Raw genomic sequence first — 57,671 nt, 5'->3', positions numbered from 1 at the left:
GCTCTGTGTGGAGCTCTCCTTCCACACATAGCAGGATGTGTCCTTTCGTGCACCAGTGATCCGCAAGGTAGCCTGGCGTGTACTCGATCATCCGGACTCTCATGCCGCCAAACTGCCGGGTGCGCCAATAGGCGAAGCCAGATTCGCCCTTGTGCTGGGTTGCATCCACGGAAGACCAGTCCGTTGTTCCAAACGCGATGCCTGACATTTCCAAAGGAGCAACCCCTTTTGGGCTGACGAAGTCGTGAGAGGTGATGATGCCATGTCCGCTCCGGGTCGTTAGCGGACGCCTGCCCTACCCCCGATAACCTCCCCTAATCGCCTCCCAAAGCTGCTTGCAGCGCGTTATTGAACGGGTTCGGGGTGCCAGACTGCAGTCCCGTCTACTTACATTCCGTCGGACTGAGTGTTCCTTCGACAGACATGGGATGTCCTTCAATCAGATGCATCGAACGCAGCACTCATTGATGCCATGCATATGCATGACAACCAAGCACTTCCGGTTGCGCAACCATTGGCATAAGAGGGGATTGGGTGCGCTGCGACCATGTCTTCACGGCTGCGCTTGCGCCAGGCCCAACTTCCGACTCATGCTTGCGACATCCGCAAACACGGCCATCGCCGGACCGCGACCGCCTGTTTGGCTGGACAACTCCTTCGCTGCGACAGGATGATCCGCCGATGACCGTCACCCGCGTCGCCGAGCACGAAGAGCTGAACCGCCTGCTGCAGCAGGCCGGGCGCAGCGACCAGCAGGCATTCGGCGAGCTCTACCGGCGCACCTCGTCGAAGCTGTTCGGCGTGTGTCTGCGCATGCTGCGCGACCACGGCGCCGCGGAAGAGGTGTTGCAGGAGATCTACATCACGGTCTGGCACCGCGCAGCCAGCTTCGACGCGGCGAAGGCCAGCGCGATCACCTGGCTGACCACGCTGTCGCGCAATAAGGCGATCGACCGCCTGCGCCAGCACCGCGAGGAGCTGCCGGACGACCCGCGCTCGCTGGAGGATGCTGTCGACGAGCTCCCCTCGCCCGCCGCCCAGGCCCAGGCTAGCCAGGAACATCGCCGGCTCGCGGATTGCCTCGACGCGCTGGAACCGCAACAGCGCAACTCGGTGCGTGAAGCCTTTTTCACTGGGGCTACGTATAACGAATTGGCGACACGCTGCCAGGTGCCGTTGGGAACCATGAAAAGCTGGATTCGCCGTAGCCTCATGCAACTTCGCACGTGCCTCGACTCATGAACACGCCCGCCGACGAAGGCAACCACAACCTGCGCTACGCCGAGTACGTGCTGGGCGTGCTCGATGCCGACGCGCGCGCCGAGGTGGCACACGAAGTGCGCACCAGTGGCGAGGCTGCGACGGCGGTGGCCTTGTGGCAGCGTCGATTGCAGCCGCTGGCCGAGGAAATCGCGGAAGCCGCGCCCGCCCCGTACGTGTGGGCCCGCATCCACGATGCGCTGCAACTGGATGCGCCGCCGCGGTCGACGCCGCGCCAGCGGTTGTGGGACAACCTGGCGCTGTGGCACTGGCTGGGTCTCGGCGCGAGCGCGGTGGCTGTCGCGCTGCTGCTTGCGGTGGCGCTACCGCGACGGGTGCCCGTCCCGCCCCCGACGACGGCCGCCGTCACCTACATGGCCTCGACGATCAAGCAGGGCAACGGCACCACCGGCTGGACCGCCACGATGGATCTGCAGCACGCCCGCATGGTGGTGGTGCCGGCCACGCCCGCGACGCTGGCGAAAGGCCGCGCGCCGGAGCTGTGGCTAATCCCGGCTGGCCAGAAGCCGATCGCGGTAGGCATGATCTCGCGCGACCAACCCACCACACTCGCGCTTGCCCCGGTCTTGCTGGCACGACTCGGCCCGACCGCCGCGCTCGCCGTCTCGGTCGAGCCGCCGGGTGGCTCGCCGACCGGTCAGCCGACCGGCCCGGTCATCGCCAAGGGTGCCATCGGCGCGGCGCCGGAAGCCTGAAGCCGGAGCTGCTTCGTCCCCTCAGCTTGCGAAGACACGCAGGATGCCCGCGTGGACGGACACGCTGACTCGAATCCGGCTGCAGGACGGTTTTCGGCGCCCTGGAAGAAATTCTGCTCTTTCGTGCATCCGCCGGCCGACGGCCTACGTACCTGATTCGTACGCCCGGGATCCCGGTATCGACGATGCCGGGGCATGAGACGTACGCGATCGTAGGAACCCCTGCGGGAGGGCACCATGAAAGCCACGAAACGTTTCATCCTGAGGCTCTTGCCGGCCGCCGTGCTGACGGCTTTTTTTGCCGTCGGCGGCGCCCATGCGCAATCGCTGCAACCCAACCAGACCGAGGGTTTTTCCGCCGGCAAGCTGGTCAAGTTCACCTACCAACAGAATTTCGCCTGCGTCCATCAGCCCAAGGACGATCTGGACTACAACGGCGTGCTGGCGCAATCGGATTCGGGCGAATTCCAGACGCCCATCTGCCAGGCCGGCATCCAACCCACGATCGATCCGACCGGCGATGACGCCAGGAGAACGGCGATCCTCTACGTGCTGGTGCCGATGTTCTCGCTGGACAAGGACCAGAACCCCAACGACGCCATTCCGTGCCCGACCGGAGTAAGGACCGGCACGCTGTGCGGGCCTGCGCTCGGCAAGGTACTGATCGAGCTCTTCGGCGCAGTCCCCGAGGCCTACAAGATCAAGCCGCTGGTGTTCACGGATTGCCCCGGGCCGGGCTCGATGCCGGGGACGTGCACGATGCATGCCTCCACAGTCGATCTCGGGAAGGTGTTGGTCGCGCTCGGCAAACTGCCGGCGCCGGTGACGAATGTCTTCCTGCCCACGCCGAATCACAGCCACGTGATCGCCAATGCGCGCGCGAACACTGAGCGAGCGATCTGGTGGGAAGTGGAACCGGTGCTGGTCACCGATCCGGCCGACTGGCCGAATCAGGGAGGCAACTTTGGCATCACCTCGGTACGGAAACTGCGCCAAGCCGAGCAACGCGGCCAAGCCGTCCAGGTGCCTTCCAACTTCTTCCTGTTCTTCAGCTCGAAGTCCATGCAGGGCATGCCGGGCATGGATGACCGGGATTAGGCTGAAAATGCTGTGTTTCGCCTGCGTGGAGCGAAACTGGCTCTTCCCGCTTTGCCACGCAGCCAGTGAACAGGGGACAGCCTGATGCCGGTCTACAAAGAAGCAGAGCAAGTATCGCGGCGGTAGATGACGAAGCAACGCTATCGCCGCGATTTTTCCACGGGCAGCAGCATGGAAAAGTCCGCAGCGTATTCCCGCCACAAGCCGCATCGCGCCGCCGACGCCATCGCCCGCCATGCTGCCCCGACAAGCTAGCGAAGCAATGCTTCCACCATCTGCAGGATGCCCCAAAGGCTGGCAATCCAGATGACTGTGCGCAGATAGGGAATGCCGATGACGTAGACCGGCAGGTACGCCAGGCGCGCCCAGAAATAGATCTGTGCGCCAATCAGGGTTTGTGCACCGGTCTTGTGCATCGCCACCACGGCCAAGGTGGCGGCAGCGAAGAATGCGAAGGTTTCGAGAAAATTGCGGTTGGCGCGATCCGCGCGCGCGGCGTACTTGTTGAGCGGCTGCGGCTCGCCGTCGCGGTTGCCGGCGTTCCACCGCAAACCGCGTTGCCAGGTGCCGAAGCCCGCCGCCACCAGTACATAACCCAGACCAAGCACGACCGACCAGCCCAGCATTTGCAGTTCAACGCTCATAGCGACACCTCCAATGGATTGGGCGCCCGCAAGTGTCCTTGCGTGGCCAGACGGAAACGGACGCAATGCCCATGAACCATGGTTTCCGCGCGTTTTCACGAATTCACTGGGAAAGCGTCGCTGATCCTACCCGGTCACCGACACCTGCTCCCTTCGCCACACTCCCAGAAACATCCGAACCCGCTCGATGACCCGCTTCGCGTTCATGAATGAAGCGCAGCGTGTCATCCAGGGCCGTCGAACTGTGGCGTAGCGGATAGGAAAACGACAACAGCAAGCGGATATGGCCGATGCCCGGATACAGATGCACCTCGATCGGTTCGCCGCGCGCACGCATCCGGCTCGCCAGCGCACACACATTCTTCGGCGCCACATAGCGGTCCGTCATCCCCTGCAAAAGCAGCATCGGCGGCTCGTCACCATCGACGAAGTTGACGGGTTGCGAGCGTGCTTGCGCTTGCGGCGAGGCACCGAACATGCCGATATAGGCGGGCTCGGTCAAAGGCAGGAAATCATACGGGCCAGCCAGCCCGATGAAACCGGCCAGTCGATCGGGACGCAGGCCGACACGTTCCAGCCAGTGCCCGTCGGTGGCGAGCAGCGCGGCCATATGCGCCCCCGCCGAATGCCCCATCAGGAACAGCCGCCGAGGATCGCCGCCATAGTCGGCGGCATGGGCATGTACCCACGCCACGGCATGGCTCGCATCGGACATGAAACCCGCCATGCGCACCTGCGGATACTTGCGGTAATCGGGAATCGCCACCACCAGCCCGCGCCGCGCCAACGCCTCACCCATCCAGCGATACCACTGGCGCTCGCCGTCCTGCCAGCTGCCCCCATAGAAAAACACCACGACCGGCAGGCCGTGCGCGCCGCGCGGCGCATAGATGTCCAATGCCAAATGGAGCTCGGGATCAAACACGATGTCCGGATGCACGCTGAGCCCGCTGCCGCCGGACGTGGCGTTGAGGGCGTGAAACAGGCTCGCCTGGCAGCCGCTCAACAGCAACGTCTGCAGCAACGCGAACAGCGCCACCGCGCAACGTCGTAGCGAACGTGCCCCTGCCGAAATACCCATGGGTCCCGCCTGGCCGAAGAAGACAGGATAGGTACGCGGCAGACTGCCCACTGGATGCACCGCAATCCGGGTGAACCCGCCAACCGCGGGCTTGATTCGGCCGCCGCGACCGGCCGGCCAGCCGTGCCATCGCATGCATCCCGTTCCGTTTCAACAACGGCGCCTTCGACGGCCCACTCAAGCACATCCAGTCCACTGGTTACGTGCACGCCGGCAGCGGCAACGCGGTGTGGGGCTTCAAGGCGCAATACATCGTGGCCTGGCTGAAAGCGGATTACAGCGAAATGATCGTGGCGCGCGACAAGCGCGATTACACGTGGGTGTTCGCGCGCGCGCCGAGTGTGCCGCCGGCCGATTACGCGGCGCTGATCACGCGGGTCAAGGAGCTCGGCTACGACATATCGAAGTTGCGCAAGGTGCCGCAGCAGTGGCCCGCAACCGGACCCCATCCATGAGCAGCCTCACGGAAACTGCATCCACGCGGGCGCAGGTTACGCAACTGCGCTGAGGTTGCTTCATTCCCATTGGGGCACAACGCACGATGACGAGACGCGCTCACATGACGGTGATGAACACCTCCCTACCCGCGATAACCACCCTAATCGTTCCTCTCTGGCACCAAGGCCTCACCATAAACTTTTCAATAGCCTGATAGAGCATTCGATGGCTGTTCGGAACAGTGACGAAAGGCGGCGCTTCTCAACAGTCTGCTAAAAGGGATAGTCCCGATGCCCGCGCTGCACAGATACCCAATGTTCGGTGGTGAACTCTTCGATCAGTCCCATTGCGCCGAAACGCCCTAGGCCCGAGTTCTTTTCCCCACCGAACGGCATATTGGCCAGATCGACGGCGGGGGCGTCGTTGATATGGGTCATGCCTGCCTCGATGCGCTGCGCTAGGCGTTCGGCGCGCGCTAGCTCTTGCGTAACGATGGCGCTGGACAATCCGTATTCCGTATCGTTGGCGACAGCGACGGCCTCGTCTTCGTCGCGCACTTTGATGATCGGCGCGATGGGGCCGAAGATTTCATCGCGGCCCAGACTGTCCGATAGCGAGACATTGAGAAAGACATGCGGCGGCAGCACCAAGCCTTCCGCGGGGCCACCAACGCGCATGATGGAACCATCGCTGCGCGCTTGAACGATCATCTGCAACAAGCGGCTTAGTTGGCGTTGATTGATGATCGGACCCACCGCCGTATCGGGCAGGTTCGGATTACCGAATTTCAGCGCCCTGACGCGTTCGACGAAGGCATCGACGAAACGGTCGTAGATCGCTTGATGCACGATCAGGCGATTGGCACTGACGCACAACTCGCCTTGATGAAGAAAACGCCCGAAGACAGCAATGTCGACGGCGCGCTCGAGCTCGGCGTCATCGAGCACAATCAGCGGATTGTTGCCGCCCAGTTCCAGTTGCACTTTCTTGAGCGTAGGGCCAGTAACAGCGAGACTGGCGATGCGCCGTCCAACGGGGCTCGAGCCGGTAAAGGAAATCACTTTCGAGAGCGGATGAAGTACCAGCGGATCGCCGATCAGCTGATTGCTGCCGGTAATCACGCTGAGGACGCCCGGCGGCAGCCCGGCTTCTTCAAAAATCTTTGCCAGCAGCAATCCGCCCGACACCACGGTTTCCGCGGCAGGTTTCAGCACCACCGCGTTACCCAGCGCGAGCGCCGGTGCAAGCACACGCGAACTCAAATGCATGGGCCAGTTCCATGGGCTGATGACGGTGACGACACCCACGGGCTTGCGATAGATGCGATGTTCCTTGCCAGATATGTCGCCGGGAATGATGCGGCCCCAGACATGCGTGGGCAGCGTGGCGGCTTCCATGATGATGGCGCGTACGGCTGTCCATTCGGCTTCGGCTTTGAGGCGTACGCTGCCCGATTCGCGAATAAGCCACGAAACGATTTCTTCGTGCCGTGCGTCCAGAATGGCGGCTGCACGATGCAACAGCGCGCTGCGTTCGCTCGGCGAGGTGTGCGCCCACGCCTGTTGTGCACGCGCGGCCGATTTGAACGCCTCATCTACATCCTCGACGCTGGCTTGCGGCACTTCGACAAGCGTTTCACCGGTGTAAGGATCGAGGTCCTTGTAGACGGAACCGGCCGTACCTGCACGCCACACCCCGCCGATGAACAGATTCCCGAATTCGTAGGCGACCGTGCCCGTACTTTCTCGCTGATTCATGGTGAATACCCAGTCGAAGGAAGACCCCGGCGACGCACGTTGCGTCGATTCATATGGGTCGTCTATCGAATCTAGGCCGCTGTGGCAGCAGACGACTAGCAAAATCCAGCGATTTTTTGCTTTGATCGAGAATGCACCGGCGCCTACCTCTTTGGGGTAGGTACTCGATGGATGGGTGGAACTACCATCAATGCGTCGCTCCCGTTTTCATAACCCTCTGCACGCATGGCGCTCTGCCATTCAAGCTGAAGGAATCCGACGATGAAGAAGAAGACCTGGTTCGTCACTGGCGTTGGCCGAGGTTTTGGCCGTGCGCTTTGCGAAGAACTGCTCAAGCGTGGACACACGGTGGTCGGCACCGTTCGGCACGGCGCATCCGACATCGTGCACCCACAGTTTGTCGAGTTGCATGCGGATGTGTCGGATGAGCGGCAAACGCATGAGGTAGTCGCTCAAGCCGTCGCGAAGGTCAGCTCCATCGACGTGGTGGTGAACAATGCCGGTTTCGGCATGGTCGGCGCAGTGGAAGAGGTGTCCACCGCCGAAGCACGCAAAGTATTCGAGACGAATTTCTTCGGCACATGGAACGTGATTCGTGCCGCGCTGCCGCACCTCCGCGCGAACGGAAGCGGACACATCGTCAACTTTTCCTCCATCGGTGGCATTACTGGATCGATGGGGAACGGCTTGTACAACTCATCGAAGTTCGCGGTGGAAGGTTTATCGGAAGCGCTCGAGGTTGAAGTGAAACCGCTGGGCATCGGCGTGACGATTGTCGAGCCCGGTTACTTTCGCACGGATTTCCTTTCCTCATCGTCGATCCAGCAGGCAGGTACGGTGATCGACGCATATGCCAAGACCGCCGGCCTCACTCGCAGCGCCGTCGCGACGCGCAGCGGCACGCAGCCAGGAAGCCCCGAAAAGGCCGTGGCGGTGATCATCGACGCCGTGGAATCCGAAACGCCGCCGCTGCGCCTGCCGTTGGGTCCAGATGCGTTTGCGCGTATCGACGGCAAGATCCAGCGCCTGGAGAGGGAGATGGCGCAGTGGCGCACGGTGGCATCCGATACACAGTTCGATACATGAACCGAATAGTCATGCCCGCGCAAGCGATCATTCACCCAACGATGAGGATCACCGACCATGTCGGCAACATCTGATCATAAAATTGCCCGACCCCGCGGGTTGTCCGGCCTCTCCTCCGAGGCCGTCCGTGACATAAGCGCAGCCCTCGAAGGAGTGCTCGCCGACGTATTTGCCATCTACCTCAAGACCAAGAACTTTCACTGGCACTTGGCAGGTCCGCATTTTCACGACTATCACCTGATGCTGGACGACCAGAGCGATCAGCTGTTCGCCATGACCGACCCGATCGCCGAACGCGCGCGCAAACTCGGCGGAACGACACTTCGTTCAATTGGCCATATCGCTCGCATGCAACGCGTACCCGATAACGATGCGCCTTTCGTAACGGCAGACGACATGCTCGCCGAGCTGGCCCAGGACAATTCGCACCTTGCTGCCGTCTTGCGTGAAGTGCACGGGGTCTGCGACGTACATGGCGACGTCGCCACGGCCAGTCTGCTGGAGAATTGGATCGACGAGACGGAGCGTCGCGTGTGGTTTCTATATGAAACCTCGCATCCACATTCTCGCGAACGCTGATCGATCCCGCTAATCCACTGTCCTACGTCATGTTTCATAACCGGGATCTATGGATGGTTGGTCTTGTGGCAGCCACGGGACACGATCTTCCACCCTGCATATGTACACCTTCCGTCGTAGCTCACGTCGGTGACGGCGCTCATCCCCCACTGCTGCAACCGAGGCTGATCAGGTTGTAGGCAGCAAATGCCCAGGTTATCCAGTCACGCACCGCAGAGGTGCCCACCATCGACAGCTTGCGCGGCCCGCCGATGGTCTTGATGTAGCCAAAGCCCTGCTCGATCCGCTTGCGGATCTTCTGGCTGATGCTGCAGTCACCAGCACGCGCCACGGCACGCGGCACGGTGCTGTGGCCACCGGTGCTGGTATTGCGCGCGATAGACGGTGCGATCCCGCGTATCCCCAACGTCGCAGCTAATGTCTTGCGTGTCATGGTCCTGGTCAGCACCCAGGGCCGATCCTTGCCTGACGCCAGCCCGGCGAGTGGCTCCAAGATATCGTCCCGTTCACCGGTGCCACTGGCATGACGGGCGTCCAGACCGATGAACTTGCAACAGCAAAGCGCAGGATGCGCTCTGGCGAGATCGACGGACGACCGCCTCCGGCGCAGCACACCGCCAGCAAACTCACCCAGTTCGCCAAGGGTTTCGTGTTGACCGATTTCCCAGAAACAGACGACACTCCCGTGATCACCGGTTGAAGATGGCCCGGACGGCTGAAGCCAGCCGTCGGCAAAGATCTTTGCATGCACGGTCCTGGCCCGACCTGGGGAAACCTTGCACAAGAGCGGCAACGGCATTGCATGGCGCGATGCTTCTGTTCTGTGAGTTCCAGCAACGACGCATCGAGGACTGCCTGGCCGCATGAAAAGTCTTGTTCCAGCGCGTGCCTGCATTGCCGTCCGCCACCTTGCATGCTGGTGCCTGCTGATCTGCGTGGCCATCGCCGCCACCCCGCACGCCAGCGCTCGACCGGCCAGCTCCGGCGAGGTAACTGCCAAGCCGGCATTTCTGCAGTTGTCGCAGCTGCGACGCACCCTGTTCACGGTCAAGGACGGTCTACCGTCAACGATCTATGCCATCACCGAGGACAAGGACGGCTATTTGTGGCTTGGCGCACCCACCGGATTGTTTCGTTTTGACGGTCTGAACGTTGAGCCGATGCTGAAAGGCCGGCTCCCCCCCGAAGCGATTACTGCGCTGTATGGCGACAGGGATGGAAATCTTTGGATCGGCGGCGTGCACGGGGCGGTAACGCGTGTCCATAACGGCATCGCCGAACCCATGAACCGCGGCCTGAGCGAAGCCACCATCATGTCGTTCAAGCAGATGGCCGACGGCACGCTCTGGGTAGTGACATCGGGCAGGGTCTACCGGCTCGACGACGGCGCCTGGCGTCCTGCCGGCCCGTCCGAGGGCATCGATGCGAAATTCATGTGGGTCACAGGTACGGGTGTGGATGGGTCCTATTGGATCTTTACCCCAGGCGCCGCGTATCGCCTCCGTCCAGGCACCCGGCGTTTCGAGCGCGACACCGTGGACAAAGGCATTGCAGCCATGGCCAACCTGCCTGCTGGCACCGTCTATCCGAGTGCTGGCGTGACGGCCGATCTCATCGTCGATCAGGCCGGTGCATTGTGGGTACCCACCAACGGCAAGCTAACGCGGCTGCACGCGGACAATCCGTCCGGCCAGCAACAACTTGTCACGGAGAACGTCGAGGCCTCCGACAATCACTCCGACATCCAGGTCACGGCCGACTTCAGCGACAGCCAGGGCAACGTGTGGATTGCCACGACCAATGGGCTGGAACAATTTCGTACCACCCGTTTTGTGCCGCTGGTACTGCCCCTGGCTGTCCTGTGGCCAGCGATGACTGAAGACAGCGATCATGGGCTATGGATTGTCAGCAATTCGGACACGCCACCGCTCCACATCGGCGAGACAGTCACGACGCATCCGGAGCTTGGCGGCTCCGCACCTTGCGTCGCAAGCAGCCCGGATGGCAGCGTCTGGTTCAGTGGTGACAAGGGTATCCAGCACTACATCCATGGCCAGGTCAGCGAGATCCCTGCCCCCCCGGTACCGGGACCACAGGCGCTGCCAGCAAACCTGAAGCAATACTGCGTGGCCATGCAGTTGGCGGCCGACGGTTCGCTGTGGGTCTCGATGCGATTCAGCGGCGTCGTCCGCTGGGACGGCCACGCCTGGAACGCCATCGAGCCCCGCATGGCCACGAGCATCCAGCTCGAAGGCACGCGGGCATGGCTTGCCTTCTCCTCAGGCAAGTTGAAATCGGTCGAGCAGGGAAAGACAACCGCCTACTCGGCGCAAAACGGGCTCGATCTGGGCGGGCTCAACAAACTGCGTCAAGGTATCTCCGGCCTCTGGATCGCGGGTGATGGCGGTATCTCGGTCAAAACCGGTGCGCATTTTCACCGGCTTGTTGGCACGCATGGCGAGCGCTTTGAAAACGCGTACGACGTCATCCAGCTGCCCGATGGCGACGTCTGGATAGCGTCTCCCCGTGGCCTGTACCGCGTAACCGGCACGGAGATCCGGTTGGCCCTGGCTGCAGCGGATCATGCGGTCGCATACACCTTGTTCGATCCAGCCGATGGCGTGGAAAACCCCAGGCGCCTGCTGGCTTCCGACAATGGTCGCCTGTGGGTTTCAACGCTGCAGGGCTTGGTCTCGATCGATGCACTGCATATGCCACCCATCCCTGCAGCGGCACGCGTATCGATCAAATCAATCAACGATCATGACATGCGTTTTTCCGGAGCGTCTGTTCCCGCGCTGGAGAAAGGCACCCGAAGCATCACCATCGCTTACACGGCGCCCACGCTCTCGACGCCCTCCGAGTCGCATTTTCGCTACCTCCTCAAAGGTATCGACGACGACTGGCAGGTGGCCAGCGATCGACGCGAAGCCCACTACGCCAATCTGGGAACTGGCCACTACCTGTTTCAGGTCGAAGCATCCGACGCCGATGGGGCGTGGACCGGTCAGCCCACCGACCTCGCTTTTCAGATCCTGCCCGAGTTCTACCAGACCTGGTGGTTCAAGGTGCTGTGCCTCGCAATCGCGCTCGCAGGGCTGGGATTGTTGTACCTGATGCATGTAAGGCACATCTATGCGCAGCTCAACGCGCGGACACGTGAACGCGAACGCATGGCCCGGGACTTCCACGACACCATCCTGCAGAACTTTCAAAGCCTGCTGCTGCACGTGGAGGTCGCCGCGCGGAGCGTGACCGAGGACGCCGTCAAGCGAAAACTGGCCAAGGCGCTTTCCGTCACCGAGAACGCGCTGAACGAAGGCCGCGACAAGATCGGAGAACTGCGTTCGTTGACCGAGCCGCTGGAAGACTTGCCCACCGACATTGCTCGCCAGGCAAATCGTCTGAGCGAAATGTATCCCACCGCATTTTCAATGCATGTGGAGGGCAAGCCGCGGCCACTGAACGCAGCGGCGGCCGGCGATGTCCATGCGATCGTCGGCGAGCTGGTCACCAACGCCTTCCGTCACTCGGAGGCAAGCGCCCTGCATGTCGAACTGCATTACGGTCGACGCGAGTTGAACATCACGGTCATTGACGACGGTCGGGGTGCGGACCTTCCAGCCCTGATGCATGGGAAATCGGGGCACTGGGGTTTGCAAGGCATACGTGAAAGGGCGCGCCGTATCGGTGGCCGATTCACCATCGGTACGGCGCCATCCGGAAAAGGAACCCGCGCAACCCTGAGGATTTCTGCACGTTTCGTCTATGCAGGCAGGCAGTGGCTTCGCTAGCTGCGCCCATTGATAAGGGAAGCCGTCGATCGTGAGCCGTCCGCCGGCATCCTGACCAAAATGGGCCGCGGGCTCGAGTCGACCAGTCCGGCTACCGCCTGTGCTACTCGCGCAGGCGGCAGCCATCTCTCGCCTTTGCACTACTGGTCGAGGCGCTTCGCAACGGGAAATGCATCTACGGATGATGGTGGAAGTCCGTTTCGGGCCGAAGGCCCCTGCTCCGACAACTCGATCCAATCACTGACGAACATGGGCTTGCTGACCGCCATTCGCATGTGCCGTGGAAAACCGATGGCAGGCGAAGCAATTCCATGCGCAGCCCACCGCTGGAGAGGCGACGGTGGCGGTACCCAGCTGGCCCGGATTCGCTGAAACGCCGCGATGCTGCCCGTGCCGACCGCTCACGCGAAGCGGTCGGCACGGGCAGGACGCCCGCCTCGCCGTAACGATCGGGAGCAACGCCACGGCCAATCGTTCCGAGAATATGCACTTCGAGCACCCCAGCATTCGCCAAAACGGCACGAGGCGCCGTATTCGCAACGCATCAACAGAAGACGTACTCGGCACTTGGCAGAAGCCTGCATCTCCGGCTGGATGCTTAGTGCGCCGTGGAGGCATGCACCTCCGCGATATATCCGCCCGGGAACTGCACGATCGCCGAACTGCGATCGCTGCCGTCGTAACGAGGCACCAGCACCTTCGCCCCGTTCGACGTGGCCTTGGCCAGCGTGGCGTCGAGATCCTTGACCTCATAGCCGGTGATCTCGTGACCGAACGGGTACGGCAGATGACCATCCGTCACGTTGACTTGCATCTTGCCGAAACCGGAGTCGATGCGGATGCGCCGGTAGGTTTCGCCAGGCTTGCCGATCTCGCCCGCATCGGCCTTGCGATCGTCGGAAACCACCTTCCCGTGCGAGAAGCGCAGCCAGTCGCGCACGAACGTGTCCGCGGTATCGCGCGATACATAGATGCGGTTGTCCGGCACCGTCTCCATGGACGCATAGGAGGGCGCCTTGAAGTGCCAATACAGTTGCATCTTCACGCCGCCGGGCCACTGGATCACCGTGTCGAGACCGATCGCGTCCTTGAACTTGTCGACGATCACCTCGGCACCTGCCGCACGCGCCTCCTTGATGGCCTGATCCATGTCGGTCACCAGGTAGCCGGTGCGCTCCTGCCCGAACGGATACGGGATCGGAGTCAGGAAGGCGAACGTCGACAGCATGCCCACGGGCGTCCAGACATATTGCCCTTCGGTGCTGCTGGGCACCGGCAATACATTGAAGGTGCCGCGCGCGGACGGCTTGCCGCCAAACGTGCCGGTGAAACTGTTCACGAAAGCGTCGAAATCGCCGGGGGCGATATAGACATGGGTGGAATCGTATTGCGGGCCGACGGCGACGCTTGAAGCGCTGCTTGCCGCTTCCTTCGCCAAGCCGGTCGAAAGCGGTGCTGCCGACAACAGCGCGACCGAGGCGATGGCGATCGCCATACGGGTGATCTTGGTGCATGACTGGATGTGCATGAAGTGCCTCTCCCGATGGGATGGTGGATTGGATGGAAGCTAGGCGGCAGGTCTTTGGCCCGCATAGCTGAAGAGCGCCGCGAGCGCCAGGCCCGCGATCAGGGCGATGTGTTCCATGAAAACGTTCATCTCGGCGAAGCGCGCCGCGCCGGCCAGCTTCCAGAAGCCGTGTGCCAGGCAGGTCGCGAAAGCCGTGAATATCGCCAGGGCACCCGCTCCCGACCATGCGTGGCGATTGCAGATGATCGCGACCGATCCGCCCAGTTGCACCGCCAGGACGAGCGCATAGAGCAGCCACGACACGGGCAAGCCTGTGGCATGGAACTCTTCCAGGGTTGCCTGCGGGTGAGTGAGCTTGTCGACGCCGCTCCACCAGTACGGCAAGGTCAGGCCGATGCGTGCGAACCACACTGTCGCCGGCGCCCTCAGGATGACGGCAACGATGGCCGGCATACCGATGGCATACCGCGGCGCATTCACGCTCATACTGCCCAGCAAGCGCATCCGAGCGCACCCCAGAACGACTTCAGGTCCGGCTCCGATACCGGGAGCGTGGCTGACCAGGCCGTCATGTGGTCGTGGCCGTGGATCGAACAGGCAGAGGCGCAGCTGCAGGCATTCGCGTGGCTTTGCCGCACCACGGCGGAGCTGGCATCGTCCCAGGCTGCGTAACCGCCGAACATGCGGACGGGCGACCAGTCCGGCATCGCCGGCGGCAAGGGATCCTCATCCAGGTGCCGGAAGCTTCCGGCCGCGAAGACGATCTTGCCGCCGACGATCGTCAGGTCCGAGGTCATATCGGCAATCTCGCTGTCGGCGCAAGCGAAGTAGTCGCGGCAGGGCACGATGAGGTCCGCAAACTGCCCGACCTTGACCTGCCCTTTCTTGCCTGCTTCGTTTGAAAACCAGGTCACGTGCTGGCTCCACATGCGCAGCGCTGTCTCGCGATCCAGGCAATTGCGCTGCGGATAGAGGCGGAGACCGCCCACCGTCATGCCGGTGGTCAGCCAGGCGAGCGAAACCCATGGGTTGTACGACGCGACACGCGTAGCGTCGGTGCCGGCCGAGACCTTGATGCCCTTCTCCAGCATCATGGCGACCGGAGGCGTGGCAGCGGCGGCGGCCGCGCCGTACCGTTCGACAAAGTACTCGCCCTGATAGGCCATGCGGTGCTGCACGGCGACGCCGCCGCCAAGTGCCGCGATGCGGTCGACGGAGGCCTCCGAGATCGTTTCGGCGTGGTCGAAGAACCAGTTCAGTCCCTGCAGCGGAATATCACGGTTGACCCGCTCGAACACGTCCAAGGCGCGGCTGATCGTCTCGTCGTACGTCGCATGCAAGCGCCACGGCCAGCGATTTTCGGCCAACACGCGTATGACATCTTCCAGTTCCCCTTCCATGGCATCGGGCATATCGGGACGCGGTTGCCGGAAGTCCTCGAAGTCCGCTGCCGAATACACCAGCATCTCGCCGGCGCCGTTGTGCCGGAAGTAGTCGTCGCCTTGCTTGTACTTGGAAGTCCTCGTCCAGCTGAGGAAGTCGTCCTTTTCCGCCTTCGGCTTCTGCGTGAAGAGGTTGTAGGCCAGCCGGATCGTCAGCTGGCCGTCTTCGGACAGCTTCTGGATCACGGCATAGTCCTCCGGATAGTTCTGGGAGCCACCGCCCGCGTCGATGGCGCCGGTAACGCCCAGCCGGTTGAGCTCGCGCATGAAATGGCGGGTGGAGTTGAGCTGGTAGTCGAAGGGCAGCTTCGGCCCTTTCGCCAACGTCGCATACAGGATGGCGGCATTGGGTTTGGCCAGCAGCAAACCCGTAGGATTGCCTGCCTTGTCCCGCTCGATATGAGCCCCGGGCGGCTCCGGCGTGTCCCTGGTGTAGCCTACGACCCGCAACGCCGCCGCATTCAGCAGCGCGCGGTCGTAGAGGTGCAGCAGGAACACCGGCGTATCCGGTGCCGCCGCGTTGAGTTCGGCAATGGTCGGCAGGCGCTTCTCGGCAAACTGGTGCTCGGTGAAGCCGCCGACGACACGAACCCATTGAGGTGGCGGCGTGATCGCGACCTGCCGCCGCAGCATGTCCATCGCATCGGCAAGCGAACGTACGCCGTCCCAGCGCAACTCCATGTTGTAGTTCAGGCCACCGCGAATGATGTGCAGATGGTTGTCGATCAACCCTGGCAGCACGCAACGACCGCCGAGGTCGACCTTTCGCGTGACGTTGCCCGCCGAACCCAGCACGCTCGAATCGTCGCCCACCGCCACCAGTCGTCCGTTGGCGATGGCGACGGCGCTCGCCCGCGGCTTGTCCGGATCGAGCGTGGCAAAACGTCCGTTGTACAGAAGCAGCTCCGGTTCGGTATGCGTATCGCTCATGACGCTGGCTCCTTCTTCCTGGTTGTCGCAGGTGGCTGCGTGCCCTGCGGCGACTGTGCGACGCGATGTGGTTTGACCCGCCGGGTTACCCCGCCGCCACACTCGCCGAAGTGATCGACGTGGTCGCCAGGCGGGATCCGGTGCTGGCCTCTGCGCGGCCAAGTTGCCCCGACCGCCGATGGCTCACTTTTTCGATGAAAGCCCAATCTGTCTTTTGAGTGGAAATCGACACGATGCCTTCTCCTTGGCTGCCAGCGGTCCGTATCGGACGACCAAGCCGCACTAGCCGTTTTCGAGCAGCGCGACGACGCCTTGGCCGCCATCGGCGCACACGCTGACGATTGCCTTGGACGGGCGTGGCATGGCCGCGAGCTCCTTGGCCGCCTGACTCAAATCGCGCGCTCCGGTGGCGCCAAATGGATGGCCAATCGCGACCGACCCACCGTTCGGATTCACCCGTTCCCAGGGGAAGCGGCCGAAATCACGGGTGACGTGCGTCTTTTCCGCAATCCATCCGGGCCTCTCCAGTGCGGCCACGTTGGCCAGCACCTGTGCCGAAAAGGCTTCGTGGATCTCCCATAGCGCGATGTCCTCGAAAGACAGGCCATGCCGGTCGAGCAGGCGCGGAATGGCATACGAGGGTGCCATCAGCAATCCTTCCTTGTGGAAATCGACTGCCGCGATTTCGTAGTCGAGAAGCCTGACCGTCGGCAAGTTCGCGGGCAGCCGCCTACGCCCCTGGTCTGACATGACCCACAGGCCCGCCGCGCCATCGGTAATGGGCGACGAGTTGCCGGCAGTCAGCGTGCCGAGGCCGCTCTTGTCGAAGGCTGGCTTCAATGCGGCGAGCTTTTCCAAGGAAGTGTCCGCGCGCGGATTCGCGTCCCTGGCCAATTCCGGCAGCGCTATCACCAGGTCACCGAAGAATCCGCTTTCCCAACCGGCAATGGCTTTCTGGTGGCTGCGGTAGGACCACTCGTCCTGCGCCTGGCGGGATATGCCCCATTGTTTCGCCGTCTCTTCCATGTGATCGCCCATGGTGCGACCGGTGATGCGGTTGGCCCAGCCTTTGGTTGGGAGGTTGAAATCCGTCGCTCGCAGGCTGCCCAATGCCGCCACCGCCTGCGCAGGGTCGGTGGAAAAAAGCCCGAGCAGGCGATCGTTGGCCTGGCTGGTCAAGCCGAGCGACGGGCGGCTCATGACTTCCGAGCCGCCCACCATCACGACGTCGACACCCGGGCCGATCGTGCCGGCTGCCGAGAACGCAGCCGTCATGCTGGTACCGCAGGCCAGGACGACGGAATAGGCCGGCACGGCGGCATCCAATTTCGCGTCCATCCAGATTTCGCGCGCGAGGTTGCTCCACCCCAGGTTGGGGATGACCGATCCCCACAGGAAAAGATCAGGCTTTCGGCCCGCGACTTGTTCGGCCATCGCCCGAACGACGGGTACGGACAAGCTCAATGCGTCATAAGCGGCCAGCGCACCGCCGCCGCGTCCGAAGGGAGTACGAAGCCCGGGGGCGAGATAAACAGCTTGCTTGAAGCGTGTCATGAGTCGGTCCTTTAGCCGCAATGCCGCACCAGCGGGTCTGGCGTCTCAAATCTGGAAATGGCTCATGTCTTGACGAATTCCGTCTCGATCAGGAGGGTCACCTCATCCGCCTCCAGGGGCACCCATTCTCCGACGCCGAATTCGGAACGCTTGAAAGTCGCCTCACCCGAAAAGCCCATCCGCCCATGGGTGAAGCCCCGATAGACGACGCTCAGGGATACCGGCTTCTTGACCCCGTGGAAATCCAGGACGCCATCGACGGAAAAGTGATCTCCCGTGATCGTGATCGACGACGACGCAAATGTGATGGATGGGTATTTGCCGTTTTCGAAAAACCGGGTCGCAATTCTCTTGTCGAAAGCCTGGTCGCCGGTGTCGACCGATGCCGGGTCGACGGAAATCTGCAGATTCGAAGCGGTCGCACGAGTGGGGTCGAATGAAAATCCGCCGCTGACTGCATCGAAACGCAGCGTGTAACGCGACAGGTCCATATGTGCGAGCTTCGCAGTGACCGAGGTGTGATGCGGATCGAGCCTGTAGCTGCCTCCCGTCGCCGCTGCCGGATCCCTGGTGAGATTGAGCGTTTTGTACTGGGCCGAAGCGCTCGCATCTTCGGGAGAACCATGGCCCTGCTGGAACGCCGTCGCAGCCGTTGTGAACAGCAGGAATGCGGCTGCGATGGCGACGGAGGCGTTGAAGCTTTTCATCTTCGATCCTAAGTTTTGGTAAGGGCCACGTCCCAGGCACGGCGACGGTGCGCGCTCGCAATTGCGACCACGACGTCACGGTCTCGAACTTGTTTCCGTTGCTCTCGGATGTCCGCCGCTCGTTATCGAGTCGCTGCCCAGCAGATGGCCATTGACGACCGTGCCGTAGGCGGAATTGGAACTGTTGTGAAAGCGCTGGCGCGTTTCGGCGACGGAACCTGTAAAGCGCGGGTCCTGCGGGCGTTCTTGGCTGTCCATGAACGTGGCCACGTCCCAGGCGTCCTGCACGCTCAGACTCCCGGCCAACCCGAGCGGCATGTTGGCGCGAATGAAGGCCGCGGCGTTTTCGAAGCTCCCCATCCCTGCGCCCCAGTTGAATGAATCGGGGCCCCACAGCGCCGGGAAGCCGGGGCTTCCATCATTGGCCTGACGCCCCGTGCCATGAGCGCCATGGCAAAGTGCACAGTTCTCGTCGTAGACCTGTTGTCCGCGTTTGTAATCTGCGGGCATCGGCGGTTTGTCGAGTTTCGGATAGCCGCGCCCGGCAATGTCGGGGTCTACGCGTGCTCCCCTCGACATCCAATAGGAATAACTCTCCAGCGCGACCAATACCTTGTCTCCCAACGGAGGCGCCTTGCCATTCATGCTGAAGCGAAAGCAGCCCTGCAGTCGTTCTTCGAACGTATTGACGTGGCCATTCTTTGACCGATACGCCGGGTAGGACACATAGGCTCCCCACATGGGGGCGGAGTTCGCCAGGCGTCCCGCATCCAGATGGCAATTGCTGCAGCGGAGATCGTTACCCACATAGGCACTGGCGTGGTGCGCGGGATCTTCGAAAATCTGCTCGCCGAGGCGGACCATTTTTCCGAAGTCGTCCTTTGGCATCGCGCTGAGAGGCGGAGGAATGAAAGCGGAACGCTTGCTGTCGGATGGCACCTGCGGGGAAGGCGTCGACGCAACGGCGGCCTCCGTCCTTGGTGTGGCATTGCTCACCTCGGCCCTTGTGGATGAGACGTACGCCACCGCGCCGGCAAGGAACAGAGCCGCAGCCGCGGCAACGGAACGGGCGATCGCACTCATGGCTGAACATCTCGCGTAGCGGGCTGCGCCGCGAAATAGGCGGAAACGCCGCGAATGTCGGACTCGGACAACTTGGCGGCGATACGGGGCATCAATCCCATCGGTCCCGCAGGTCGCGCGCCGGCTTTCCAGGCTTCGAGCTGGTTGGCGATATACGTCGCCGATTGCCCTGCGAGCGGCGGGAAATCGTCGCCGATACCGACACCGCGTCTACCGTGGCACAGCACACATGCAGGAAGCCTATCGTCGGCGCGTCCGTGTTCCGCCAGCTCTGCCGCCGCTGCGGGATCGGAACCGGCACGCTGCGGTGACGAGGCGGGTACCGGGAGCTCGGAATAGTAAGCGGACAATGCACTGACCTCGTCCGGCGACAACGCTTTCGCTATGGAGGACATCACCGCGCTGTTGCGCTGTCCGTCGGCGAGCGTTTCGAGCTGTTGCCGGAGATACCGTGCGGGAAGGCCCGCGAGGCGCGGAAAAGCAGCCAGGCCGTTGCCTTGGCCCTCCGCGCCATGACAGCCCGCGCAGGGCGGAACTCCGCGCTGCGCATCGCCCTGGGCTGCGATGGCCTTGGCGCCGGTCGCGCTCGCTCGGGTGTCGCTCGCACGAATGCCCGGCGCAGTCGTTGCGAGGCAAACGCCCAAGAGCATCCAGGCAGCCGGATACCTGTCAATTCGCAGCAGCATGATCCGTCCATCCGTACCTGACGAAGATGCGGCGACCTTCGGGCCCACCGAGAAATTGAAGGAAAGCACGTGCATTGGCCTGCCGTTCGCCCTGGTGGGTAAGCGCCACGCCGCAATCCCGATAAATCAAATAAGGCGGCGACAGCGGGACCACATCCGCCACGCCGGGATGGGCTACCGCCCAGATGGGGAAGATGATCCAGGCATCGATCGAAGGCTGGGCCTGCCAGGCGTTCAGCGCTTCGGCACTGTTCGATGCGTAGCGCACGATGTGCATGCGAAAGGCACGGATGGCGTCGACGTTTCCGCGCGCACCGGCAATGTCTTCCCACAGGCCGACCTGCCCTGCCCCCTCCACCACCATCACCTGCATGCCCGGTTTGAGCAAATCTTCGAAGCCGTGGATGTGCCGCGGATTGCCAGGCCGGACCAGAATCCCTGCGGGTCGGACATAGAGGGGATTGACCGTGGCCGTATCGATCACGCCGGCAAACTGCGCCAGAAATCCACCCATCATGTTTTCCGAGCCGCTGTAGATGATGTCGCCGTTCTTTTGAAAATCCGCGCCCCACTTGCCCGTCGGCCCGGCGACCACCTCGACATCGATGCCATGGGCGTTTCCGAACACCTTGGCCGCCTCGCGCATGGCGGGCGCCGGGCCGCCTGGGCCGTATACGTGGAGAACGTCGGCTGCGCTGGCAGCCGAACTCGATGCCAGGGCGATCAGGCCGGAAAACAACAATGACTTAAACATGAGCCGCTCCCATGGCGACGTCGACGGTCGAGGAGTTCAGGGCGAACGTGGCGTATAGCGTTTGAATCCGAAGCGCTCGAATATGGCCAGGCTTTGCTCGGATCGGATGAAGTCCAGCCAGCGGCGGGCCGCTTCAGCGTGGGCCGTACTCTTGACGATTGCCGCCGCGTAGATGGCCGTCGTGTTTTGCGATTCGGGGATCGCAACATGGCCGATGGGATGGCCGATCTGTTCCTGGAAGACGGCTTCCGACTGCCAGGTCACGCCGGCGTCGACGCGCCCTTGCATGATCCAAAGTGGCGTCTGGCGATGATGGATGTGTGTGAGCTCGGTCGTGCCTTGCTTGACCTTCGATTCGTAGATCGTGGTTTCGAGCCGTTCGCCACCGGCCTTGTCCAGGGAGGCCTTGATCTGCCGCGAGATGCCCTCGAACTCCGGGTTGGGCATCGCAAGCGTGATATCGGGCCTGCCCAGGTCGAGAAGCCCCGTAATATGCTTGGGGTTCCCCTTCGCGACCATGATGGTCATGTCATTGGTGGCGTAAGGTACGGCGGGCGCCTGCAGGAGCCCCGCGTCGACCTGCTTCTGTACGGCATTCAAACCTGCCAGATAGACATCGGGCTTTGCCGTCCACGTCATGTTGCCTACGGTCACGATGCCACCGGCCTTCATTTGATCGACCAGCAGCCCGGGTGGAATGGTTTCCCAATAAAGCCGCCCCTTGTATTCGGGATACTTTTCCTCGAAGGCTTTCACAAGCGGTGCCATGGCAAAGAAATAATTGCCGCCGACGTACAGCACCAATGCAGGGTGAGCGGGGTTGCCGTGGAAATCGGCAAGGTTGTCGGCGTCCGGCACGGTAAATTCGAAACCCCGATCGACCGCATCGTTGTTCTGGCCATGCTGCCATGGTGGACTCTGCACTTGAGCCGACTGCGTCGCCTGGGCGGCCCCATCGAGCGCGAGAGCGCTCGTGGCCGAGCAGGCCAGCGTCAGGGCGGCAGCAAAAACCATCTTGATGTGCATGCATTGCTCCTGGCGGGCGTGACGATGACGCCCTTGGCAGGGCCAAGGACAGAAGGCGGATGCCCTCAGAGTTGAACGAGGGAATAGCCCTGGTGTTCCAATGTCGAAATAGTGGTGAGCGCCGACAGTGAGATCGTCACGCTCTTGTCCACCCAGTCGTACTGGTACTTGTGCTCGGCCACGGCCTGCCCGCAGACGGCAACATCTACACCGGCATCGCGCAATTTCCGGATGAGCGGCAAGTTGGGATTGGGCACGCCGTACGCCGCCTTGTAGTGCGCGTCGTCCAGGACCAGTGGCGTCGCAGGGCCGTAGGCGACGGCCACGAATTTCAGGTGGTTCAACGGCACGCCGGATTGGGTATACAGGTTGATCGACCGCGCGACGCGGTCAAGCGATGCGTTGACCTGGCTCGGTGATTCGGCTCCTACCGACAAGGCGAACACGATGCTGTACGTCTGGTCAGGCTGGGGGCGATAGGCGGAATCCGGAAGCCAGTGGATCTTTCCGTAGGGACTGATGGTCGGATTCGACCAGAACTCCGTCGCGTCGGCCGCGTGAGTGACGCCGCCCTGGGCGGCAACGCCCATCGCCATCGAAAGGGCCAGTAGTTTGTTCATTTTCATGAAATTTCACCTTTGCTGGAATTTTGGAAAAGCCATCCGGGGCCGGCAGCCACAGCGGAAAACTATCCAAGGCGACACGGCGCCTCTTGTTGAAAAGCCCCGTAATTGCCGCAATCGGATGCGCCGGTGACACGAGTTTCGATGGCGCTGGCAGCACGCAGTCTTCGGTCATCGATGAGTCAGTGGCTCTGCACGGCAGTGGCGTTTGGCAGCCACACCCGATCGTCCTGCGCGGCATCAAGGGCCGCCTTTTCTTCCAAGATTCCGATCCACGACAGGCTTAGCCTGGGGTTCTGCGTGCCTTCGTGCCGCCGCGGCATGGCCTTTCCGGAATGACGGCCATCCCCATACCGACCAGTACCCGAAGGGACGGAAATGAACTCATGAAAGACAACGGTTTGATGACGATCGACAGCAATGGCACGACGCCGGAAACGCTTGCCCGCCTGGCTCAGGCCATCGAGAAGACCGGCATGACGATCCTGGCCAGGGTCGATCACGCCGCCGCTGCCCATGCCTCGAATTTGCCGCTTCGGCCCACCGAGGTTTTCATCTTTGGCAATCCGCGCGCCGGCACCCCGCTGATGCAGCTCGATCAAAGGGTCGGTATCGATCTGCCGATCAAGGTCCTCGTGTGGGAAGACGAGTGCGGCAAAACCAAGGTCTCGTACAACACCATTTCGTGGATCGCCTCCAGGCATGACCTCGGGCCTTCGACGGAGGCTGTCGTAAAAGCCATGACCGCCGCCATTGAAACGGTCGTGGCCGAGGCGGCAGCTCGACCCGTGCAGGCAAACCCGGCTTTCTGAAGGCCGGGATTCGTTTATGCGGTTTCGCTCATGCAGCACGTGGTTGCTGTGCTGCTCATTGAAGCATCGGATGCGGCTTCATGGCGCACCCAACGCCGCACTGTGGTGAGTCAAGGATCGTCGTTTTGCACAAGATCCGGGGCGCCATCCGACCTAGCCTGTTCCCCGCAGGCGACGTCTTTATGGAGGCCGTCCCGCCTCACCTGATTTTTGATTCCGCTATCGATGAGGAAGCCTCATGCGAGACGACACGATCCCAGCGGGCGCCCCGCTTACCGGCATGGTGTTTGCCGAAGGCGAGCGTCCCGTGTTCAGCCCTGGCGACAAGGCTCGCATTCTGGCGCGATCCCCCGTAGGGCACTATCGCGTACCTACCTACATGCGCGGCAAGTTTTGCACCGTCGAGAAGATTATCGAGCCGGCTGCGGTCGACAACGAAGAAGAAGCCTTCGGTCGCAATGCGGGCTCCAAGCGACATTACTACCGGGTAGCGGTGCCCATGTCCGAGTTGTGGCCGGAATACAAAGGCCCGGCAACGGATGGCCTGCGCATAGAAGTCTACGAAACATGGCTTGAAAGGGTTCCGGCATGAGCGCTCACGATCATTCTTCGCCACACCCGGAGCCGGCCGCTCCGCAGCATGGCGGCGACTATGAAATCATGGAAACGGCGGTGCGTGAGCTGCTCGTCGAGAAGAAGCTGATCGGTCCCGGCGAGATACGCCGGCAGATAGAAGTTCTCGATTCGCGCAGTCCCGCGCTGGGCGCCAAGGTCGTGGCAAGGGCATGGCTCGATGCCGGATTCAGGGGCCGGCTGCTCGAGAACGGGCGGCGCGCGTGCGAGGAACTCGGCATCAGTTTCTACGACGACACGCAACTCATCGTCCTGGAAAATACCGAGAGCGTGCACAACCTCGTCGTATGCACGCTGTGCTCTTGCTACCCGCGTCCGGTTCTTGGCCTGCCTCCCGACTGGTACAAGGTGAAGCCCTATCGCGCCCGTGCCGTATCCGAGCCGCGCAAGGTGCTGGAAGAGTTCGGCACGCACATCCCCGACAACGTCGAAATCCGGGTAAGCGATTCGACTGCCCTGGTCCGGTACCTGGTGCTTCCCCTGAGACCCGAGGGGACCGAGGGCTTCTCGGAAGAGGACCTCGCCGCTCTCGTGACGCGCGACGCAATGATCGGTGTCGTCGCCGCGAATCCCCCCACACGGAGTGCCTAGCCATGCCCGAAACCTACCAATTCGTCAAAAGGCTGCCGAACGATATCGGTGGCTTGCAGGCCGACGCCGTCCAGCAGACGGACCACGTGCTTCTCCCGTGGGAGAAAAGGTGTCACGCGCTGGCCGATGTGCTCGATTTCCACAAAATCATCAACACCGAAGAAAAGCGCCGGGGCGTCGAGGCGTTGGGCGCCGACCTGGTGGGGAAGCTCAGCTATTACGAGCGCTGGATCGTCGCCTTCGCGAACATTCTCTTCGAGAAAAGGATTCTTTCGCCGACGGACCTGGCGTTGAAGATGGACGAAGTCGCTGCGAGACCACGAGACTGACGTGCCCGCGTTCAAGACGAAAACGTGCTTCTTCGAAAAGGATCCGTCAGTCGCGTTGTACAGGCGTGCGCTATCCGAGGCCGTCGGCACGCTGCTGCTCGTGTTCTGCGTGGTCAGCGCCGGGATCGAGGTCCAGCGCATAACCTCCAACCATCTGGCCGTGCAAGCCGTGCTCGCTTTCGTCACGGGCGGCGTTCTATGCGGGTTGGTGGTGGCATTCGGCAATTCGTCGGGCGGCCACTTCAACCCCTTGATCACGGCTCTGCAGTGGTTGAGTGGCGATCGGGATATTCGATGCACGATCGCCTATGTGATGAGCCAGTGCGCCGGTGGAGTTCTTGGTGCGCTGCTCGCCAACTTCCTGCTTTCAGGGGAACGCCCGGCAACCTACCCGCCCGCGGACCTCCTGCATCTGGCGATCGCCGAGGCCATCACCACGGCCGGCTTGATGATCGTCATTTTCGGCTGCATGCGTGCACAGCGGGCGATGACGGGGCCGTTTGCCGTGGCGGGCTGGTTGACGGCCGCCCTTCTCGCCTTTCCCACATCCTTTATGAATCCGGCCATCGTGCTATCCGCCACATGGGCCGACGGGATCGTGGCACTTCCGTTGTCACGCGCGCTTTTTCTGGCGCCGGCCGAGATCGTGGGAGCCGTGACCGCTCTGGCCGTCATCACGGCTGCCTATCCGCGCTCGAAACAAGCCGCAACAGACAGCCTGCCTACCGACGCGTAGCTCACAGCTCGACGCCCCCCGTTTCGGCCGCCCCAGCTGGCGGCCCTTGACCGGCCGCTGGAACGCTCTCATGAAAAGCATCGTCAATCCCCCGGGGAACGCCTCCTCCATCCAATGCGGCGTCGATCCAACGCACACCAGGATGAGGCTGATCGTCATGTATGCCTTCCTGCTGCTATTCAATCTGACTTCGTGGGTCTGGGCGATACTGGCTTTTGGACACAGGCCCGACCTGCTCGGCGTCAGCCTGTTGGTGTATGGCCTGGGACTGCGCCACGCGGTCGATGCCGATCACATCACGGCGATCGACAATGTGACCAGGAAGCTGATGCAGGACAACAAGCGCCCGACGTCCGTAGGGTTCTGGTTCGCCATCGGCCACTCGTCCATCATCGTCGTCGTGGCCCTCATGGTGGCGAGCGCCGAGCATTATCTGTCGCGATTTGATGCGCTCCGTTCCATCGGAACGCTGGTAAGCACGTCGATATCGGTCGTGTTTCTCATGGCAATTGCCGTCATGAACGTGACCATCTTTTTCTCCCTGTACAGGAACTATCGAAACCTCAAGCAAACGGGACGCTATCAGTCCGAGAAGATCGAAAGCCTGCTTGACCAGCGAGGATTTCTCGCCAGGATACTGACGCCGTTGTTCCGGCTCGTCAGCAAGAGCTGGCACATGGTCTTTCTCGGCCTGGCATTCGGACTGAGTTTTGACACGGCCACCGAAATCGCCATGTTCACCGTCTCCGCGAAGCAGGTTGCCAGCGGCGTTTCCCTGGGAACCATCGCCGTTCTTCCCCTGCTGTTCGCCGCGGGCATGACGCTGGTGGATACCACCGATGGCGTGATGATGCTGAAGGCCTACGAATGGGCTTTCATCAACCCGATTCGAAAGATCTACTACAACATGACCATCACCTTGGTCTCCGTATGCATCGCCGTATTCATTGCGGCCGTGGAGGCCATGGCCATGCTGGCAGACAAGTTCTCCCTAGGAGGTGGCATATGGAAAGCCGTGCAAGGCATCGAGGATCATTTCAATGCATTGGGCTTCTCCATCATTGCGATCCTCCTCGCCGTGTGGATGGTTTCATACCTGGTCTCCCTCTCCAGGACACGGGGCACCGCCGGAATCACGCCGTAGCGCGAACCGGGGTATCCGCCCGTACGCATTCCTTTCCACGGCATACCATGCGTGCATTTCTCGAGCTCCAGGCGCCAAACCCACGAACTTTCCTTTCGTGGGTTTTCCTTTCAAAACTGGACAGATGAAGGTCGGTTCCGGGCCGAGCTCCTGCGCAAGACTTCCTCGAGCGTAGCCAACGCGAATGTGGAAATTTCCGGGATGGCTTATCCCGCCAGGATCCCATGGTGCGACGACGGAAGATTCGATCGCGGAAAGCTCCAGGACCGGAACAAAAGCGAGAAGTCGCCCTGCCAGGCTCGCAAGACGATGCACTCGAATCCACGCAGGGCAGCAAGACGTCGGCCGCCCAAGCGGTAGCGCGCGCCACTGCCGCTCAATACCCTGCCACCCAAGACATCAGAACCTGTATGTCGCGCCGATCTGGCCGTAGCGACCCATGTACGAGTACAGCGATGGATCGAAGTATCCGCGGTTCACATAGGTCCACGATGCATCGTACGGCGGGGCACGATCGAGGATATTGTTGATGCCGGCATAGAGCTTCCAGTTCCTGAAGCCGCCGTAGCTGACAAGCAGATCGAGCTGACTGTACGACGCGACGTTGGGTCCGGAAACAATTTCCTGCGCATAAGGGCCGGTGAATTGCCAGGTCAGTGTCGTTGTCCATTCGCGATGCGTCCAGCTCAACTCAGTATTGCCTTTCCAGCGCGGGAAGGCCCCTCCAAACACCGTATCGTTCGCATCATTGTTTCCCGCCAGGTCTGCCGCGATGCCGTTGATGGGCATCTTGAAGCGCCGCACGTAAGCCCAATCGCCCGACAGGGTGAAGGTTCCGATCTTCGTGGGGAACCCCTGTTTGAACGTCGCCTCGAAGCCGTCGGTACGCAAGTACGCCAGGTTCTCGTACCCCAGGTAATAAATCGTCTGCCCTGGATTGGCATTGACTTCCGCCACGATACTCGGCTGGCCTATTACCTTGGTGACATCGATCTTGTACCAGTCAAGGCCGACATCCGTGCTGGCCGTCGGTGACAATTGGAATCCGACGTTGTAATTCTCGGTGTGCTCGGGCTTCAAGTCAGGATTCCCGACGAAATATTCGTCGACGTTCCGGGCACCTACGGGCTGAGAGGTCACGCTCGCCGTCTGATACAGTTCGATCAACGTTGGCGCACGAAAACCGCGGTCATACGAAGCGTATACCGTCAAGGCATTCATTGGCTGATAGCGCAGCGCAAGACGGGGTGAATAGACTCCGCCAAAATTTCCGTAGTAGTCATAACGTCCCGACTGGCTGAACGTCAATTCGCTCAGGAGCGGAACATCAATTTGATAATAGGCGGCAGCCATATTGCGTTCGCCATTTACCGCCTGGGTGAATGGATTCACAAAGCCGGTGGAGCCGGGAGCTATATATTCGCTCTGATGCTGGAGCTGAACGCCGAAGCCCATGCCGACGTCTCCAGCAGGCATGCTGAGCAGGTTTGATGTCGACGCCGTTGCATCCAGCGTGTCGAGCTTGGAAACGCCCCGGTCACGTGAAGCGCCGAGCACTCCCGGCAAGTCATCGAGGGTTTCAGCGCTAAACGTGGCGGGCGTCACCTCGTTGGTGTAATCCAGAACCGCTGACGCGTTAACCTGGCTGGTAAAGGTATTCGATACCTCGCTTTGCGAATGTCCGTAGGAAGCGGACCAGTCCCAATCGCCGAAATTTCTTGTGCCAAACGAACCTTTCACGCCGGATGAAAAACGATAAAAAACTGAGGTGGTGTCCCAGTCCTGCGCGTCCGGGAAATAATATGTCAGCGCGTTTCCGCCAACCGTGGGCGAGAATGCAGTGAATCCGCGATCTGCATAGTAGAACGATGGCACCAATGCATCTGTACCGAAGCCGGCGAGTCCAGACGCGAGCGAAGTGGTGTTGTAACTTGCCCATAGGTCAGCAAATGCCACAACGTAAACGCCGAGCTTGAAGTCGGCGTGCACTTTGGCGCTTGTATGCTCTACCTGTGGAGCGAGTGACTGGGCTTTGGCGCCGTTCTGGGAGCACACCGTGCCGGGCGTCTGGGTCTGCAGGTTATTTGCCGCAGATGTCATCAGGCCGGTCGGCCCGCATGGACTCAGTGCCTGCGGGCCCGAAGCTGTCGTGAAGAAAGAACTGGGCTGAGCGAAGAGGCCGCCAGGCAGCTCAGCGTAGTTTTCATTGCTCGTCATACCCCGTTGCGCGAGGGTGACGCCGCTGGCGTGATAGACATCAAGCGCCGCCGTCACATTGAAACGGTCCACATTCAAATCGCCGATGCCACCCAGCAGGCTGAAGTTCGTCATACCCTGGCCACCATGCTGCGCGCCCCCAAGGCTGCCACCGAGCTGAAGGCCCTGGAAATCCTTCTTTGTGATGATGTTGACGACGCCGGCAATCGCGTCCGAACCGTATTGCGATACCGCACCGGTTTTGACAATCTCGATGCGGTCGACCGCATTGATCGGCACCGTATTGATATCGAAAAATGTATCGGTGCCTCCAACTCCAAACGCGTAGGGCGCGGCACGCTGACCGTCTATCAGCACGAGGCTGTATTTCATGCTCATGCCGCGCAGCGCGATTCCTGCGCCGCCTGGCGCCTGGTTCATCAGCACCGTGTCCTCGCCCCAACTGCTAGCAGAATTGGCGCTGATGTCTCGAAGAAAATTCGACACCGTGGTGGCGCCGCTACGCTGGATGTCATTCTGCGTGACCGACTGAACCTGGTTGAAGCCAGTCCTGTCCGAACTGCGGATGAGCGAACCGGTCACCTCGACCCCTTGCAGTTGGGTAACCTTGTTGCCGGATGGTCCCGTGGTCGCAACGCCGGAGGGCACGGCCAAGGTCGACGCTGCCGCCGACACGCTTGCGGAAGCGCCCTGCAGGCTCTGCGCCAACACAGGCGCAGCGAATACGACCGATGACGTCAACTGGGCCAGGATCATTTTCTTGATGACTGCCATCCCCTTTTGCTCCATCTTCGATTCATCGCTTCTCAAGGATTAAGGCGGCGAATACCGCTTCGAGAGCCGCGCCCACGTCGAGGCCGCGTCAGTGGAAAGACCGGACAATCCACGGGTTCGCGCTATCTCACGAACTGATGCTGCCGACGCGGTTGGCGGCCTTCATTGCGGACTGAAAGGCTGCTTGCGCGGGTGTCACCACGCTAACTACTCGACCGACAGGGCGCGTCATCCTTTCGAGGAGGCGGCAATCGTTTCGAAGGAGGTGTGCCAGCTACCCCTGAAGGGCTACGCCTTGGTGTTGGTCTGGTCCGTATCGACCGCTGCTGCGTATTTCATCGATACCAGGGGGAGCGCTTTATAGAAGCTCACGCCGCGATACACGGGCGGAAGATCTCCAGCTACCGAGGAAAATAGGCCGCCCGCGTGGCTTCAGCCATCGAAAACCGTTCCAGCGTCAAGAATCGCTTTAACGCGCAAGAACTGGCATGAACTCTCCGGGACTCTGGCTACGTCGGCCTTTTGTCATGGCCAGCTACCTACCCGGCGAGCGTTTCAGCCACCCAACGGCAGCACCGCGCCTGATGGTCCGTGCTTACACAGGAACCCTTCGTGAGGGAGGTAGCTGCACACGTGAAGCCGCCAAAAATCGCTGGTGAAGCGTCCACGAGCAGAAGCCCGGCCTTGCGCCAGGGCTTGCCTTATGGCGCCGTGATGGCCACCGCCGGCGCATCGAGCATGGCTGGTCGGTGCGGGTTGCCGAGTCTGGTTGCGCCACTGCTTGCGCTGGCCGTGCTGCAGGCAGTGTGGATACCGGTAGCCGGCGCATTGCGGCATCGGGCCGAGTTTCGTTGTGGATGGGCGTCCTGGCTGGAGATCGGCCCCGCAAGCGAGCACACGGGAATCCACACCGTGCCGCTTGGCATGGCGGTGATTACCAGCGGAATGTCCGGGTTGAACTCCAGCCTCGCTGCATGGCCATGGTTGCCACCACCATTTGCGTGGCTGGTCGCGACATGGCTGTTGACGGTCGCGGGGGGCGGCCGATTCGCGTGCTCGCTGGCAGTCCATGGCTTGCAACTGAAGGCGATGGATGGAACGTGGTTCCTGGTGCCGGCCACCCTCCTGGGTGCGGCGATAGCCACGGGCGATGTCGCCACATTCATGTGGGGACATGCATTCGCCACGCTGGAAATACTGGCCCTGATGAGCGTCGCACTCGGCTGGCTCGGTTACTGCGCGGTCGCCGTCGTGGCGTTGGCGCGATTGCGGCGCTTCGGTTTGGAGAACGCGCCGCTGGCGCCGTGGTGGATTGCCATGGGTTGCGCGGGCCTGGCAGCGGCTGCGCTGGGCCGGGTGTCCCACATCGTTGCCGGTGAGGTGCACCTGCGGACGCTACTTTCGGAAACCATGGTGGCAACCAGCATCTTCTCCATCGCCTTGTGTGTGCCAGTGCTACTCGGCAGCGCACGGTTTTTACTCCGCTACTGCCGGTTCCGTAACGCGGCTGTCTGGACACCCACTTTTTCGACGGCGGTATTCGCACTGGGAAGCTTTCAAGTAGGGAGCGACCTGCCCTCGGCGTTCTTTCGGTCGATCGGGTTCGCGGCAGGCCTGGCTACGCTCGTGTTCTGGACGGTCACGGCAGGCTGGAACCTTCCAAGGCGTATGAGCATGTGTTGATTGCACGCTGCCTACTCCTTTCGGATGTGGCGACTCGCGGCGAGCCACCTTTATAACTGCCGCATGAAAGCAGGCATGACTCGCATACCAGGTGCCGAACTCGGCAGCATCGTCTTTATCGGTGTTATCGCGGCGGCTGCACGAATGACGGGTTTTGACCTTCTGATGTTTCCGGAGCTCGGAGCGCTCTCCAACGACATCATGAAGCGCCCGTACGGCACCTGGGCGACGGCGCCCGTCATGCTCGTCATTACGCCGCTGGTTACTGCAGTGGCGGGACTCTGGATTACCGATCACCTGGCGTTCGGAGTGGCGTCCGTGTTGCTCGACGTGGTCGTTGCCATGGGCGTGATCGAGTTGATTCAGTCACCGATCGCTCCGGGCATTTCCGCCGGTCTGCTGCCGCTGGTTCTTCAAGTGCACAGCTGGTGGTATCCCCCTGCCATTACGGTGGGCACGGGCGCGCTGGCCATCACCGGCATCGTCCATCGCAGGTTTCAGCCGAAGCCTGCGGTTTCCCTGGCGCGCGATGAAGTGGACGACGACTTGGAAAAGGCCGCAGCGAAGCCAGTATGGCTACTGCCATTTGCACTCGTATTGACTGCCCTCGCTTATTTGGCAACGTGGACCGGGCGGCACTTCTTGCTGTATCCACCGCTGGTGGTCATTGGCTTCGAGATGTTCGCGCACCCGCTCGTATGCCCGTGGGCAGATCGGCCTTGGCATCTTCCTCTGGCCTGCACCCTGAGCGCGTTGATCGGGGTGAGTCTGGTTACCTGGCTCGGAGCGGGCGTGCTGGCGGCGATGCTGAGCATGGCTGCCAGCGTGGTGACGCTGCGGGTACTCGCTTTGCGCGCACCGCCGGTGCTTGCCGTAGGCCTGCTGCCGATGGTGCTGAACTCGCCCGACTACAGCTTTGCCGCCAGCGTCCTGGTCGGCACATTGATCCTCACCATCTCATTCCGTCTTTGGCAAGCCACCTGCTTGCGCTTTATGGGACTTCACCTGCCGGCAGACCGTTGATCGCCCACAAGCTCAGCCATCCTGGCCAACCAGCATCTCCCAGGCCCCGCTGCAAACAGGGATGCCAAGGATGGCACCACGCCTCGGCGCCGGTCACGTCGCCCCATGGCGCCGAAAGGAAGCCGGGCTCGTGCCTATCCGACGCTGAAAGGTCTTGATGAAGGCCGACACGGATTGGTAGCCCACCTGCTCGGCCACCGCATCGACCGGCAGGTTGCCGGTAAGCAGCAGATCGCAGGCCAGCTGCATGCGTATCGAGGTGAGCAGGTCCATCGGCGAGGCATCCGCTTTCTCGGTGAAGTGCCTGGCGAAGGTTGCGCGCGACATGTTGGCCTTGTGCGCGAGCGACTCGACCGTCCAATCGCGACCGGGCTCCTTCATCATGGCCAGCAACACGGCGCTGAGGCGATGGTCGATCAGCAAGCCAAGCAGCGAAGGGGCGAGTCCCTCCTGCGAGATGTAACGGCGCAGCGCAAGCACGAACAGCACTTCGCTGAGTGCCTTGGTGATGGCAAGCGAGCCCTGATCCAGCCGGGCGGCTTCCCGGCGCAACGTGGTGACGATGCTGTCCAGCAAGGCCATGCCTTCCAACTCGGCCATCGGGACATACAAGGCGTCCGGCAAGGTATTCATCAGCAACTGCGCGCCGCCGTGGCCGTAACTGAAGTGGCCGCACAACAGATCCATATCCACGGGACCCGCGGTATTGCTGCGCTCCGGCAACGGCCCGTCGTTGTCCACTCCCACTTCCGCGGAGGCGCCATGGCCGGTGCCTTGCACCACGTGAGCCGCGCCACGCGGCAACAACACGAAATCGCCGGTATGCAACTCCAGCATTTCACCCTTGGGCAACAGCAATTGCGCCGTGCCCCGCAGCATCAGATGGAACGGTGCCTTGCCGGGTTCGAGCTGCTCGTGATCCAGCGCGAAGCTGCCCGCCATGCGGCAGCGCAAGTCCAGGCTGCCTTGGACACCGGACACTGCGATTAGCTTGCTAAGCGCATCCATGAGACGATTGAGCCATTTATTGAGATAAAGACATGCTAACACTCTCCACATGGCGTGGAAAACTATCCACACCTGAGAGGCCGAAGGGTCGGTCTCCACCTGATAGAGGGCATAGCCATGTTGGATTGGAAGAACTACCGCAAACAGCTCGTCGCCCGGATCGGCGAAATCGGCGCCAGCAGCCCGGACACGCTGGCCGGCTATCAGGCGCTTTCCAAGGCCGGCAACAAACACAACCTCCTCGGTGCCAAGACGCGCGAGTTGATTGCGCTGGCGGTGGCGGTCACCACCCGTTGTGACGGCTGTATCACCGTGCACGTGGCCGAAGCACTCAAACACGGTGCGACCCAGGAAGAGATCACCGAAGCGCTCGGCGTGGCGGTGGCTCTCAACGCGGGTGCCGCGATGGTGTACTCGGCGCGGGTCATCGACGCCGTCAAATCGCACGAAGCGGCGTGACCGGGAATCCGGAAACCCGAATCGTCAATTCGCATCCTGATCGTCCTATCGGCCAAGGATGGCCGGTACGACACTCCAGAAATACACCATCAACCTGGGCTTCACCATGGCAAACGAGATGTCCATGCGAGCGGCGGTGCTCGAGCAGCACAACGCACCGTTCAAACACGCGCAGATCGCCCGGCCGACCATCGCGCCCGGGCATGTGCTGGTCCGGGTCAGGGCAAGCGGCGTCAATCCGCTGGACCTGAAGATCCGCGCCGGAATGGCGGCCCATGCCAAGCATCCGCTCCCGGCCATCCTCGGCATCGATATGGCCGGGGTTGTCGAGGCGCTCGGCGAAGGCGTGGCGTCCTTCAATGTGGGCGACGAGGTCTACGGCATGACCGGCGGCGTCGGCAACGTGCAGGGCTCGCTCGCGCAATACGCCGTGGTCGATGCGCGCCTGCTGTCCGTCAAGCCGAAATCGCTGAGCCTGCGACAGGCAGCCTCCATGCCGCTGGTCTACATCACGGCATGGGAAGGCCTGATGGATCGCGCAAACGTGCGCGAGGGGCAATCGGTGCTCGTGCAAGGCGGCGCCGGCGGCGTGGGCAATGCGGCAATCCAGCTTGCCAGGGCCATGGGGGCTCGCGTGTTTGCCACCGGCTCGCCGGGCAGCGCGGACATCATCCGTCATTACGGCGCCATCCCGATCGACTACACCAGCGCCACTGTCGACGAGTACGTAGCCCGACACACCGACGGGGTCGGCTTCGACCTGGTGTACGACACCGTCGGCGGCAGCAGCCTGGACGCTTCATTTTCCGCCGTGCGCCGGTTTGGGCACGTGGTGAGCTCGCTGGGATGGGGCAGCCACGCATTGGCGCCGCTTTCATTTCGCGCCGCGACCTATTCCGGGGTATTTACGCTGCTTCCCTTGCTGAGCGGACAAGGCCGCGAGCATCACGGGGAGATCCTTCGTGAAATCGCCAAACTGGTCGACGCAGGAAAAATTCACCCCCGCGTCGACGAACACCGCTTCGGCCTGGACAGCGTGCACGACGCACACGCTCTGCAGGAAAGCGGCAAAGCCGCTGGAAAGATCGTGGTCGACATCGACTGACATTCGGGGAGCCGGCTCTTCGGGCACCTCGCCGTCGGCTGCCCCGCGAATGAAGCGTAGCTGCGTAGAGATACCGCATACCTGCTCCACTCTGCCCTGGGGAAGCCTGGCGGCATCCGTTATCCAACTACAGGGGTAAATTCCATGCCGTTCGTCAACGTAAAGCTCGTCGATGGTGTGTTCACCAGCGAAGAAAAGCATGCCATGGCCAAGGACCTCACCGATGTGATGGTGAAGTACGAGGGATCCGAGGCCTTTCGCGAGGTCGTATGGGTGCTGATCGAAGAGCTCCACACGGATGGCTGGCATATCGGAGGCCGCCCATTCGCCGGACCGAAGTCGCTGATGGAAAACCTTGGCAATTCGAAGAAAATCTACGAGATGATCGACGGCAACCCTGCCAGCAGGGAAGAGTTCTCCGCGATCCTTCCGCCGCACAAAAAATAAGCGCATGTGCACCTGGCCTCGCTGCCGCAGCGGAAACAGGCAGCGAGGTTCGCGCCGACGCTCAGCGCTCGATAATGCCCCGCCTTTGGGCAATCTGGACTGCCTGCGTGCGCGAGATCGCGCCAAGCTTGCCCAGGATGTTTTTCATGTGGACCTTGACTGTCGCTTCGGAGATGCGTAGCAGCTCCGCCACGTTGCGGTTGGGCAGTCCGCTGGCAACGTGCTTCAGGACCGTGGTTTCCCGCGAAGTGAGGTCCTCGTCGATGGCGTGGTCGGCAATCGCGGCCGCTATCTCGCGCGGGATCACTCTCTTGCCGGAATGCATGGTCCGGATGGTATCGATCAGGTCGTGCCGCACCGAGCTCTTGAGGAGATAGCCGCGCGCTCCCGCCTTCATGGTGCGGAGAGCCTGCGCGTCGCCGCGAAACGTCGTCAACACCAGGATGACGACGGCAGGAAATTCCTCGTGCAGGGTGCGGATGGCTTCTTCACCCGACATGCCCGGCAGCTCCAGGTCCATCAACACGATGTCCGGCCGGTGTTTGCGGTATTGCTCGATCGCCTCTTCGCCTGATCCCGCGGTCGCGACGAGCTTCATGTCCGGCTCGATCTCGAGCACCGCGGCAAGACCATCCAGCATGATCGGATGGTCGTCGACCGCGAGGATGCAGATGATCGGATCAGGCGAGCTCATGGCAATTCCCCACTTGACGTCCAAGACTAGTCGGGGGCATCCGGTTTGCTATCCCGCCCTTTGTTTTCACGCCGATGTTGCGCCCGATCGAGACCTTTTTCCAGCCATTGCTCCGCCCGATCCAAGGCCTCGGCCAGCTCCTTACGGATGGGGTGGGCTGGCGGCAATCGACGTGCGATGGCTTCGAAGCGAAGCAGCATGCCCTGCCCGGACTGAAGCAGGGACTCCTGTTCCGCGTTGGCCTCGCATTTCAGCGCAGCCTGCTCGGCGCGCGATTGTGCTTCAAGCCGCGCGTGCCGGCGCCGCCAGCGGATCAGTGCCCCAAGCATCAGCAGCATTCCCAGAGCACCCAGCAGACTCGCTACAACCCACCACGCCCCAGGACAGGTCCACGTAATGGCATGCATGCTGATACTCCTCTCGCTCCCGTGCTTGATACCTCTCGCCGCTCAAATAGGGATCACCCGGAAGTGGTAGCCGACGTGCTTTCCGGCCAATGGCCGCGCATCGCCGCACGATCCCGGCAACGGTAGGCACCGGGGCTCAGGCCCAGTGTTTTCAGAAACACATGGCTCATGTGGCTCTGATCGCAGAAGCCGCATTCGGCGGCAACAGCCGCCAGACTTCGACTGGCGTCGCGCAACAGCTGCTGCGCCCGCTCCAGGCGCTGCATCACTATCCATCGGTGGGGGGGCATGCCTACCGAACGCCGAAACGCCTTGCCAAAATGCGATTTCGACAAGCCGCAGGCCGCGGCGACATCGGCAAGCAAGGTCGAGCCGTCCATACCCGAGATCAACATGTTCTTGGCCAGTGTTGCTTGCCAGGGGCGCAAGCCCCCACTTTCTGTTTGGGAGTCGCCGGCGACGGCGTGGGCCTGTCGCAGGGAACACAAGGCAGTCACCAGGTGGCGGACGAAGGGTTCGGCGCCACGGCATCCTTGCGTCAAAGCCGCCAGGATGGCGCTGCCGAGCACACGCTCCGCGCCTATTTCCTGCACGTCAGGCGGCAGCTTGCGCGCCACCTCGAGGCAGACCGGAACGTGCAGATAAATCGCGCTGCAGGACGAGGCGTCGGCCGGTGCACGCGCGGGGATATAAGCCACCGCCAGGCCACGCGCCGTCCGCGCCACGTTGATGCGGATGGATGGTGCGCCATCCGGCGTCGGGCGCTCCCGCTCCGACGCGGACTCCACAGCTCTCTCGAGACACGAGTAATGCATTGATGACGACCCTCTCCTCAGCCGGTGCAATTGCCGATGGCATGCTGTGCTTCCGTGCATTCATCGCGCCGGCAAAGTTAGGTCAAGGTCTGGACGGCCAAATCGCCGGAAAGATCGAGACAGCGCTACCTCTTCCGGGTAGCCGTGACATGCGGCCGCGCGGATACCACCAAAGTGCTAGTGATGACACCGCTTCGGAGGGATGCCGGCTTCCAACCCGCTTGAGTAAATTGACGCCGCAACTTAAGGACGTACCCGATTTGGTCTCCTCGGAGGTTTCGATCCCATGGCTGACGGCAGCGACTTCTACGCCTCTTCCTTGAACGAGGGCGTCATTGCCTCGCTGCATGGGGTGATCCAGGACGCGTCCCGGCATGCTGGGGGCTACGAAGACTTGATCAGACACCTCGAGCTTGCCTGCGCTGCCTTTGAGACCGAGCGGGCCAAACGCCATTCGCTGGTTTTCCGCGAGACGCGTGGCGCGCTAAGTACGCGCCAGCTGGCCCTCGCCAAACACGTGTTGGCAGAGATGGCATTCAGCAGCCATGTGTCGGCCCGGGCAGCCCAAGCCTTGTCGATGTCAACGGGACATTTTTCCCGCCTGTTCAAGGCATCCACTGGACTTTCCGTGCATCAATGGGTCATCGACCTGCGCATGGATCGCGCCAAGACACTGCTGCTCGAAAACTGTGACCCTATCGCAGAGATAGCGCTGTGCTGCGGCTATACGGAGCAATGCCATTTCACCCGTACATTCACGCGGGAAGTCGGCGTCAGTCCAGGATCGTGGCGTCGAATGTTCACCGCCCTTCCCTGCGAGTAAGTCGAGAATCCCTCGCTCGGTCTCGCAGACGGCGCGTGGCCAGCCAGATCCGAATGCCGTCCCGAGGACGATCGGCACCGGATGTCGGCCCACAGCGTGCGGCTTCGTCGCTGCGATCCACGGTGCCCACCGGCGCGCGAAATGGGCCCGCGCGGAGCGTGAGAACCGATTGCGTTGAAGTGACGAACCGTTGAATTGAACTAGCGCGGCGCCCGCCATCCCCAACCCACCATAGGAAATGCCATGTCAACCTGGTTCATCACGGGAATCTCCCGCGGCTTTGGCCGGACCATGACCGAAGAACTGCTCCGCCGCGGACACACCGTCATCGGCACCACGCGAAACGGCAAGGGGCCGTTCGAGCACAACAACCTGCGGGTGTTCCGGATGGACGTGAATGACCCGAGCGAAGTCACCGCCATCATGCAAGCGGCCGTACAGGCCGCAGGGCGCATCGATGTGGTGGTCAACAACGCAGGTTACGGATTGGTAGGCGCCGTCGAGGAAGTGTCAGACGCCGAAGTGGATCACGTCATGGCGACGAATTTCGGCGGCACGCACCGCGTCATCAAAGCCGCGCTGCCCTTTCTTCGGGCCCAGGGCTCCGGGCACATCGTGAATTTCTCTTCCGTTGGCGGCTTCGCGGGGTCGGCAGGATTCGGCATCTACTGCGCCTCGAAATTTGCCGTGGAAGGCATGTCCGAAGCGCTGGCGATAGAGCTGAAGCCGTTGGGCATCAACGTCACCATCGTCGAGCCAGGCTATTTCCGCACCGAGTTTCTGTCGCGCGACTCGGCCGTCGTAGCTGCCGCACACATTTCGGCATATGCCGACACGGCGGGTTTGACGCGCAGCAATGTCAGTGTGGTGGACGGACGTCAGGCGGGTGACCCGGTCAAGGGCGTCGCCGTGATCATCGATGCCGTGGAATCAGGCAAGCCGCCCTTTCGTCTTCCGCTGGGCGCAGACAGCATTGCCCGTATTGAACAGAAGATGGCCCAAGTGCAAGCCGACATCGCGGCTTGGCGCGATCGAACGACCGCGACAGCGTTTGATGACTGACGAACGCCATGCGGAAGCAGGCGAGGCGCAGCTCCGTGACTTCAGATTGGAGTGCATTCGCGCATCAAGAATCGCCTAGGACCGGCCTGCACACGTACCCTCGATAACGGGCCCTAATCATTAACTCCGTGCAGGTAGCTAGATTGCGAGCACAAGACATCGCTTGCCATTTTCGTGATCAGTCTCTCTGATGAAAGTTTTACGAAACGCAAGGCAACCGCGTCTACCTCCCCATTTTCTTTGCGGGAGGTAGACGCCATAGTTGTCACCGCAATCGTGCTCCGAACTCAACCAGTCACCACTGGCCGGCCTAGGATCGGCCTTAGCCGTCTGATATCGAAAGCGTGCAGATCCGGTAAGGCGGGCCGATTTAGGGCGTGGCAACGAACCCATGCCGCGTGCCGGCATTGTCGAAGTACTCCCCTGCGATCACGCCGAGATTGTTGATGGCAGTCGCGAGGGTTGCTGCAGCTCCAGGCACGTCCAGGTTCTGAAACTGCCCTCGCGTTTCAATGAAACCATGGATATCGCCGGAAGCGTCTACGTAATAGCCGACGGCCTGCCCTGCGTCGTTGATCTCGAAGATGACCGTGGCTGCGGCACCCGGCACGTCGATTGTCGAGAACTGCCCATCTGCACTGCGGTAGAAGCCGTGCGTCTGGTCTGGATCCGTATCCCAATAGCCGACGATCTCGCCTTTGTCGTTGATGCCGAGCGGATAGGTTTCGCGTGCGCCGGCCACATCGATGGGTGTGTCGTGCCCCCCTTCACGAAGTACGCCATGGTAGGTTCCGTCGGCATCCCAGTACACGCCGGCTATCGCACCGAACAGATTGACTTGGTCCACATTCGAGTTGAGATGACCCGGAAAGTCGACTGTGGAGAAATGCCCGCGTTGAATCAGGAAGCCGTGCTGAAGTCCCGTTGCATCGGCATAGGCACCAAACGTCGTACCGAAGTCGGTGGGCCCCCCGGCGGCGCTGAAATAGTCACCCAATACCCCCGGATCCAGCGGTTCAAAGTGTCCATGGCGATAGACCATGGCGTGAGCTGCGCCAGTGCCCACCGAATATTGACCACTCAGCTCGTTCAGATCGTTGATTCCCCATAAGGTCGTCTGCGACGCGCCCGGGTAGTCGAACGTCTGATAGCTGTAGGTCCTCGAACCGCTTGTCGAATCAGCGGCCGATGTACCATGCCGGCAAGGGGCCATGGCGGCGGCATCCTGTACACGGGCGTGGGCATCGGCACAGGCAGCCGCTATCGTGGTGGGTGCAAATGGGGTTGTATCGTTTTCGGTGCTTGTCGCAGCGCTGCTGGAGCCGGCAAAGACCAGGGTGAGCAGACTGGCCGCCGCGATGAACCGGTTACGTGAAGAGTGATGGCTTGACATGACTTCAATCCTTGTTTTGGGGAGATGGGCGATGGCGTGCCGACAGCTTGCGGTCACCTCGAATGGCGCCATCCCTCCTTACAGCGCAAATGGCTCGCCTCTTCCGACATGGCCGGAACACTTCCCGGTAACAGGCCAATAGCGCACATGACCACCGAGGCCCGAATCAGTGAAATTCTTGCGGACGGCGATCCGGTTGCTATGGATGCGCTGATCCCGCAGGTCTATGCCACGCTGCGCCAGCTTGCGCACCGGCAACGGGCGTACGAAGCCGCACACACGCTACAGACGACTGCGCTGGTCAACGAAGCCTGCCTGAAGTTGCTTGACAGCAGCGGCATTACCTTCGCGGATCAAGCGCACTTGTATGCGTACATGAGCCGCACGATGCGTCACCTCTTGATCGACCGCGCAAGGCGGAAGATGGCGCAGAAACGGCAGGCACCCGAGATGACGGAGGGCATGTCGCCATCGAACATCATCGACGTACTGGCACTCGACGAGGCTTTGACGAAGCTCGCGGCGTTGGATGAGCGTCTTGCACGCGTTGCCGAGCTGCGATTGTTCGCCGAGCTTTCGAGCCCGGAAATTGCCGACGCCATCGGCGTCAATGCGCGTACTGTCGAACGCGACTGGTTGAAGGCACGCACTTTTCTTGCAGCCTGCCTGGCTCCGGAAGTATGAGGCGATGTCGGTAGTAGCCACTCGATTGCGCTATATGGGCATATAACCGACTAGAAGCCGCCGATGAGCATCGACTTCATCCAGCGATGGCACGAGGCCGAGCCGCTGCTCGACCGTCTATTGGAGTTGCCTGCTACCGAACAGGCCGATTGGTTATGCAGAAACTGCGAAGACGCGACGCTCCGCGTGCTCGTTACACAGGCCCTCAGTCAGGTACCCATCGCGGAGGTGCTTGAGCGAGGCGTGGCGCAATGGATGCCGGCGTCGGTTGGCTACTCGGCCGATAACCTGCCTGCCATTCCCGGCTACCGTCTGCTTCGGTTCGTGGGTGCCGGTGGCATGGCCAGCGTATTCGAGGCAGAGCGCGAGCTACCAGGCGCTCCCCAGAAGGTCGCCCTCAAGCTGTTGCGTATCGATGTCCACGATGCCGAAGAGCAGAGACGCTTCCTTCGTGAGCAGAGCATCCTTGCGCGACTCCAGCATCCACACATTGCTCAGCTGCTCGACGCTGGATTCACACCAACCGGCACACCGTTCCTGGCACTTGAATTTGTTGCAGGCGGCAACCTTGTCCAATATTGCGAAAAGCGCGGCATCGACGTGCGAGGACGCCTCGCGCTGTTTATAGACGTGTCCAAGGCCGTCGAACACGCACATCGCAGCCTGATCGTGCATCGCGACCTTAAGCCAAGTAACGTGCTCATTGGCGAGGATGGCTGCGTCAAGCTCGTCGATTTCGGCATCGCCAAGCTCATCGCCGGCGAAGGTGAGAGTGTGCAGACGCGCACCGAAATGCGACGTCTGACACGCGCATATGCGGCGCCGGAACAAATCATCGGCCACGCCACGACAACCTTGGTCGATGTGTACGCACTCGGTGTTCTGTTGGCTGAGCTTCTATCGGGTCTTCAACCACGCAGACTTGACAACTACGTCGTTGCGGCGACGCCGGTATTCGACGATGGGCAATTGCGGCAAAGGTTGGGCGTCGACCTTTACGCAGTCGTGCACGAAGCGACACGGCCGGACCCCATTCGCCGTTATGCGAGTGCCGCGGCACTGCGTGAGGATATCGAGCGCTACCTCGATGGCAAACCGTTGCATGCCAGGGCGGATACTTTTGCGTATCGCGCGCTCACTTTCACAAAGCGACATGCTCTGGCTGTCTCCGCCAGCATCGTCATGGTAATGCTGCTCGCCGGCGCAACAGCAGCCGGCCTGTATGAATCGTACCTGGCTCGCCATGCCGCCAAGGATGCGCACGCGCAAGCACTCGCGGCTCAAGGCGAGGCGCAACGCGAGGATGCGCTCAAATCGTTCATGGAAGGTCTTTTCGACAATGTGTCGCATGGGGCAGAGGCGAGTGCCGAGGTCTTGCTCGCGCAAGGACGGGACCGCGCCGATCATGATTTCGCGAAACAACCCGCGCTTCATGTTGAAATTCTTGCATTGATCGGTGACCTCGAGCGGCGTAGTGGTCACGCGGATCGTGCGCAACAACCGCTCGAAGAAGCGGCGTCACTGGCACAAGCACAGTTTGGCGCTACTGACAGACGAACCTTGCATGTCGAATACCTGCTCGCCGAAGAAGCAGATGAACTCGGTCACGTTCGCAGCGGCAGATTGCGTTTGCAGAACGCAATCGAGGCGTTCCAGTCCGGCCCCGACCACAACTCGCCGGAAGAAGTGCAGGCTCTTGCGTGGCTTGCCGGTCTTGACGAACGTCTGGGCGAGTCGGAGAAAGCTATCGATATCGGCACGAAGTCCGTTGCGCTCGCGCACCGAATACTTCCAACCGGCAGTGATGCCCTGACCGAGGCAATAACGAACCTGGGCTGGATATGGATGGACGCCGGCCACCCTGACCGAGCTGAGCCATTGTTGCGCGAGGCACTCGCGCGCAAGCGCGCTCGATTCGGCGCCAGGCATCCGCAGGTCGCTGATGCAATGACGCTTCTTACAACGGCGCTGCTCCCGCTTGGCCGCTATGGCGAGAGCGAAATGCTTATGCGCTCTGCCCTCGGCATTGACGAAAGCGCATACGCAAGTCCCAATGCCCATGTCGCCGGCGACCTCAACAACCTTGCGAATGTCCTCGTGCGCGAAGGCAAATTTTCCGAGGCAGGCGCATTCTATGAAAAATCACTGGAGCTCGATGGAAAGCTCGCAGCGACATCATCGCTGGGCGAGGCCATAACGCTAGGCCACCTGGCGCATGTCCGCTTCAGTCAGGGTTCTTACGCAGATGCAGAGACAGGCTTGCGCGATGCCATCGACCGGAAGCAGCGCCTCCTTGGTAAGGATTACGGCGACAACGGTCAAAGCGGCGATAGCGCGAGCCTGGCGGAAATCCTTATGGCGCGCGGGCGGATCGGCGAAGCCAAGGGAATGGCCAGCCACGCATTTGCGGAATCAAGGCAGCGCCATCGTGGTGCGCATCCAGATGTCGCGTTCGCGCTTACCGTAGAGGCAGAGATTGCCGCAGCAGGCGGTGCCCGCGAACGTGCTGCCACCTTCGCTAGCGAAGCTGCCGCGATGTATGCCGCACTTGCGGATCAAAGTTCGGAAAATGCTATCAGGGCACGCATTCTGTACGGTGAAACACTCCGATCGCTCGGCCATTGCATGGAAGCAAAGCGGGAATTTGAAGGTGCGTTCGCGGCAGCCAACATGATCACGCCGAAGAAGGCCTCGCTTATCGCGCACATCGATGCGGACCTCGCTGGCACGGAAGCTTTGCTGGGTGATCGAACTGCAGCCGAGCGGTTACACACGGAAGCAGAGACATTGCTCGCAGGAATTGGCAATGAGCAGAATAGTGAGCGCGACGCGACGATCCGCATACTCGCAACCAATCGTGAGCCACCGATATTTTAATGTCTGGCTCGAACCATAGGCTTGTGAAAGCTTCTCGCCCTGAAATGTTGGGGTCGGGAAAGAATGAGCTGCGCAGGCGGGGCCATTGCGATAACACGGGCCAATCGCAAGACATACCTGACTACAAACTATTCGGCACATTGCCAGGCAGTGGCCCTGCCGCATGTTCAATCACACGCCCAAGCTTGCCTGAGGCGACACGACCCCCATCTCGAGAGCTTCGCGCCCCGTCACGCGCTTCATGACACCTCCCCTGTGCCGCCTCACGCAGCCCCTGCCGCTCCACCGAAAGAACTCGCCCGCAGTTTTCTGGGCGTGTTCCGGTACAGCGGGCGTGCGCTGGAACTGGTCTGGAGCACCAGCCGCGCGCTGACCATCGCGCTGGCCCTGCTCACTCTCATTGCCGGCCTGCTACCGGCTGGCATTGCTTACGTTGGCGCACACATCGTCGACGCCGTGCTCGGTGCCAGCAAGTTGTGGGCAGCACACGGGACAGCCCCGCTGCGATCGGTATTCGAATGGGTGGTGCTAGAGGGCGCGCTGGTGGCGGCGATGGCCGGTGCGCAGCGCGGCCTGTCGTTGTGCCAGTCGCTGCTGCGTGCGCAACTGGGCCAACGCGTCAATGTGTTGATCCTGGAAAAGGCGCTGACGCTCGAACTGGCGCACTTCGAGGATTCGGAGTTCTACGACAAGCTCACCCGCGCGCGACGCGAGGCGTCGAGTCGGCCGCTGTCGCTGATCACCCGAACATTCGGCTTGGGCCAGAACGCGATCTCGCTGCTCAGCTACGGCAGCCTGCTGTTCCGGTTTTCGCCATGGGCGGTAGCGGTGCTGCTGCTGGCCGGCTTGCCGTCATTCTTCGCCGAGACGAAATTCTCCGGCGACGCGTTCCGGCTGTTCCGCTGGCGCTCTCCGGAAACACGCATGCAGCTGTATCTGGAAACCGTGCTGGCGCGCGAGGACCACGCCAAGGAAGTGAAGCTGTTTGGCCTTGGCCCCTTGTTCCTGCAGCGCTATCGCGACATCTTCCACATGTTGTATCGCGCCGATCGCGATCTGGCCGTGCGTCGCGACAGTTGGGGCTTCGGCCTGGGCCTGCTCGGCACGTTTGCGCTATACGGCGCCTACGCATGGATCGCCGCCAGCACCGTGATGGCGCGCATCACCCTGGGCCAGATGACGATGTACCTGTCGCTGTTCCGTCAGGGCCAGTCGGCGGTGTCGACGATGCTGTCGGCGATCGGCGGCATGTACGAAGACAACCTCTACCTGTCCACGCTGTACGAGTATCTGGAAACGCCCGTGCCTGCAGCCACAGGCACCGTGCGGCATGGCGCCACACCCGAGGACGGCATCCGCTTCGAGCGGGTCAGTTTCACCTACCCCGGCGCCGGCGAACCGGCACTGCGCGACATCGATCTGCATATCCGCCCCGGCGAATCGTTGGCCCTGGTAGGCCAGAACGGTTCGGGCAAGACCACCCTGATCAAGCTGCTCACGCGCCTGTACTCGCCTGACGGTGGCCGCATCCTGCTCGACGGCACCGATCTGCGCGAGTGGGATGAATCCGTCCTGCTGCAGCGCATCGGGGTGATCTTCCAGGACTTCGCCCGCTATCAGATGCGCGTGGGTGAGAATGTCGGTGCCGGCGATGTCACCCATTTCAACGACGAAGCGCGCTGGCGCGAAGCCAGCGACAAGGGCATGGCCAGCGACTTCATCGACAGCCTGCCGGCCGGCTTCGAGACACCGCTGGGCAAATGGTTCAACGACGGGCGCGAGCTGTCCGGCGGGCAATGGCAGAAGATCGCCCTGGCCCGCGCCTTCATGCGCTCACGCGCCGACATCCTGGTGCTGGATGAACCCACCGCCGCGATGGACGCGCAAGCCGAAGCCACCATATTCGAACACTTCCGCGAGCTCTCCGGCGGCCGTATCGCCATCCTCATATCGCACCGCTTCTCCACAGTGCGCATGGCCGACCAGATCATCGTGATCCAGGACGGCCGCATCATCGAACGTGGCAATCATGCGCAGTTGATGGCCGAGGACGGCCACTACGCACATCTGTTCTCGCTGCAGGCACAGGGATATCGGTAAGCTGTCACTTGGCAAGCCGTGGCAAGCCGTAACGACCGGCGACTTGGCAGGCAAACCTCGAAAACGTCCCACGCTTTCGTTCCCGCGCAGGCAGTAACTCCGGACTCTAAACCGACCCGCTACTCAAAGCGGGGGGACGTCGACCCACTTTCGAAGTCCGCCTCTCCCTACCCGCGATAAAACGGGCTAATCGCGTTACCCTGATTCAGCAGCCGGCTCCGCTACTGGATCAGGGTGCGCCGTTCATCCGTGCTCAAGGAGGCTTAGTGGACACTCGCAAAGACGAGGCACGCGTCCGGTTTGCCGGAAGCCTCCACCCATACGTGGGTGGTGCTGCGAACGAACTGCTTCGGGACGCCGATGTCTTCGTTTCGCAAGAACGGCGCATACACCATCACGTGAGGTGGATACAGCACCGTCGCCCTCCCCGTTTTCGGGTCCAGCCGCACGAAGTCGCGGGAGAGCATATAGGCGATACCGGGCTTTGCGGGTGGCCGCAAACGTCCGGCGTGATATTCGGCGTCGATCATGCGATCGACATCCGGGCCGGCCGTGCCGCTCGCCATGATTCGCGCGCGTTCGAGGCTTGCCTGGAGCGTGGTGCGCGAACCCTCGGCGTCGTAACAGACCGGCGCGGTCACGTGACTATCGCGTTCGACGAGGCAGTTGAACCCGTTGTGGCTGGCTCGGACCAGGACGAATCCGGAATGCTCCAGTACATAGACACCGGCGTCCGCCTGCAACTCCTGCGGTGCTGCGCTGAGTGCCATGGTGATTTCCTGGTTCCGGTCGAGCTGCGGAATATCCATGGGTAACGTCTCCGCCATCGCGTTGGTTGCGGACAACAACAGCGACAGGGTGGTGGCGAAGCCAAGCATGCGATGAATCATCAGATAGCTCTCTTGCAGCGTTGATATTTGAAAGCGCGCAGACAGGTGCGGCCACGATCCGGTCATGTCGCTTTCCATGCGAAGCCAGGCCGCCACTTGAGGTTCACGCCCAGCGTGCCCAGCACGATCAGCAGGACGCCCGTCACCTGGACCACTGCAAGACGATGCCCGTACAGCAGATAGTCCAGCAGCAGCGCCACCAGCGGATAGATAAACGACACAACGGCGATGGTCGCCACCGGCAGGCGTGGGTAAGTGGAATAGAACAGCACATATACGATGCCGCTATGGATCACCCCAAGGCCCAGCAACCACATCCAGTGAAGCCCCATGTGGAACACGCTGCGGCTGCTGAATCCGGCGAGCATGGCAACGCCGACCCAGCACTGGATCATGACCAGTGCGAACGGACGCTCTTTGCCGACTTGGCGCGACATCAACAGCGATGCACCACATAACAGCGCCGCGAGGAACGCCAATCCGACACCGACGAGATAGGACGATTCGGCATCGCGGAACAGATGGAGAGGGTCACTGGCGCAGACCACTCCGACGAAGGCAAGTGCGGTCCACGCCAGGTCGGCGGGCGGCGTACGTTCGCCCTGCACCAACGCGGCGAGGACCAGCATCACGAACGGGTAGCACTGATAGATCAATGTGGCGACACCGATCGACGAGCGCGCCATGCCGCCGAAGAATGCCACCCAGTTGAGTACCAGCAGCACCCCGCTCAGTACCGCGCCACGGAGCAGCGCACGCTCGCGCCACAGTCCCCGCAGATAGCCCTTGGCCAGCCCCCAGCCGAGCAAAAACAAGCCGCCAAACAGACAGCGGTAGAACACTGCGGTAACCGCGTCCTGGTGGCTTTCATGCACGAACACACCCACCGAGCCGATCAGGCACTCGGCAAACACCAGTTGCAGGACGACACCGCGCGTTTCGTTGGACCGGGATGAGGGAACCATGGTCGGCTGGATCTTCCGGAGCGATGAAAGGCAGCGTAGGACCTTCGATGCGACAGATACAGATTCAGATAGAATCGAAATAGACAAGTACAGATGGGGTGTCCCCTTGCTTCTCTATGAACGCGTTGCGACGGCTCTGCGCACGCAAATCGCTCACGGCACGCTGCGGGCAGGCGAGCGCTTGCCGTCGATTCGGCACCTGGCGCAGGGACACGGTGTCGGTGTCGCCACGGCGGTCCAGGCCTACCTGCAACTGGAGCGCGAAGGCCTCGTTGTTGCACGGCCGCGCTCGGGGTATTTCGTCCGTGCATCGACAACACTGCCGCCGGCACCGCGGCCCGCAAGGAACCGCGCACCGGGCGAAATCAAGAACCCTGCGTTGCTCGATGCCACGGAAGCAGGTGCGCATGGCGCCCTGCTACCGCTGCACAGTGCGACACCAGCCTTCGATCTGCTGCCGCAAGCCGCGCTGAAAGCATCGGTGTCGCGCTGCCTGCGCCGCGCACCCGCGGCGGTGTTCGATTACGCGCCGGCGCAAGGCCACTTGGCGTTGCGACGCCTGATCGCCCAGCGTTATGCCCAGGTAGGTGCGCCGGTATCGCCCGAGGAAATCGTGATCACCGCCGGTGCGATGGAGGCCATCAACCTGGCGTTGCGCGTGACCACTTCTCCGGGCGACGTGGTGCTGGTGGAAACACCGACTTACCACGGCATCCTCCAGACCGTCGCCGCATTGCATCTGAAGGTGCTGGAAATTCCGAACCTGCCGGGTCGTGGCATCGATGTAGCTCGTCTGGACCACCTGCTGCAGCAGAACGCGGTGCGCGCGGCCGTTCTGGTGCCGAACTTCAACAACCCACTGGGCAGCCTGACGAGCGACGCCGACAAGCAAGCCTTGGTGAGCCGTTGCGCCCGGCACGGCGTCATCATCATCGAGGACGATATCTATGGCGAGCTGGCCTGGTCCGGGCAACGCCCCTCACTGCTTCGCCGGTGGGACACCCACGGCATCGTGATCAGCTGCGGCTCGTTTTCCAAGATGCTGGCGCCGGGTCTGCGCCTCGGCTGGCTGGCGGGCAACCCGTGGACAGACGCTTTGGTGCGTGCCAAGTTCTTCTCCACCATGGGAGGCACCAGCCTTACCCAGCTGGCCATGTCGGACTACCTGCAGCGCCACGATCTGGAGCGGCATCTTCGCCGCCTTCGCCGAACGCTGGCAGACAACGGGCAGCGCCTGTTGGAAGCGATCGCGCGTTTCTGGCCCGCCGATACGCGTGTATGCGAGCCACAAGGTGGCATGTCGTTGTGGGTGCAGCTGCCCGAGCGCAGCGACAGCCGTGCGCTGTTCGAGGCAGCCTTGTCGAAGGGGATCCGTATCTCGCCTGGCGTGCTGTTTTCCAGCCGTGGCGACTACGTCGATTACGTGAGGCTCAGTTGCGGCCTGGTGTGGGATCAGCGACTGGACCGGGCCATGAAGGAACTGGGCATGTTGGTGGCCAGGCTCGGCGGGTCGAAGGTCAAGGCTCCGTAGCCTGCCGCGTCGAGGATCGGAAATTGTTTAGTTGGCACCGACGCCCAATTGGACAATGCCCTTTTGCTTCCACAACCGTATCTGGGCAAGTCGGGTCATGGCGACATCCTTCGATCCAGGAAGGGAGTTTCATCGGGAGAAGCTGGCTCGATACCGGAACCAGAATGAAACGATCACGATGGATCGCATTGATGCGCTCTCCTAACCTACTGCCTTCGATGCAGATCCAAGGAAGCGTTGGACGATCTCCGGCAGCATCGGATCGACGGGGATCGTGTAGTGGGTGGTGTTCGGCACGATGGCGAGCTGGTTTGCGGGTCGCAGGGAGCCATCGATCCCGGCATCGCGCTGGCCGCCTCCCAGCGCCTTCCAGAACTCCACCATGTGTTCCGGCCGGATGGCGTCTGCGTCGGCATAGACCAACAGTGTGCGTGCCTGAAGCTTGGCGACCTCGGCGCTCCAGTCGAAGGGGCGTTTGGTCATGTCGCCGACCTTCCTGAAGAGGTTGGTCCAATCGACATCGGGATAGGCTTTCCCTAACGGGGATGCCTTGACGCCAGGGCCGAGCGTGGCGGCGTTCGCCTCCAGCTGTTTGAAGGCCTCCACCCCTTCCGGATAAAAGCCGTCCTGCTTCATCGCCGCGGACACGAGCACGAGCCGGTCGACCGCGTCCGGATGACGGATGGCGGTCTGCAGCGCGACGCTGGAGCCCAGCGAGTAGCCCATGACGTCGGCCTTGCCGAGGTTCAGATGGCCGATCAGGGCGGCAATGTCGTCACCCATCGTTTCACTGCGCAGTGGCCTGGCGGTGTCTGGCGTGCGCCCGTGTGCCTGGAGATGGGGGGCGATCACCTGCCGACCCTTGGCCAGTACGGCCAGATTGCTCCCGAAGCTGTCCGGGTCGATGCCGCCGTGGAGAAGAATGAGCGGCTTGCCGGCGCCATGCACGCTGTAGAAGAGATGCTGGCCATCGACGTCGGCAAAATGCTCGTTCGACATGGTGGGAGTCTTCCTGGCTTGAATGGGAAAGACCGCAGTCAGTACTGCGGTCGCCATGGCAGTCTTCAGGAAATCGCGTCTGAGCATATCGTCCTCACATGGCGCCGAACGGGTCAGCGCCGTGGTGATCGTGCGTTTTTATCGCCATCCCTTCCATACACCGGCGACTGCGGCGTGGTCACGATCTGCCAGCGAGCAACTCATCCAACTGCGCGAACTGTTCGGGCAGGCCTTCCGCCGAGCCGGCGAGGGCTTCGTCGAGGGCCGCTTCCGTGGGGTAGATTTCGTGAAAGGTGAGCAGCGTCTTGCCGGCGTTTTCTTCGAACGTTACCGTGGTCACGGCACCCTGGTCGCTGTCTTCGTTCGTCCATACGAGACGCTTGTGCGGCGTTACTTCTTTGTACGTGCCGAAGAACGCCATCGGTTGATCGAAGTCCGGATGGCTGAACACGAGGCGATACGTACCCCCGGTGCGAATATCCATGTCGCACGAGACCAGCGACATGCCCACCGACTTCGGAACCCACCACTGCTTGAACAATTCGGGTTTGCTCCACGCTTCGAAGACGATGCGCGCGGGGGCATCGAACGTTCGCGTCACGACCAGTTCGCGGTTGGACTTGCGCTCCACAGTGGTGCGGTTCATGGCGGCGGAACTACCTTCTTTTGCTTCTGGCATTTGCCTTCTCCTCGCGTTTCAAGTGGTCGACAAGCTCGTCCAGCGCGTCGAAGCGCGCGCTCCAGAGTTCGCGGTGCCGCTCGATCCAGGCGGTCTCTTCTTCCAGCCGGCGCAGTCCGAGCTTGCAGGTTCGTACGCGCCCGACCTTCTCCGTGGTCACGAGTCCCGCCTGCTCCAGGATGCTGACATGCTTCTTCATGCCCGTGAGGGTCATGCGAAACCGTTGGGCGAGGTCGGTGACTGAGGCATCTGCACGCCCGAGCTGCTCCAGCACGCCGCGCCGGGTGACATCGGAGAGCGCGGCGAACGTTGCGTCGAGGCGGGCTTGATAGTGAACCATTTGGTTCACTGTAAGGTGCGCTTGGGTGATTTGCAAGCGGATGACCTTACGGGCGCAAATCGCATGTAGCTCCCCTGTCGCTCCGAACCCAAGCTGCGTATGCCGAGCTTGGGTAACGTTCCGAGCGTCGGCTTTATGGCAGCCAGATCAAGACATCGGGGTCCCTCAGGGTTGAAAGCAGATGACGGCCCCCCCCCGATTACCGTTACTAACCAGGGAAGCACTGCTTCACATTGGCTCAAATCAACAAAGACGTTTCAGAGGGCATTGAGGGGCCTCTAATCGATGTCCCGCGTGTTGCCTAGAATTGCTTGGTGAAGCCAACACTCAACGCGTTGTCGCTCAGGTGATTGGAGAACTGCCCCTGGTAATCCAGGTACAGACCCCACGATGCAGCTGCCTTCGCAGTGATGCGTGCGCCCACCGTGGCCATGCCGCGGCCCAGGTTGTCGGCGGGCATTGCGAAGACGGTGCCGTCTTGCGAGGTTTCCTGCACCACCGGCGTATTGTCGCTGCGTGAGTTGTAGCGATAGCCGACGTCGAGCTGCGGCACGTAGCTGACACCTTGTGCGACGAATGCATGCGTGAAGGAGACCTGCGCATACGGCTGCATGGTGTTGTACGTGGTGCGTGCGCCGTTGACCGCGAAGACGTAAGCGAGCGGGTTGTTGCTCGGCACGGTTTCACCAAAGGCATTCATGGTCTGGTGCTGATAAAGCGCACCCACGACCGGCGTGACTTGCCACTGCGCGGCCGTCAGCGGCCATGCGGCCTGCAGCGCAGCCGATGTGATGCTGCCATCCGGATCGGCAATCGCGTGACCGATACCTGTTGCGCGATTCACCCCATAGCTGCTGTGCGCTGCGTCGAGCACGCCCGAAAGCACGACGGGGCCCGCATCGCCGAACACGTACAAGCCGCCATGCACATGGTTGATGCTGCCGTTGCCACCGTCGTGATCGTTGCCATTGATGCGGTCGTAGCCCGCTTCCACACCAATATGCACCACGTCAGCCACGGCGTGATCCCAACCACCCTGCAGGCCGAACGTTGTGCTGTTCAGACCGTTGCTGCCCGAGAGCGAATCGGTGCCGCCGCTGTATTGCATCCACAAGCCACTGTTGCACGAGGAGGTGACGGTGTTGGTGTGCGCCCCGTTTGCCGTACCGCATGAGGTGTCGGCCGGACGCAACGTTGCCCCCATCACGGTGACCAACGATTGTTGTCCGACCAGATCGACGCTACGTATCAGGTTCGCGTATACGTCGCCGTCGTGCGGTTGGACAACGGTCGGCGGCGCTATCGGTGTTCCCGGTGCCGCCAACGTCAGCGCGACCGCCGTTGCGCCGTACGACACCTTTGCGTCAAGACCCGTGGGCACCGAGCCCGTCGAGTCTGTCGTCGCGAAGGTTCCGCTCACCGCGTCGGCCCGCAACAACGTGTACGTCGCACCGGTGTAGGTACCTGGCGCGTAAACCAGGCTCAGCGTGCCGGCAAGCATGGCGTTGCCGTTCACTACCAACTCGGAGGCTTGCGTCGGCGTGACATCGATCTGCATCGATGCATCGCCGTTCTGCGTGTAGTTGCCGTTGATGGTCAACACGCCCACCGAACCACCCGGCCATACCGTACCGTCGCTCGTGACATTGCCATCGATTGCGCCGTGACCGCGCAGGGTGCCGCCTGCGTCTACCGTTACGCTGCTTGCAATGGATGCGCCGCTGTGCGCGCTGTCGCCTACTTCCAACGTACCTGCTTGTACGGCCGTCCCGCCGGTGTAAGTGTTTGCACCATCGAGAATCAGCGTGCCGCTGCCGATTTTCGCGAGGTTGCCCGAACCGCTGATCGCACCGTTGTAGATGCCGCCGGTCGACTGGTCGAGCGTGAGGTTGGCGCTACCGCCACCTACCGGCGAGAACGTCACGTTGCCGACGATGCTGGCGGTGTTACCAACCAGCGTGCCGTCGGTGATCGTCCACGACTGGTTCGCGTTGCCGGTGCCGATCAACGTCCACGTGCTGCTGCCGCCCTTGCCAAGATTCGCGAAGCCCTGAATCGCTGCGCCGCTGCCTACCACACCCATTGCACCCAGATTGAAGGTTGCGTTGGCGCTGCCGCCAAGCACGAAGACGTCGCCGCCATTCGTGGTGCCGCTCGTGCTCACCACATTGCCGGTGAACACATAGCCCGCTTCCACGATCAGCGTATTTCCGCCGCCGCTCAGATCCACCGCATCCGCCTGAGCGCCGCTTGCGCCCGAGCCGCCGGCGATATGGCCGCTGTTGATGACGGTCGAGCCGCCGGTCGAGACGACGCCTACGCCGCCATACGCACCTGCGCCTCCGCCATTGCCACCGTGCACCGAACCGGCATTGGTCAACGTGAAGCCGGTGCCGGACACGCCCACGCCACCGTTGCCGCCATTGCCGGCGATGGCGCCCGTACCGCCAATACCGCCATTGCCGCCAAGGATCGAGGCGTCGGCATCGTTGGTAATCGTGTCGCCCATTCCGGCGCTAATGCCGGCGCCCCCCACTCCGCCCGCGCCGCCAATCCCTTGCGCTCCGGCCAGGCCATTGGATGCGCTGAAGGAATAGCCACCACCGCCGCCCGCACCGCCGTTGCCGCCGGCCCCGCCGTTGCCGCCGGTGACGGTAGTGCCGAGACCCGTGTTGGTGAACGAGCTTGCGCCGATGAGGACGACGCCCGTACCGCCGGCGCCGCCCGCGCCGCCGGCACCTCCGGCCCCGCCGTTGCCGCCGGCGTGCCGATACGAATAACCACCCGCGCCACCGGTACCGCCCAACCCGCCTTGACCACCCAAGCCGCCCTGCAGGGCCCCGCCATTGGTTAGAGTCACTCCCGCGCCCACGATCGCCGCACCGCCGTTGCCACCCGCACCGCCCGTGCCACCGGCGCCGCCCGCTCCAGCCACCGCTGTCCCTCCGTTGGCCGACTCAGACCCCATCCCGCCGACGCCGCCGGCGCCGCCGTAACCACCCCAGCCGCCAGTGATGTTGCCCTGGTTGGTAAGCGAAATCGTGCTGCCGATGACGGCTGCGCCGCCATTACCGCCGCCGCCTCCGGCGCCGCCGTAGCTGCCGCTGACACCCACGGTCCCGGTGCTCGCCATACCACCAAAATTCCCGGCGCCACCCGTGCCACCTGAGCCGCCACCACCGCCTTGGAGTATTCCTCCGGCACTGTTGGTCAGGGTGGCGGCGTAACCGCTGACCGCCGAACCGCCGCCGCCGCCGGCACCGCCTGCGCCACCCGGCCCGGTGGAACCCAGCGTGGACGTGTCGTCGCTGGACGACGATCCGCCGAATCCACCGTTGCCGCCCATGCCACCATTACCGCCGGTACCGCCCTGGATGAACGCGGAGTTGGTAGCGGTGAAGTCACCACCCTGCACGCCCGATGCGCCATAGCCGCCCATGCCACCCGCGCCACCGGCACTGCCGGCGCCGCCGTGATTGCCGCCGTAGCCGCCATTGCCGCCCGCGCCGCCAGCGCCACCGACTCCGCCGTAGCCGCCGTAGATCCTCGCGTTGTCGCTGTTGGTCAACGTGAATTGGCTGCCGGATACCGCGGCGCCGCCGGCGCCGCCCTGACCGCCGAGCGCACCGGCGTAGGTGCCGCCGCCATTTCCGGTCAAGTCGGTACCACCGTCGCCAGCACTCCCACCGGCACCGCCCAGGCTGCCGGCACCGCCGGACAAACGGCCCCGGTTGGTGAGCGTAAAGCCGGTGCCCGACACCGCATATCCACCCGCACCGCCGGCACCGCCCTCGCCGCCGGCGCCCCCGTGATAATTCGTATAGCCACCCGAGCCGCCACTGGCCCCATTGCCGCCGGCGCCGCCGATGCCACCCACGCCACCGAGGATCGAGCTGCTGTTGTTGGTCAGCGTGAAGCTATAGCCGCTGACCGCCGCCGCACCGGACACGCCAAACTGGCCGGACGTGCCGCTGAAACCACTGTAGGTGCCATTGCTGCCGTGCGAGCCGTTGGCGCCCGAGGTACCGGCCACGAAGACGCCACCGCTGCCCGCGCCGACCGTCAAAACGGTACCGGAGGACATTTGGAAGCCGCCCGTGAAGGCACTGCCGAAGCCGTCCAGATCCAGTTCGCCGCCTTGAACCGACCACGCCCCGACGGTGGTGACGTTCCCGACACTATCGAGCGTCCAGGTTCCCGAGCCGGTCTTTTCGTAATGGTTGAAACCCTGGTACTGCGCACCGCTACCGTAATCGCCGATCGAACCAGAGAGTGTCGCGTTGGCGCTGCCATCCAAATCGAGCGTGTCGCCGCCATTGGTGGTACCGCTGCTGCTGACCACATTGCCGGTAATGCTCGAACCCGATTCCAGCACCAGCGTGTTGCCGCCGCCGCTCAGATCGATCGCGTCGGCCTGCGCGCCGGAAAAACCAACACCGCCGGCGATGCTTCCATTGTTGATGATGGTGGAACCGCCCGTCGCCACAACGCCGACACCACCTGCGCCGCCCAGATAGCTGGTACCGGCTGCGCCACCATTGCCACCGACGATGCTCCCGTTATTGGTCAGTGTTGAACCGACCAACGCTACGCCAACACCACCCCCGCCAGCGATTCCGCCTGTGCTGTTGCCGCCGGCGCCGCCAGTGATCGTTGCACCGGCGCCATTGGTAACCGTACTGCCCGTGCCGGCATACACGCCCGCGCCACCACCGCCACCGCCACCGCCATAGCCCGGCGAGCCAGAGAGGCCGCCATTGCCCCCCCTGCCGCCCACGATGCTGCCCGGATTGGTGAAGGATGTACCGCTGACGGACTGGCCCACGCCACCGCCGCCACCACCGCCACCGCCGCCACCGCCGCCGTAAGTTGGACCAGTAAGGTCGCCACCGCCACCGCCGCCCCCACCATTGCCCAGCGTGCCCAATCCGCCGCCAACACCTGCCCCCCCGGGTCCTGCGCTACCGGCTCCACCGGTGTTGTTGGCACCCTGGCCCGCTGAACCCACGCTACCGCCCGAACCACCTGCGCCGCCACCGTTGGCGTAGGCACCGGATGTGACAGCCCCGGCACCGCCTGCACCCGATTGACCGCTGGCAGTACCAGCACCACCGTCCCCGCCATTCGCACCGCAAACCGCGGTCGTGCTGGGCACGCACGTCTGCGCCATCGCCGGCGTCGTGATCGCCGCCAAGGCTGCACTCATCGCGATCGCCAACAGGCGCGACTTCAACTCCCGTTTCGAGGACACGCTCGCACCGTTGACCACGCCGCCTTGCGGCGCGTTTGCCAACTCCGACGCAACTTGCATGACGCAGAGTGTGCGGTTGAAAACAAGGCGGTAAATGCGATTCACGATGTGTCCCCTGTTGATTTTTATTCGTTTGATTTATGCATCTTGGTTAGCCGATTGCCCTGTGCATCCCAGTGCAGCGGGCAAGCGGCCATCGATCTGAAAAAGCCGTCAATTGCACGTACGTGCACGCTTCAAACCACCCGCACCTGGCGCGGATTCAGCGCGAGATCGAGCCAGAAGGCATCGCTTTCGAAACGACGAAACACATCCGGCGGCAACACGCTGGTGCGCTCGCGTACAGCGATTTCTTTGCGCACGGCATGCAATCCCGGCGTGCAGGTCGAATTCATCGGCGTGATAGCTGATGTC

At 62.2% G+C, this 57,671-nt stretch carries 52 protein-coding genes (2 of these 52 running past the window's edge); 24 read left to right on the top strand and 28 right to left on the bottom strand.

The window, feature by feature from the left end; translation table 11 throughout:
• Window positions 1–208, bottom strand: partial view of a DHCW motif cupin fold protein gene (locus tag IHE49_RS10205; protein WP_225578350.1) — the 5' portion only. 116 nt of this gene lie to the left of the window's left edge; only the first 208 of its 324 coding nucleotides appear in the window; it begins with the start codon at window positions 206–208; the stop codon falls past the left edge of the window.
• Between the two features lie 473 nt (window positions 209–681).
• On the opposite strand from IHE49_RS10205, the gene IHE49_RS10200 reads away from it, so the two are divergent.
• The 3 genes from IHE49_RS10200 to IHE49_RS10190 all read left to right on the top strand — a co-directional run bounded on the left by IHE49_RS10200 (window position 682) and on the right by IHE49_RS10190 (window position 3,074).
• Complete coding sequence (locus tag IHE49_RS10200; protein WP_192157469.1) at window positions 682–1,242, top strand: sigma-70 family RNA polymerase sigma factor; 561 nt, start codon at window positions 682–684, stop codon at window positions 1,240–1,242.
• Window positions 1,239–1,976 carry an anti-sigma factor gene (locus IHE49_RS10195; protein WP_192157467.1) on the top strand — a complete coding sequence of 246 codons (738 nt, stop codon included), beginning with the start codon at window positions 1,239–1,241 and terminating at the stop codon, window positions 1,974–1,976. The genes IHE49_RS10200 and IHE49_RS10195 overlap by 4 nt, the downstream gene beginning before the upstream one ends.
• A gap of 270 nt (window positions 1,977–2,246) precedes the next feature.
• Window positions 2,247–3,074, top strand: coding sequence for a hypothetical protein (locus IHE49_RS10190; protein WP_192157465.1), 828 nt, complete (start codon window positions 2,247–2,249; stop codon window positions 3,072–3,074).
• A 251-nt stretch (window positions 3,075–3,325) separates the two neighbouring features.
• Here the strand turns inward: IHE49_RS10190 and IHE49_RS10185 are convergent, their stop codons facing one another.
• Together IHE49_RS10185 and IHE49_RS10180 are read right to left on the bottom strand one after the other, a co-directional pair.
• Window positions 3,326–3,718 (bottom strand): MAPEG family protein, encoded by a 393-nt coding sequence (locus IHE49_RS10185; RefSeq protein WP_192157463.1) that lies wholly within the window; start codon window positions 3,716–3,718, stop codon window positions 3,326–3,328.
• Window positions 3,719–3,821: 103 nt separating this feature from the next.
• Complete coding sequence (locus IHE49_RS10180; protein ID WP_225578349.1) at window positions 3,822–4,934, bottom strand: alpha/beta hydrolase; 1,113 nt, start codon at window positions 4,932–4,934, stop codon at window positions 3,822–3,824.
• A gap of 68 nt (window positions 4,935–5,002) precedes the next feature.
• Between IHE49_RS10180 and IHE49_RS10175 the strand changes: the two genes are divergently transcribed.
• Window positions 5,003–5,254 carry a lipocalin family protein gene (locus tag IHE49_RS10175; protein ID WP_343227566.1) on the top strand — a complete coding sequence of 84 codons (252 nt, stop codon included), beginning with the start codon at window positions 5,003–5,005 and terminating at the stop codon, window positions 5,252–5,254.
• A 255-nt stretch (window positions 5,255–5,509) separates the two neighbouring features.
• On the opposite strand, the gene IHE49_RS10170 is transcribed toward IHE49_RS10175, so the two are convergent.
• Complete coding sequence (locus IHE49_RS10170) at window positions 5,510–6,994, bottom strand: aldehyde dehydrogenase family protein (protein WP_192157461.1); 1,485 nt, start codon at window positions 6,992–6,994, stop codon at window positions 5,510–5,512.
• 261 nt (window positions 6,995–7,255) lie between these two features.
• On the opposite strand from IHE49_RS10170, the gene IHE49_RS10165 reads away from it, so the two are divergent.
• Window positions 7,256–8,080 carry an oxidoreductase gene (locus IHE49_RS10165; protein ID WP_192157459.1) on the top strand — a complete coding sequence of 275 codons (825 nt, stop codon included), beginning with the start codon at window positions 7,256–7,258 and terminating at the stop codon, window positions 8,078–8,080.
• Window positions 8,081–8,137: 57 nt separating this feature from the next.
• Window positions 8,138–8,659 (top strand): DNA starvation/stationary phase protection protein, encoded by a 522-nt coding sequence (locus tag IHE49_RS10160; protein ID WP_192157457.1) that lies wholly within the window; start codon window positions 8,138–8,140, stop codon window positions 8,657–8,659.
• 139 nt (window positions 8,660–8,798) lie between these two features.
• Here IHE49_RS10160 and IHE49_RS10155 read toward each other — a convergent pair whose 3' ends face one another.
• A complete protein-coding gene (locus IHE49_RS10155; protein ID WP_192157455.1) occupies window positions 8,799–9,410 on the bottom strand; it encodes a hypothetical protein in 612 nt (203 codons plus the stop codon).
• Window positions 9,411–9,522: 112 nt separating this feature from the next.
• On the opposite strand from IHE49_RS10155, the gene IHE49_RS10150 reads away from it, so the two are divergent.
• Window positions 9,523–12,453 carry a sensor histidine kinase gene (locus IHE49_RS10150; RefSeq protein WP_192157453.1) on the top strand — a complete coding sequence of 977 codons (2,931 nt, stop codon included), beginning with the start codon at window positions 9,523–9,525 and terminating at the stop codon, window positions 12,451–12,453.
• A gap of 598 nt (window positions 12,454–13,051) precedes the next feature.
• Here IHE49_RS10150 and IHE49_RS10145 read toward each other — a convergent pair.
• The 10 genes from IHE49_RS10145 to IHE49_RS10100 form a co-directional block, all read right to left on the bottom strand.
• Window positions 13,052–13,981 carry a glyoxalase gene (locus IHE49_RS10145; protein WP_225578348.1) on the bottom strand — a complete coding sequence of 310 codons (930 nt, stop codon included), beginning with the start codon at window positions 13,979–13,981 and terminating at the stop codon, window positions 13,052–13,054.
• Between the two features lie 39 nt (window positions 13,982–14,020).
• A complete protein-coding gene (locus IHE49_RS10140; protein ID WP_192157451.1) occupies window positions 14,021–14,485 on the bottom strand; it encodes a DoxX family protein in 465 nt (154 codons plus the stop codon).
• A complete protein-coding gene (locus IHE49_RS10135) occupies window positions 14,464–16,353 on the bottom strand; it encodes an amidohydrolase (RefSeq protein WP_192157508.1) in 1,890 nt (629 codons plus the stop codon). Before IHE49_RS10135 ends, IHE49_RS10140 begins: the two co-directional genes overlap by 22 nt.
• Window positions 16,354–16,635: 282 nt before the next feature.
• The gene (locus IHE49_RS10130; protein ID WP_192157449.1) at window positions 16,636–17,907 is read right to left on the bottom strand and encodes an acetyl-CoA C-acyltransferase; all 1,272 of its coding nucleotides are present in this window, start codon (window positions 17,905–17,907) and stop codon (window positions 16,636–16,638) included.
• A 62-nt stretch (window positions 17,908–17,969) separates the two neighbouring features.
• Window positions 17,970–18,614: a YceI family protein gene (locus tag IHE49_RS10125; RefSeq protein WP_192157447.1), complete on the bottom strand. Its 645-nt coding sequence runs from the start codon at window positions 18,612–18,614 to the stop codon at window positions 17,970–17,972.
• Window positions 18,615–18,689: 75 nt separating this feature from the next.
• Window positions 18,690–19,697 (bottom strand): c-type cytochrome, encoded by a 1,008-nt coding sequence (locus IHE49_RS10120; protein WP_192157445.1) that lies wholly within the window; start codon window positions 19,695–19,697, stop codon window positions 18,690–18,692.
• The gene (locus tag IHE49_RS10115; protein WP_225578347.1) at window positions 19,694–20,383 is read right to left on the bottom strand and encodes a c-type cytochrome; all 690 of its coding nucleotides are present in this window, start codon (window positions 20,381–20,383) and stop codon (window positions 19,694–19,696) included. Before IHE49_RS10115 ends, IHE49_RS10120 begins: the two co-directional genes overlap by 4 nt.
• Entirely contained in the window at window positions 20,367–21,137 is a 771-nt protein-coding gene (locus IHE49_RS10110; RefSeq protein ID WP_192157443.1) for a substrate-binding domain-containing protein, read from the bottom strand. Before IHE49_RS10110 ends, IHE49_RS10115 begins: the two co-directional genes overlap by 17 nt.
• 36 nt (window positions 21,138–21,173) lie before the next feature.
• A complete protein-coding gene (locus IHE49_RS10105) occupies window positions 21,174–22,163 on the bottom strand; it encodes a substrate-binding domain-containing protein (protein ID WP_225578346.1) in 990 nt (329 codons plus the stop codon).
• Window positions 22,164–22,228: 65 nt separating this feature from the next.
• A complete protein-coding gene (locus tag IHE49_RS10100) occupies window positions 22,229–22,789 on the bottom strand; it encodes a DsrE family protein (protein WP_225578345.1) in 561 nt (186 codons plus the stop codon).
• 383 nt (window positions 22,790–23,172) lie between these two features.
• Between IHE49_RS10100 and IHE49_RS10095 the strand changes: the two genes are divergently transcribed.
• From IHE49_RS10095 to IHE49_RS10070, 6 genes are all read left to right on the top strand, one after another.
• Window positions 23,173–23,598, top strand: coding sequence for a DUF302 domain-containing protein (locus IHE49_RS10095; protein ID WP_192157441.1), 426 nt, complete (start codon window positions 23,173–23,175; stop codon window positions 23,596–23,598).
• A 238-nt stretch (window positions 23,599–23,836) separates the two neighbouring features.
• Entirely contained in the window at window positions 23,837–24,190 is a 354-nt protein-coding gene (locus IHE49_RS10090; protein WP_225578344.1) for an SH3-like domain-containing protein, read from the top strand.
• The gene (locus tag IHE49_RS10085) at window positions 24,187–24,822 is read left to right on the top strand and encodes a nitrile hydratase subunit alpha (protein WP_192157439.1); all 636 of its coding nucleotides are present in this window, start codon (window positions 24,187–24,189) and stop codon (window positions 24,820–24,822) included. The genes IHE49_RS10090 and IHE49_RS10085 overlap by 4 nt, the downstream gene beginning before the upstream one ends.
• Before the next feature lie 2 nt (window positions 24,823–24,824).
• Window positions 24,825–25,151 (top strand): SH3-like domain-containing protein, encoded by a 327-nt coding sequence (locus IHE49_RS10080; RefSeq protein ID WP_192157437.1) that lies wholly within the window; start codon window positions 24,825–24,827, stop codon window positions 25,149–25,151.
• A 1-nt stretch (window position 25,152) separates the two neighbouring features.
• Complete coding sequence (locus tag IHE49_RS10075; RefSeq protein ID WP_192157435.1) at window positions 25,153–25,887, top strand: aquaporin; 735 nt, start codon at window positions 25,153–25,155, stop codon at window positions 25,885–25,887.
• A gap of 70 nt (window positions 25,888–25,957) precedes the next feature.
• A complete protein-coding gene (locus tag IHE49_RS10070; protein ID WP_225578343.1) occupies window positions 25,958–27,031 on the top strand; it encodes a HoxN/HupN/NixA family nickel/cobalt transporter in 1,074 nt (357 codons plus the stop codon).
• Window positions 27,032–27,430: 399 nt separating this feature from the next.
• Here IHE49_RS10070 and IHE49_RS10065 read toward each other — a convergent pair whose 3' ends face one another.
• The gene (locus IHE49_RS10065) at window positions 27,431–30,022 is read right to left on the bottom strand and encodes a TonB-dependent receptor (RefSeq protein WP_225578342.1); all 2,592 of its coding nucleotides are present in this window, start codon (window positions 30,020–30,022) and stop codon (window positions 27,431–27,433) included.
• A 684-nt stretch (window positions 30,023–30,706) separates the two neighbouring features.
• Here IHE49_RS10065 and IHE49_RS10060 point away from each other — a divergent pair.
• Window positions 30,707–31,705: a hypothetical protein gene (locus IHE49_RS10060; RefSeq protein WP_192157433.1), complete on the top strand. Its 999-nt coding sequence runs from the start codon at window positions 30,707–30,709 to the stop codon at window positions 31,703–31,705.
• Between the two features lie 75 nt (window positions 31,706–31,780).
• Complete coding sequence (locus tag IHE49_RS10055) at window positions 31,781–32,728, top strand: HPP family protein (RefSeq protein ID WP_192157431.1); 948 nt, start codon at window positions 31,781–31,783, stop codon at window positions 32,726–32,728.
• A 93-nt stretch (window positions 32,729–32,821) separates the two neighbouring features.
• Here the strand turns inward: IHE49_RS10055 and IHE49_RS10050 are convergent, their stop codons facing one another.
• Window positions 32,822–33,736: an AraC family transcriptional regulator gene (locus tag IHE49_RS10050; RefSeq protein ID WP_225578341.1), complete on the bottom strand. Its 915-nt coding sequence runs from the start codon at window positions 33,734–33,736 to the stop codon at window positions 32,822–32,824.
• Window positions 33,737–33,853: 117 nt separating this feature from the next.
• Here IHE49_RS10050 and IHE49_RS10045 point away from each other — a divergent pair, with 117 nt between their 5' ends.
• The 3 genes from IHE49_RS10045 (at window position 33,854) to IHE49_RS10035 (ending at window position 35,747) form a co-directional block, all read left to right on the top strand.
• Window positions 33,854–34,195 carry a carboxymuconolactone decarboxylase family protein gene (locus IHE49_RS10045; protein ID WP_192157427.1) on the top strand — a complete coding sequence of 114 codons (342 nt, stop codon included), beginning with the start codon at window positions 33,854–33,856 and terminating at the stop codon, window positions 34,193–34,195.
• 58 nt (window positions 34,196–34,253) lie between these two features.
• The gene (locus IHE49_RS10040; RefSeq protein ID WP_225578340.1) at window positions 34,254–35,300 is read left to right on the top strand and encodes a zinc-dependent alcohol dehydrogenase family protein; all 1,047 of its coding nucleotides are present in this window, start codon (window positions 34,254–34,256) and stop codon (window positions 35,298–35,300) included.
• Between the two features lie 144 nt (window positions 35,301–35,444).
• Window positions 35,445–35,747 (top strand): tautomerase family protein, encoded by a 303-nt coding sequence (locus IHE49_RS10035; RefSeq protein WP_192157425.1) that lies wholly within the window; start codon window positions 35,445–35,447, stop codon window positions 35,745–35,747.
• Between the two features lie 61 nt (window positions 35,748–35,808).
• Here IHE49_RS10035 and IHE49_RS10030 read toward each other — a convergent pair whose 3' ends face one another.
• From IHE49_RS10030 to IHE49_RS18655, 3 genes are all read right to left on the bottom strand, one after another.
• The gene (locus tag IHE49_RS10030) at window positions 35,809–36,441 is read right to left on the bottom strand and encodes a response regulator transcription factor (protein WP_192157423.1); all 633 of its coding nucleotides are present in this window, start codon (window positions 36,439–36,441) and stop codon (window positions 35,809–35,811) included.
• Between the two features lie 26 nt (window positions 36,442–36,467).
• The gene (locus IHE49_RS10025) at window positions 36,468–36,779 is read right to left on the bottom strand and encodes a hypothetical protein (protein ID WP_192157421.1); all 312 of its coding nucleotides are present in this window, start codon (window positions 36,777–36,779) and stop codon (window positions 36,468–36,470) included.
• Between the two features lie 122 nt (window positions 36,780–36,901).
• Window positions 36,902–37,636: a helix-turn-helix transcriptional regulator gene (locus tag IHE49_RS18655; protein ID WP_192157419.1), complete on the bottom strand. Its 735-nt coding sequence runs from the start codon at window positions 37,634–37,636 to the stop codon at window positions 36,902–36,904.
• A 313-nt stretch (window positions 37,637–37,949) separates the two neighbouring features.
• Between IHE49_RS18655 and IHE49_RS10015 the strand changes: the two genes are divergently transcribed.
• Complete coding sequence (locus tag IHE49_RS10015) at window positions 37,950–38,486, top strand: AraC family transcriptional regulator (RefSeq protein WP_192157417.1); 537 nt, start codon at window positions 37,950–37,952, stop codon at window positions 38,484–38,486.
• A 243-nt stretch (window positions 38,487–38,729) separates the two neighbouring features.
• Complete coding sequence (locus tag IHE49_RS10010) at window positions 38,730–39,548, top strand: SDR family NAD(P)-dependent oxidoreductase (protein WP_192157416.1); 819 nt, start codon at window positions 38,730–38,732, stop codon at window positions 39,546–39,548.
• Between the two features lie 370 nt (window positions 39,549–39,918).
• On the opposite strand, the gene IHE49_RS10005 is transcribed toward IHE49_RS10010, so the two are convergent.
• Window positions 39,919–40,941: a hypothetical protein gene (locus IHE49_RS10005; RefSeq protein WP_192157414.1), complete on the bottom strand. Its 1,023-nt coding sequence runs from the start codon at window positions 40,939–40,941 to the stop codon at window positions 39,919–39,921.
• A gap of 147 nt (window positions 40,942–41,088) precedes the next feature.
• Between IHE49_RS10005 and IHE49_RS10000 the strand changes: the two genes are divergently transcribed.
• The 3 genes from IHE49_RS10000 to IHE49_RS09990 all read left to right on the top strand — a co-directional run bounded on the left by IHE49_RS10000 (window position 41,089) and on the right by IHE49_RS09990 (window position 46,602).
• Window positions 41,089–41,625, top strand: a complete 537-nt coding sequence (locus tag IHE49_RS10000; protein WP_192157412.1) for an ECF-type sigma factor — start codon at window positions 41,089–41,091, stop codon at window positions 41,623–41,625.
• A gap of 63 nt (window positions 41,626–41,688) precedes the next feature.
• Window positions 41,689–44,502 (top strand): serine/threonine-protein kinase, encoded by a 2,814-nt coding sequence (locus tag IHE49_RS09995; RefSeq protein WP_192157410.1) that lies wholly within the window; start codon window positions 41,689–41,691, stop codon window positions 44,500–44,502.
• A 315-nt stretch (window positions 44,503–44,817) separates the two neighbouring features.
• The gene (locus IHE49_RS09990) at window positions 44,818–46,602 is read left to right on the top strand and encodes an ABC transporter ATP-binding protein (protein ID WP_343227565.1); all 1,785 of its coding nucleotides are present in this window, start codon (window positions 44,818–44,820) and stop codon (window positions 46,600–46,602) included.
• A 263-nt stretch (window positions 46,603–46,865) separates the two neighbouring features.
• Here the strand turns inward: IHE49_RS09990 and IHE49_RS09985 are convergent, their stop codons facing one another.
• Window positions 46,866–47,558 carry a hypothetical protein gene (locus IHE49_RS09985; protein ID WP_192157406.1) on the bottom strand — a complete coding sequence of 231 codons (693 nt, stop codon included), beginning with the start codon at window positions 47,556–47,558 and terminating at the stop codon, window positions 46,866–46,868.
• Entirely contained in the window at window positions 47,555–48,457 is a 903-nt protein-coding gene (locus IHE49_RS09980; protein WP_192157404.1) for a DMT family transporter, read from the bottom strand. Before IHE49_RS09980 ends, IHE49_RS09985 begins: the two co-directional genes overlap by 4 nt.
• A 106-nt stretch (window positions 48,458–48,563) precedes the next feature.
• Between IHE49_RS09980 and IHE49_RS09975 the strand changes: the two genes are divergently transcribed.
• Window positions 48,564–49,988, top strand: a complete 1,425-nt coding sequence (locus IHE49_RS09975; RefSeq protein ID WP_192157493.1) for a PLP-dependent aminotransferase family protein — start codon at window positions 48,564–48,566, stop codon at window positions 49,986–49,988.
• A gap of 201 nt (window positions 49,989–50,189) precedes the next feature.
• Here the strand turns inward: IHE49_RS09975 and IHE49_RS09970 are convergent, their stop codons facing one another.
• The 5 genes from IHE49_RS09970 to IHE49_RS09950 all read right to left on the bottom strand — a co-directional run.
• On the bottom strand, window positions 50,190–50,987 hold the full coding sequence (locus IHE49_RS09970) for an alpha/beta hydrolase (RefSeq protein WP_225578339.1): 798 nt from the start codon (window positions 50,985–50,987) through the stop codon (window positions 50,190–50,192).
• A gap of 178 nt (window positions 50,988–51,165) precedes the next feature.
• Window positions 51,166–51,633: an SRPBCC family protein gene (locus tag IHE49_RS09965; protein ID WP_225578338.1), complete on the bottom strand. Its 468-nt coding sequence runs from the start codon at window positions 51,631–51,633 to the stop codon at window positions 51,166–51,168.
• A 10-nt stretch (window positions 51,634–51,643) separates the two neighbouring features.
• Window positions 51,644–52,042 (bottom strand): metalloregulator ArsR/SmtB family transcription factor, encoded by a 399-nt coding sequence (locus IHE49_RS09960; protein WP_225578337.1) that lies wholly within the window; start codon window positions 52,040–52,042, stop codon window positions 51,644–51,646.
• Window positions 52,043–52,307: 265 nt separating this feature from the next.
• Window positions 52,308–57,362, bottom strand: coding sequence for an ESPR-type extended signal peptide-containing protein (locus IHE49_RS18600; protein WP_192157513.1), 5,055 nt, complete (start codon window positions 57,360–57,362; stop codon window positions 52,308–52,310).
• A 108-nt stretch (window positions 57,363–57,470) separates the two neighbouring features.
• Window positions 57,471–57,671: the final stretch of a hypothetical protein gene (locus tag IHE49_RS09950; RefSeq protein ID WP_225578336.1), read on the bottom strand. It continues 348 nt past the right edge of the window; the window shows 201 of its 549 coding nt (coding positions 349–549); the start codon falls outside the window, past its right edge; the stop codon is at window positions 57,471–57,473.

This window comes from Rhodanobacter sp. 7MK24 (assembly GCF_014842995.1).
GTDB lineage: Bacteria > Pseudomonadota > Gammaproteobacteria > Xanthomonadales > Rhodanobacteraceae > Rhodanobacter_A.
Note: the sequence above shows the minus strand (reverse complement) of the source record. Positions and strands in the feature narration are given on the sequence as shown.

Excerpts from the sequence above, each read along its gene's own strand:
- IHE49_RS10200 (WP_192157469.1), top strand. The coding sequence starts at position 682 with ATGACCGTCACCCGCGTCGCCGAGCACGAAGAGCTGAACCGCCTGCTG.
- IHE49_RS10195 (WP_192157467.1), top strand. The coding sequence starts at position 1,239 with ATGAACACGCCCGCCGACGAAGGCAACCACAACCTGCGCTACGCCGAG.
- IHE49_RS10185 (WP_192157463.1), bottom strand. The coding sequence starts at position 3,718 with ATGAGCGTTGAACTGCAAATGCTGGGCTGGTCGGTCGTGCTTGGTCTG.
- IHE49_RS10180 (WP_225578349.1), bottom strand. The coding sequence starts at position 4,934 with ATGCGATGGCACGGCTGGCCGGCCGGTCGCGGCGGCCGAATCAAGCCC.
- IHE49_RS10170 (WP_192157461.1), bottom strand. The coding sequence starts at position 6,994 with ATGAATCAGCGAGAAAGTACGGGCACGGTCGCCTACGAATTCGGGAAT.
- IHE49_RS10165 (WP_192157459.1), top strand. The coding sequence starts at position 7,256 with ATGAAGAAGAAGACCTGGTTCGTCACTGGCGTTGGCCGAGGTTTTGGC.
- IHE49_RS10160 (WP_192157457.1), top strand. The coding sequence starts at position 8,138 with ATGTCGGCAACATCTGATCATAAAATTGCCCGACCCCGCGGGTTGTCC.
- IHE49_RS10150 (WP_192157453.1), top strand. The coding sequence starts at position 9,523 with ATGAAAAGTCTTGTTCCAGCGCGTGCCTGCATTGCCGTCCGCCACCTT.
- IHE49_RS10145 (WP_225578348.1), bottom strand. The coding sequence starts at position 13,981 with ATGCACATCCAGTCATGCACCAAGATCACCCGTATGGCGATCGCCATC.
- IHE49_RS10140 (WP_192157451.1), bottom strand. The coding sequence starts at position 14,485 with ATGCGCTTGCTGGGCAGTATGAGCGTGAATGCGCCGCGGTATGCCATC.
- IHE49_RS10135 (WP_192157508.1), bottom strand. The coding sequence starts at position 16,353 with ATGAGCGATACGCATACCGAACCGGAGCTGCTTCTGTACAACGGACGT.
- IHE49_RS10130 (WP_192157449.1), bottom strand. The coding sequence starts at position 17,907 with ATGACACGCTTCAAGCAAGCTGTTTATCTCGCCCCCGGGCTTCGTACT.
- IHE49_RS10125 (WP_192157447.1), bottom strand. The coding sequence starts at position 18,614 with ATGAAAAGCTTCAACGCCTCCGTCGCCATCGCAGCCGCATTCCTGCTG.
- IHE49_RS10120 (WP_192157445.1), bottom strand. The coding sequence starts at position 19,697 with ATGAGTGCGATCGCCCGTTCCGTTGCCGCGGCTGCGGCTCTGTTCCTT.
- IHE49_RS10115 (WP_225578347.1), bottom strand. The coding sequence starts at position 20,383 with ATGCTGCTGCGAATTGACAGGTATCCGGCTGCCTGGATGCTCTTGGGC.
- IHE49_RS10110 (WP_192157443.1), bottom strand. The coding sequence starts at position 21,137 with ATGTTTAAGTCATTGTTGTTTTCCGGCCTGATCGCCCTGGCATCGAGT.
- IHE49_RS10105 (WP_225578346.1), bottom strand. The coding sequence starts at position 22,163 with ATGCACATCAAGATGGTTTTTGCTGCCGCCCTGACGCTGGCCTGCTCG.
- IHE49_RS10100 (WP_225578345.1), bottom strand. The coding sequence starts at position 22,789 with ATGAAAATGAACAAACTACTGGCCCTTTCGATGGCGATGGGCGTTGCC.
- IHE49_RS10095 (WP_192157441.1), top strand. The coding sequence starts at position 23,173 with ATGAAAGACAACGGTTTGATGACGATCGACAGCAATGGCACGACGCCG.
- IHE49_RS10090 (WP_225578344.1), top strand. The coding sequence starts at position 23,837 with ATGCGAGACGACACGATCCCAGCGGGCGCCCCGCTTACCGGCATGGTG.
- IHE49_RS10085 (WP_192157439.1), top strand. The coding sequence starts at position 24,187 with ATGAGCGCTCACGATCATTCTTCGCCACACCCGGAGCCGGCCGCTCCG.
- IHE49_RS10080 (WP_192157437.1), top strand. The coding sequence starts at position 24,825 with ATGCCCGAAACCTACCAATTCGTCAAAAGGCTGCCGAACGATATCGGT.
- IHE49_RS10070 (WP_225578343.1), top strand. The coding sequence starts at position 25,958 with ATGAAAAGCATCGTCAATCCCCCGGGGAACGCCTCCTCCATCCAATGC.
- IHE49_RS10065 (WP_225578342.1), bottom strand. The coding sequence starts at position 30,022 with ATGGCAGTCATCAAGAAAATGATCCTGGCCCAGTTGACGTCATCGGTC.
- IHE49_RS10055 (WP_192157431.1), top strand. The coding sequence starts at position 31,781 with ATGACTCGCATACCAGGTGCCGAACTCGGCAGCATCGTCTTTATCGGT.
- IHE49_RS10050 (WP_225578341.1), bottom strand. The coding sequence starts at position 33,736 with ATGGATGCGCTTAGCAAGCTAATCGCAGTGTCCGGTGTCCAAGGCAGC.
- IHE49_RS10045 (WP_192157427.1), top strand. The coding sequence starts at position 33,854 with ATGTTGGATTGGAAGAACTACCGCAAACAGCTCGTCGCCCGGATCGGC.
- IHE49_RS10040 (WP_225578340.1), top strand. The coding sequence starts at position 34,254 with ATGGCCGGTACGACACTCCAGAAATACACCATCAACCTGGGCTTCACC.
- IHE49_RS10035 (WP_192157425.1), top strand. The coding sequence starts at position 35,445 with ATGCCGTTCGTCAACGTAAAGCTCGTCGATGGTGTGTTCACCAGCGAA.
- IHE49_RS10030 (WP_192157423.1), bottom strand. The coding sequence starts at position 36,441 with ATGAGCTCGCCTGATCCGATCATCTGCATCCTCGCGGTCGACGACCAT.
- IHE49_RS10025 (WP_192157421.1), bottom strand. The coding sequence starts at position 36,779 with ATGCTGCTGATGCTTGGGGCACTGATCCGCTGGCGGCGCCGGCACGCG.
- IHE49_RS10015 (WP_192157417.1), top strand. The coding sequence starts at position 37,950 with ATGGCTGACGGCAGCGACTTCTACGCCTCTTCCTTGAACGAGGGCGTC.
- IHE49_RS10010 (WP_192157416.1), top strand. The coding sequence starts at position 38,730 with ATGTCAACCTGGTTCATCACGGGAATCTCCCGCGGCTTTGGCCGGACC.
- IHE49_RS10005 (WP_192157414.1), bottom strand. The coding sequence starts at position 40,941 with ATGTCAAGCCATCACTCTTCACGTAACCGGTTCATCGCGGCGGCCAGT.
- IHE49_RS10000 (WP_192157412.1), top strand. The coding sequence starts at position 41,089 with ATGACCACCGAGGCCCGAATCAGTGAAATTCTTGCGGACGGCGATCCG.
- IHE49_RS09995 (WP_192157410.1), top strand. The coding sequence starts at position 41,689 with ATGAGCATCGACTTCATCCAGCGATGGCACGAGGCCGAGCCGCTGCTC.
- IHE49_RS09985 (WP_192157406.1), bottom strand. The coding sequence starts at position 47,558 with ATGACCGGATCGTGGCCGCACCTGTCTGCGCGCTTTCAAATATCAACG.
- IHE49_RS09980 (WP_192157404.1), bottom strand. The coding sequence starts at position 48,457 with ATGGTTCCCTCATCCCGGTCCAACGAAACGCGCGGTGTCGTCCTGCAA.
- IHE49_RS09970 (WP_225578339.1), bottom strand. The coding sequence starts at position 50,987 with ATGTCGAACGAGCATTTTGCCGACGTCGATGGCCAGCATCTCTTCTAC.
- IHE49_RS09965 (WP_225578338.1), bottom strand. The coding sequence starts at position 51,633 with ATGAACCGCACCACTGTGGAGCGCAAGTCCAACCGCGAACTGGTCGTG.